Here is a 57,523-nt window from a genome sequence, read left to right as displayed (position 1 = left end):
AGGGTATGCGGCTGGCGGCGCGTCTGGGCCTGCCCGTCGTCGTCGCCGGACCGCTTCTGCGGCAGGGATCGGAACCGTTCGACCGTTATCGCGCCGACTTCCGCCCGGCCACACCCGGCGCTGAGCCCTATGTTGTCGTCGGCCTGGACATCCTCATCGCCGACACCGAAGCCGAGGCTCGGGAGCTGCAGCTTCCGGAGGCCTGGGCGATGGCCGTCTCACGCGAAGAGGGGGCGTCCCCGCCGCTGTCCCCGATCGAGGAGATCCGCCGGCAGCCGATGACCGAGCGGCGCCGCCGCATCGTCGACGAGACCGCGAAGGGTTCGCTGGCCGGCACCGAGGATCAGGTGGCCGAAGGGCTCGAGAAACTGCTCGTCTCCACCGGGGCGAACGAGGTGCTCAGCTCCGCATCCACTTTCGACACCGACGCCCTGTACGACTCCGATGCGCGACTGGCGAGGATCTTCGGTCTCTGAACGGAGGGTGGAACAGATTGTCCCGCTCAACGATTCAGATCGATCAGGCGAGCACTGCCCTGCGCCGCCGCACACATCTTCTCCGTCCCGTCCTCGGTGACGGCGTAGATCTCGCAACGACACAGTGCCTGCCTGCGACTGGTGCTGACGATCATGGCGACCGCGCGTAGGAGTACGCCCCCGGCGGGCCGCAGGTAGTCGAGGCTCATGCCGGTCGTCACGATCGACGGCCCGAGGGCCGTGCCTGCGGCGAACGTGAGCGCATTGTCGGCCGCGTAGGCAAGAACACCTCCGTGCGCGAAGCCGAACTGCTGGAGCAGTTCCTCCCTGAGCGGTATTTCCAGGACTGCCCGGCCGCGCTCGTACTCGGTCAGACGGGCTCCGATCAGGACACTGAACGGTTGCGATGCCAACACCTTCCGGGCATCGGCGAGGGTACGGATCTCGGCGATCTCCTCCGACATACACAGCAAGGTACTCCGCTCCTCGGTTCCCGACCGCCACATCGGAGCGGCCGGCAGTCACTGTGCGGAGGCGACGATCGAGCGGAACTGTTCGCGCAGGGCCTCCGTGAGGTCACGGTGTTCGGGGACGAGATCGGGGTCGACGACGACCGCCACGGTCAGCGTGCCGGCATAGGACAGGGCCGCGAAAGCGACCGCGACGTTGCCCGTGGTGACGATCATCGGCACCATCGACGCGACAGGCACTCCTGCAACGGTGAGCGTCGACGACGGTCCCGGCAGGTCGGACAGGAACGAGTTGACCCGGCGCTGCCGGTCCACGAACCGGCGGAACGCCCCGACGGCCGCAAGGGCGCGGAAGACCGGACCCAGTAGTTCGGCAGACAGGCCCCGCACGTTCGCCTTCTGCAGTCGGGTCGTGCGGGAGACGGATACCGACCGGTGCTCCGGGGTCCCGTCCAGCGGTACCCGGACGGGCATGACGCCGACGCGATTGCCCAGTTGCCCACCCGTGGCAGCGGTGCGGGCGGAGACCGGCACCGAGATCATCAGCTCGGACGGGAACTCGCCGCGCTTGTGCAGGATGGTGGCGAGGGCGCCCCCGACGGCGACCAGCAGCACATCGTTGATCGTTGCGTCCCACTGCCGTCCCGCCCGACGGAGCGTGTCCAGATCCACCTCGACGGTCTCGAGCGCCAGACGAGACCCGATGGGCGCGTTCAACGAACACCGCGGGGCACGTCCGCCGCCGCCCCTCCCGAGTTCTGTCCATGCTGCAGGAAGACGTGCGACGGCTCGCGGTGCGCGGCGGAGCGCCCGCAAGTGACCGATTGCATTGTCGTAGAACAACTCTCGTCTGGTTGGTTGCGTTGAAGCGCGCTGTTCGGGCATGGGCGGTGTGCTGTCCGTGCCGTCGACGAGATGCGCCAGGATCGACAGACCACCGATCCCGTCGGCCAGGACGTGGTGCAGCACCATCACCAACGCCGTGTGCCCGTTCGGGTCCGCGATGTCGGTGACGAGCAGCGCGCGCCACAACGGCTGCGATCGGGGCAGCGGCCGGGTAAGGGCGTCCGCGGCGAGCGTCAGTGCGGCGTCCCTGTCGCGGGGACCGGGGCACCGCACCTGGGAGAAGTGGGCATCGATGTCGAAGTGGGCGTCGTCGAGCCAGTAGGGACGCCCGAGTCCGAAGGCCGGCTCGATCAGGCATTGCCGCAGGCGTCGAATCCGGACGAGGCGTTCGGCGAGCACGGTCATCAGTGTCGTGGGGTTCGTCAGGTTCTCACCGGCGAAGAAGATCGCAGCACCGACATTCATGGGTACCCGTCCCACGTCCGAGACGAGTTCGATCAGGTCTCCGGGACCGATGCGGTCGATGCCGTTCGAGGCCGCCACCCTTCGAGGATGACAGACGCACGCTGTCCGTCTATTGCCTACGGCCGAGTAGGGGAGCAGTGTGAACACGGGTGGTTTCGGGTGGGGGGTCGCGCCGAAACGACCGGCGACGCCGCGTCGGCGCCGCCTTGAGGAGAGGGGTGCCGATCGTGTTTGCACGCTCCACCACAATTCATGCGTATCCGTCGTACATCGACGCCGGGATCAAGCACGTACGCGACATCGTGATGCCTGCCCTGGCGGACATGAACGGTTGCCTGGGGCTGTCCCTGCTGATCGACCGCGGCTCGGGCCGATGCATCGCCACCAGCTCCTGGCGGGACGAGGACGTGTTGCGCTCCAGCGAAGGCATGGCCCGCATGCTCCGGGACGAGGCGGCCCGGATGTTCCATGCCACCACGGACGTGGCCAACTGGGAGATCGCCGTCATGCACCGCGATCACCACTCGACCCGTGGGTCCTGCTGCAGTGTCACCTGGGTCGACATCGATCCCGCGCAGGTGGATCGCGGTGTGGACATGTGGAAGATGGCCGCGCTGCCGCGGATGGAGGAACTCGAGGGTTTCTGCAGCGCCAGCCTGATGCTCGACCGTGCCGGTGGTCGCGGGGTGACCTCGTTGACGTTCGACAGTGCCGAGGCGATGGACCGCACCAGAGCACATGTCGACGACATCCGCTCCGAGGTGACTCGGGCAGCAGGCGCCAGGGTGCTCGATACCGGTGAGTTCGAGCTCGTCATCGCCCACCTCGACGTCCCGGAAATGGTGTGACCGCGGGTCTGCGGCGCGGGTGATATCCGTTCACCCGCGCCGTGGCCGTCCGCATTCGTAATAGACCACTCGGTCCGCTGACCTGGGAAAACGCCGAGACCGTCCGCATTCGAATTGCCCGTCCGTAACCGTCCTGTGTCTAATGAACGGGTACGAGCACGCCGCGCAGGGGAAGTAAGGCGCGGCGCACCGCTGAACGATGGGTTGTGGAATGTTCGAAAAGCGAGCTTTGTCGAACGGTCGCCGCACGGGCCGCCGATCTGCGCGGATCGGTGCTGCACTCGTGGGCGCAGCCGCCGTGGCACTGGCCACCGCCGGTCCTGCAAGCGCGGCACCGCTGTGGCCCGGTGGGCCCGAGGTGCCGAGTGTCCAAGAGCTGATCGAAGGGCTCACGCCGCCCGGGGTGACGCCGCCGCAGCTTCCGCCCCAGCTCGCTCCCGAGCCGGCCGCCCCGTTCTCCGCTCCGTCCGTCAACCCGTCGAACGGGGAGACGGTGGGTGTCGCGCAGCCGATCATCATCCGCTTCAACGAGGCCGTCGGAGATCGTGCAGCCGCCGAACGCGCCATCCGCATCACCACGCAGCCGCCCGTCGACGGGCACTTCTACTGGGCGTCGAACACGCAGGTCCGCTGGAAGCCGTTCGAGTTCTGGCCCGCGAACACCGCGGTGACCGTGAAGGCCGGCGACACTCAGTCGTCGTTCACCATCGGTGACGCTCTGGTGACGGTCGCCGACAACAACACCAAGACCATCACCGTCACCCGCAACGGCGAGGTCGTCCGCACCATGCCGACGTCCTTCGGCAAGCCCGGCCACGACACCCCGAACGGCACGTACATCGTCGGTGAGAAGTACCGCGACATGTACATGGACTCGTCGACCTACGGGGTGCCCGTCGACAGCCCCGAGGGATATCGCACCTACGTCGAGTACGCGACGCGGATGTCCAACAGCGGCATCTTCCTCCACGCCGCACCGTGGTCGGTCGGCGCGCAGGGCAACACCAACGTCAGCCACGGCTGCCTCAACGTGAGCACCGAGGACGGCAAGTGGTTCTACGAGAACGCCAAGAAGGGCGATCCGGTGATCGTGCAGAACACGGCCGGTGGAACCCTCAACGGCTGGGACGGTCTCGGCGACTGGAATCTCTGACACCGACGCACATCTCCGACGCCCCCTGCTTCCGGTTCGTAACGTTCGTCCGGAATAGCAGGGGGCGTCGCCCTTTCGTAACCCATGGTTCGTTCTGTCGGCACACACTGCTCCGGTGTCACCGAGTCCGGAACGAACCCTGCCGCAACACGAACGCGGCCTCCGCCACCGCCCGTGGCGCGATTACGCGCTCTTCGCGGCATTGGTCGGGCCCAATCTCGCGCTGTTGATCCTGTTCACCTACCGGCCTCTCGCCGACAACATCCGGCTCTCCTTCTTCGAGTGGAACATCGCGAGCCCGAACTCGACCTTCGTCGGACTCGCCAACTACCGAGAATGGTTCACGCGTCCCGACAGTTGGGAGATCGTCGGCAACACCATCGTGTTCACCGTGGCGACCGTTGCCGGTTCGATGGCACTGGGACTCGGGCTCGCACTGCTTCTGGACCGTAGGCTCCATGGACGCAATCTCGTCCGGTCGGCGCTGTTCGCACCGTTCGTCATCTCCGGTGCGGCCGTCGGAATCGCCTTCCAGTTCGTCTTCGATCCGAACTTCGGTCTGGTGCAGGACGTCCTGACCCGGGTGGGAATTCCGACGCCGGACTTCTACCAGGACTCCAACTGGGCGTTGGTGATGGTGACCCTGACGTACATGTGGAAGAATCTCGGCTACACATTCGTCATCTATCTCGCTGCACTGCAGGGACTCCGGCCCGAGTTGAGCGAAGCCGCCGCCATCGACGGTGCCTCCCGGGGAACGAGCTTCCGGCGCGTCGTCCTTCCGCAATTGCGGCCCACCACCTACTTCCTGTCGATCACCGTGCTGCTCAATTCGTTCCAGGTCTTCGACATCATCAACGTCATGACTCGTGGGGGTCCGTTGGGGACCGGCACGACCACGATGGTCTACCAGATCTACGACGAGTCGTTTCGCAACTTCCGTGCCGGCTACGGCGCCACCGTTGCCACCATCATGTTCCTGGTACTGCTCGCGGTGACCGTTTATCAGGTGCGCATCATGGACCGAGGAGGTCACTCGTGACCGCTGTCGCGGAGAAGTCTGTCGTGCACCTGGTCGCACCCGCGGACGAAACGCGTTCGCACCGAAGACGAGAGCGCGCCGTCACGGCTCTGGCCTATGTCGCCATGGTGCTCGTGCTGCTGGTGGTGGCTCTGCCCTTGTATTGGATTGTCGTGACATCGTTCAAGGAGCGGCCCGACATCTACACGCTGCCGGTGACCTGGTGGCCGAGCGTCTTCCATCCGCAGAACTACACGGAGGCAACCGAATCTGTGCCGTTCGGGTTGTTCCTGCGCAACTCGATCGTCATCACGACGATACTGGCGACGGTGAAGTTCGTCCTCGGAGTGTTCAGTGCGTTCGGTCTCGTGTTCCTGCGGTTCCCCGGCAAGAACATCGTCTTCCTCGGCATCATCGCCGCGCTGATGGTGCCGAACCAGATCACCGTCATCTCCAATTATGCGCTCGTCGCGGACTGGGGTTGGCGCAACACCTTCCAGGGCATCATCGTGCCGTTGGCAGGCGTGGCCTTCGGAACGTTCCTCATGCGCAACCATTTCCTGTCCATTCCGGCCGAGATCATCGAAGCCGCACGGATGGACGGAGCGGGCCCGTTCCGGCTGCTGTGGCGCGTGGTCCTCCCCGTATCCGGCCCGACCATGGTCGCGTTCGCGCTCATCACCGTCGTGAACGAGTGGAACGAGTATCTATGGCCGTTCCTGATGGCCGACGACGCATCCGTTGCGCCGTTACCGATCGGGCTGACACAACTCCAGAACAACGACGGTGTCACGAACTGGGGTCCGGTCATGGCCGGCACCGTGCTCGCGATGCTGCCGATTCTCGTGATTTTCCTTGTGCTGCAAAAGCACATGATCAAGGGCCTCACCTCCGGTGCGGTCAAGGGCTGAATCCTCAGGGAGCTGGGAATGGACATCAGGAACATCGACAGGCGTCGTTTCCTCGGGCTGACCGGTCTCGTGGCTGCGAGCGCTGCGCTGACCGCATGTGCAGGGACGGGCGGTGGCTCGTCCCAGACTTCGGGAACGGGATCGTTATCCGGCGATGCATCGCGGATCAGCTTCTGGTCCAACCACCCCGGCAAATCCCAGGACGTGGAGAAGGAGCTGATCCGGCGGTTCCAGGACGCGAACCCGGGCATCACGGTCGATCTCATCGACGGTGGCAAGAACTACGAGGAGGTCTCACAGAAGTTCAACGCCGCGCTCTCCGGCGGCGACCTGCCCGACGTGGTCGTGCTGTCGGACGTGTGGTGGTTCAACTATGCGATCACCGGTGCGATCACCCCGCTCGACGATCTGTTCCGCGAGGTGGGAGTGGACACCGGCGACTACGTCGATTCCCTGCTCGCGGACTATCTCTACGAGGGGAGTCACTTCGCTCTTCCGTACGCGCGGTCGACTCCGCTGTTCTACTACAACAAGCAGGTGTGGCAGCAGGCCGGACTTCCCGATCGCGGACCCGACACCTGGGAGGAGTTCGACGAGTGGGGTCCCCGCATCCAGGGGGTGGTCGGCGACGGCAGGCTCGCGCACGGCTGGGGCAACGCCAAGGATTACCTCGGATGGACCTTCGAGGGCCCGATCTGGACCTTCGGTGGTGCCTATTCCGACGGATGGGACCTGAAGTTCACCGACGAGAAGACGATTGCGGCAGGGGAATTCCTGAAGCGCATGATCCACGACAAGAAGTACGCCGCGGTGACGACCGATATCGCGAACGACTTCTCCGCCGGTCTCATCGCCTCCACGATCGCGTCCACGGGAGACCTGTCGGGTATCACGCAGAACGCGTCCTTCGAATTCGGGACGGCCTTCCTGCCGGCTCCCGAAGGCGTCGCGGGATGCCCCACCGGTGGTGCGGGTCTGGCGATTCCGTCCGGTATCTCCGACGAACGCAAGCGCAATGCCCTGAAGTTCGTCGAGTTCGTCACCAACGGCGACAACACCGCGTACTTCTCACAGAACATCGGTTACATGCCGGTCCGGAAGTCCGCGGTGGACACCCCCGCCATGAAGGAGTACCTCGAGGACAACCCCAACGCACGGACCGCGGTCGACCAGCTGGCCGTCACGCGCTCCCAGGACTACGCCCGGGTGTTCGTCCCCGGTGGCGATCAGATCATCGGGACCGGCCTGGAACGGATCGCACTGCAGAACGCCGACGTCGCAACGACCTTCGCCGACGTGCAGCAGCAGCTGCAGGCGGTCGTCGACAGGCAGATCACCCCCAACCTGAAGTAGAAGGAACACCATTGGCTGCCATCGCCTTCCGCAACGTCACCCATCGGTATCCCGGTGCCGATCGTCCTGCCGTGGACCGACTGGACCTCGACATCGAGGACGGGGAATTCCTCGTCCTCGTCGGGCCCTCGGGATGCGGCAAGTCGACGAGCCTGCGCATGCTCGCCGGTCTCGAGGCGGTCGACTCCGGGCGCGTGGAGATCGGTGGTCGTGACGTCACAGGACTGCCACCGAAGGCCCGTGACGTCGCGATGGTTTTCCAGAACTATGCGCTCTACCCGAACATGACCGTGGCGGAGAACATGGCTTTCGCTCTGCAGAACGCGGGGATGAAGAAGGACGAGCGCACGGCCCGAGTGCTCGAAGCCGCCCGGATGCTCGAACTGGAATCACTGCTGGACCGCAAGCCCGGAAAGCTGTCGGGTGGTCAGCGTCAGCGTGTCGCGATGGGGCGCGCGATCGTCCGTCCCCCGGCAGTGTTCTGCATGGACGAGCCGCTTTCGAATCTCGATGCGAAACTGCGGGTCAGCACCCGCGCGCAGATCGCCGAGTTGCAGCGGTCGCTCGGCACCACCACCGTGTACGTGACCCACGACCAGGTCGAGGCGATGACGATGGGAGATCGTGTCGCCGTCCTGGAGAACGGCCGCCTTCAGCAGGTCGCGTCGCCTCGGAAGTTGTACGACGAGCCGGTGAACACCTTCGTCGCCGGGTTCGTGGGGTCGCCGGGGATGAACCTCGTCGAGGCAGCTGTACACGACGGGTACGCCGAACTCGGAGCGCTGCGGATCCGCGTTCCGCGTTCGGTGGATTCCGATCGCGTGGTGATCGGGGTCCGTCCGGAATCGTGGACGACCGTGGGGGCGTGGCGATCCGACTCCTGGTCGCTACGGACGGTCCTGGTCGAGGAACTCGGTGCCGAGTCGTTCGTGTACGCGGTGCCGAAGGACACCGTGGACGGAGATGCCGACAGGATCGTCGTCCGGTGGGATCGGCATGTGCCCGTCTCGTCGGGTTCCGAGATCCACGTGATCCCGAAACCCGACGAGGTGTACTTCTTCTCCGCACGGACCGGGGTTCGGCTCGGTGCTACTGCTCCGCTACCAATGCGTCGATCTGGTTGATGGCGGACGAGGCGCCCTCGACCACGCCCATGTCCAGAACCTGCTGGAGCGCTTCGGCGCTCTCGTAGGTGCTGACATAGGTTGCGCGCGTGCCGCCCTCGAACTCCTCGAAACTGTAGACGCACCGTGCGACGGGTAGTTCCGGTTTCGGGGTGAAGTCCGGCTCCGCGAAGCCGTCCAGGAACGAGAAGCCCGTCGGTTCGTCGACGGTCGTGATATCCCAGTAGCCGGCGTACTTCTCACCATCGGGGCCGGTCATGAAGTAGGTGGTACGGGTGCCGGGCTTCAGATTGTGGTCGACCACCGTCGCGGGGAAGGTCGGGGGTCCCCAGATCTTCTCCAGCTGACGGGGATCGGCGTAGACCTGCCAGATGCGGGACACCGGGGCGGCGAACTCCGCGGTGATGGTCAGGGTCGGCTGGTCGGAGTCGTGCCGGACGTCGGTTACAGGCATTTCTCAGCCTTCCTCGGAGGATTCGGATGCGATGAGTTCGTCGATGCGCGCGATGCGACCGCGCCAGAGCTGCTCCATCTCGGTGAGCATGGACGCCACCGACCGCACTGCCGCCACGTCACCACTGGCCAACTGCTCGCGACCGCTGCGTCGCTTCACGAGCAGACCGGCCTTCTCCAGCACGGCGACGTGTTTCTGTACTGCGGCGAAGGACATGTCGTAGTTCGCTGCGAGAGCGGACACCGAGTGCTCCCCGGCCAGGACGCGTCGCATGATGTCTCGTCGGGTCCGGTCGGAGAGCGCGTGGAACAGGGCATCGACCCGGTCCTCGTCGTCTCCGCTCACATCCCAAATGTACAACCGAATGATTGTATGTCAAGAGTTCGAAGCGATCACGAGTCGGTCGCCGTAGGCTGCCCGCTTCTCCTCGTCGAAGCCGCCGTCGGTGACGATGCACGAGACCTCGTCGAGGCTCGCGACCCGGGCGAGCGCGCGCTCTCCGAACTTCGAACGATCCGCCACGACGATCGTCTTCTCGGCCGACCGGATCATCGCCCGCTTGATCGGGATCTCCAGCGTGTTGGTGTTGGTGATGCCGGCAGTGGGGTGCACGGCGTCGGCACCGAGGAACGCCCAGTCGGCCGAGTAGTCCGAGAGGAACTGCACGGCATGGTCGCCGACCAGGGTGTAGACCGAGCCGAGGAGCTCGCCTCCGGACACGAGAAGCCGGACATCGGGAAATGCCGCAACGTATTTCGCGATACGCAGGTCATTGGTGAGGACCGTCAGTGACGCCTTGTGTCGCAGTGCGACCGCTACCTCGTAGGTTGTGGATCCACTGTCGAGCACCACGCTGTCGCCGTCGGACACCATGGCGGCCGCTACCGCCGCGATCGCCACCTTCTCCTCACGGCGTACGTCCTTCTTGAGGGCGTACGGCACCTCGAGGCCCGCGCCCTCGACCGCTCGGGCGCCCCCGTGCGTGCGCTCGACCTTCCCTTCACGGGCGAGCGAATCGAGGTCGCGACGGATCGTGGACGCGTCGACGCCGAGATCGGCCGAGAGGGTCTTCGCATCGACATATCCGTCGGCGAGGATTCGGTGGAAGATTTCACGTCGCCGTGCGGTCGCTGACACGATTGCTCCTAGGGCTCTGGGCACTCGAATTTCTGGGTACTCGGACGCCGTGGTCGGGGGTCGGTGCACGACCATAACGCACGGGCGACACACCTTTGCGTGGATATTGACACTGTCTGCGCTCAGTGTGCATGATTTCGTGCAGGATTTGCGCGATAGTGCGTGATCGTTTCGCTGGCACCACGTTGTTCGGAGGTTGCACGGTAATGCTGAAGTTGGGATACAAGGCGTCGGCGGAGCAGTTCGGGCCGCGCGAGCTGGTCGAGTTGGGTGTGTTGGCCGAGGCGCACGGGATGGATTCGGCGACGGTGTCGGATCATTTCCAGCCGTGGCGGCACAACGGTGGGCATGCGCCGTTCTCGTTGGCGTGGATGACCGCCGTGGGGGAGCGCACCGAAAGGTTGCAGCTGGGCACGAGTGTGCTCACGCCGACGTTCCGGTACAACCCGGCGGTGATCGCGCAGGCCTTCGCGACGATGGGGTGTCTGTATCCGGGACGGATCTTCCTCGGGGTCGGCACCGGCGAAGCACTCAATGAGATCGCCACCGGCTACGCCGGCCAGTGGCCGGAGTTCAAGGAACGCTTCGCCCGGCTGCGCGAATCGGTGCGGTTGATGCGTGAGCTGTGGCGCGGAGACCGGGTCGATTTCGAGGGCGAGTACTACACCACCAAGGGGGCGTCGATCTACGACGTGCCCGAAGGCGGCATCCCGGTCTACGTCGCCGCCGGTGGCCCGGTCGTGGCCCGCTATGCCGGACGCGCGGGGGACGGGTTCATCTGCACCTCCGGCAAGGGCATGGAGCTCTACACCGACAAGCTGTTGCCGGCCGTCGCCGAGGGGGCGGAGAAGGCGGAGCGGGATGTGGCGCAGATCGACAGAATGATCGAGATCAAGATCTCGTACGACACCGATCCGGACAAGGCGTTGGAGAACACCCGCTTCTGGGCACCGTTGTCGCTCACGCCGGAGCAGAAGCATTCGATCGATGATCCGATGGAGATGGAGGCGGCGGCGGATGCGTTGCCGATCGAGCAGGTCGCCAAGCGGTGGATCGTGGCGTCGGATCCGGACGAGGCGGTCGAGCAGGTCAGGGCGTATGTCGATGCGGGGTTGAATCATCTGGTGTTCCATGCGCCGGGTCATGATCAGAAGCGGTTCCTGGAGTTGTTCGAGCGCGACCTCGCCCCGCGCCTGCGCGCACTGGCGTGACGAAAGGCGTTGGCAGAAAGATGGATACGGAAACACAGGATGTGACGACCACGGAGGCCTGGCGAGCCCTCGATGCCCATCGCGACGAGATCGCCGCGGTGTCCCTGCGGGAGCTGTTCGCGATCGAACCGCAGCGCGCGCAGGCGTTGACCTCGCACGCCGGGGATCTGGTGGTCGACTTCAGCAAACAACGTCTCACCGGTCGCACTCTCGAACTGCTCCTCCAGCTGGCGGAGCAGACGGGTGTGGCCGCGGCTCGGGAGGCGATGCTCTCGGGTGCGCACATCAACGTCACCGAGGATCGGGCGGTGCTGCACACCGCCCTGCGTCTGCCCCGCGATGCGCAGTTGATCGTCGACGGGGTCGATGTCGTCGCCGATGTCCACGCCGTGCTCGACCGGATGGGCGAGTTCACCGACCGCCTCCGCAGCGGCGACTGGCGCGGCGCCACCGGGCAGCAGATCACCACGGTGGTCAACATCGGCATCGGCGGCTCCGATCTCGGCCCGGCGATGGTCACCCGCGCACTGCGGCGTTTTCACGACGGGCCGGCGACGCGGTTCGTCTCCAACGTCGACCCCGCCGATCTGACCGCGGCGCTGGCCGACCTGGACCCGGCGACGACGGTGTTCATCGTCGCGTCGAAGACGTTTTCCACCCTCGAAACCCTCTCCAACGCCACCGCCGCCCGCCGCTGGCTCGTCGACGCCCTCGGTGAAGATGCGGTGGCGAAGCATTTCGTCGCGGTGTCGACGCACACCGAGCGGGTGGTCGAGTTCGGCATCGACCCGGCGAACATGTTCGAGTTCTGGGACTGGGTCGGCGGCCGCTATTCGGTCGGCTCGGCGATCGGGCTGGCGGTGATGTGCGCCATCGGACGCGAGCGGTTCGCCGAGTTCCTCGCCGGCATGCACACCCTCGACACCCACTTCGCCACCACCGCCCCGGCCCGGAACGCACCGTTGCTGGCGGGGGTGATCGGGGTGTGGAATGCGAGCATCCTCGGTTATCGGTCGCGCGCGGTGGTGCCCTATGCGCAGGATCTGGCGCGGCTGCCGGCCTATCTGCAGCAGCTGACCATGGAATCGAACGGCAAATCCGTGCGCGCCGACGGCACACCGGTGGTGTGTCCGACCGGGGAGGTGTTCTGGGGTGAGCCCGGTACCAACGGTCAGCACGCCTTCTTCCAGTTGCTGCACCAGGGCACCGAGATCGTCCCCGTCGACTTTCTCGGCCTGGCCCGTAGCGGCGACGACCTGCCGGCCCGCGACGGGCGGACCAGCATGCAGGTGTTGTTGCTGGCGAACATGTTCGCCCAGGCCAAAGTGTTGGCCTTCGGGCGTGATGCCGACGAGGTCCGCGCCGACGGCGTCGACGAGGCGTTGGTGGCGCACAAGGTGATGCCCGGGGATCGGCCGTCGACGACGATCCTCGCCCCGGAACTGACCCCGTCGGTGGTCGGGCAGATCATCGCCTTCTACGAACATCAGACCTTCGTCCAAGGCGTCGTGTGGGGGATCGACTCGTTCGACCAGTGGGGCGTCGAACTCGGCAAGACCCAGGCCACCGCCCTGCAGACGGTGCTCGCCGGCGACGAGATCCCCGACACCGGCGACGCGTCCACCGACCACCTGATCGAGGTCTACCGCACCCTGCGCAACGGAGGGAGGTAGGACATGCCCGCGCTGAAGTTGCTCTATCTGCCGCCTCCCGTTACCGAGGAATGGGATTGGCAGATGGACGCGGCTTGTCGCGACGCAGACGGATCGTTGTTCTTCCACCCGGACAACGAGCGGGGCGACGCGAGGGAGAACCGGATGGCTTCGGCCAAGAAGGTCTGCGCTCGTTGTCCGGTGCGGGAGAAGTGCCTGCAGTACGCCCTCGATTCCGGTGAACGCTACGGGATCTGGGGTGGGCTCACAGAGGACGAACGCACCCGGGTGAGGAAGGCCCGCCGGCGCCGCACGAGCCGGTGACGTCCGCTCGCCCTCACCCGCCGGAGACGACTTTCCCGATGACCCGCGCGGCCTCCCGGAAGGCCGCCGGATTCGGTCCTGCGTAGTTGAGCCGGAGGTACTGACCGGTGGGCTCCGCCGGGAACCACTCGTCACCTGCCGCGACGAGCACCCCGGCGGCCTCGCACTCGTGCGCGACGGCCTCGGCGTCGACGTCGTCCGGGAGCCTGCCCCACAGGTTGAGCCCACCGGACGGTAGCCCGTCGACAGCCACATCCGGTGCGAGCTCACGAAGTTCGCTCACGAGAAGGTTGCGGCGCGATTCGAGCTCGCGCCGCACCGCCCGCAGATGGGTCTGCCATGCCGGCTGGGTGACGACGTCGAGCGCGACCGTCTGGAGAACGCCGCTCACATAGACGGATTCGGCCTGCACGTCGGCGAGGATGCGTTCGGGAGCCGGTCCACGCGCGACGATCGCCGCGACCCGCACCGACGGCGCGACACTCTTGGTCAGGGAGCGGACATAGACGACGTGGCCCGAATCGTCGCGGGCGAACAGCGGAACGGACGGGGCCGAGATCCCGAAGTCGTGGGCCCAGTCGTCCTCGATGACGAACGCTCCCGCATCGCGCACGACGTCGAGGACCCGCTCGCCGGTCGACGACGGCCATTGCGCCCCGGTGGGATTCGCGAAGTTCGGTTGTGCGTAGAAGGCGCGGGCCCGGGTCCGATCGAAGGCGCGGGCCAATTCGTCGGGATCGGGCCCGTTGGGTCCGCTGGAAACCGGTACGAGCTGCACGCCGGCCTTCGTGGCCGCGAGAATTGCACCCCAATAGGTCGGTGACTCCACGATGAGGGGATTACCGGCGCCGACGAGTGCGCGGAAGATCGACCCGAGCCCGCTCTGACTGCCGGGGGTGATGATCACGTCGCCCGCGGACGGCGGGGCCGTGCGCGCGTTCGTCGCTTCCGACAGCTCCGCGGCGAACCACTCCTGCAGTTCGGGAAGTCCTGCAGCAGGTGTCCGTCCTACGGCGGCGTCGCTGCGGGCTGCGCGTGAATATGCTCCGCGGACAAGGCGTTCGGGAAGCAGCGTGCGGTCGGGATAGCCGGAGTGGAGTGAGACCACATCGTTGGACACGGTGCGCAGGGCGGCGGAGGCGCGAGGCAACGAGGGAGCCGTTCCGAGCGCTTCCGTCTGCCAGCTGTGATCGATCGTGTTCGACGTGCGGATCCGGCGGACGAAGGTTCCCACACCGGTGCGACTCTCCACGAGACCCCGGGTCTGGAGTGTCTTCAATGCTTTCTGCACCGTGACGGGGCTGACGCCGTACTGCGCGACGAGCGATCTCGTCGACGGCAACCGGGCGCCGGGTGCTGCGGTGGCGATCCACCGGGTCAGTTCCGCGACGAGCTGGGAACTGCTACTGTTCGACATGAGATTGAAGAGTAGCGCTATCGTGTCCGGCAGGCCAGTGCTATCGTCCGATCCTCGCGGGCTCGCCTGGGGTCTGCTCGGCGTCGCAGGCTTCTCCCTGACCGTGCCGCTCACCCGCATCGCCGTCGAGAACGGGGCGATGTCACCGCTGTTCGTCGCCGCCGGCCGCGCGGTCGTCGCGGCGGTTCTCGCCGCTCTGGCGCTCGCGCTCACGGGGCAACGACTCCCGAACAGGCATCAGTGGCGCAGGATCGCCGTCGTCACAGGTGGGGTGGTGATCGGATTCCCCATGCTCACCTCGTACGCCCTGACCATGGCACCGGCGAACCACAGCGCGATCGTCATCGCGATCCTTCCGGCTGCGACCGCGGTGGTCGCGGTGTTGCGGGCCCACGAACGGCCGCCCACCCCGTTCTGGGTCGCGGCGGGTGCGGGGACGGTCGCCGTCATGGCCTTCGCGGGCCTGCGTGGCGGAGGTGCCGCGGGATTCGGTCGAGCCGATCTGCTGTTGCTCGGCGCGGTGGTCGCTGCCGCCGTCGGTTACGCAGAAGGCGGGCTGCTGGCGCGGGAGATCGGTGCGTGGCAGACGATCTCGTGGGCACTGGTGCTGGGGTCACCGTTGATGGTGACACTCACCCTGGTCTCGCTCGCCGACGGACCGCCGCAGGGTGGGGTGACGCACTGGGCGTCGTTCGCGTACCTCGGCATCGTCAGCATGTTCCTCGGGTTCTTCGCGTGGTACCGAGGTCTGGCCATCGGGCCGATGGCTCGGGTCGGGCAGGTGCAACTGACCCAGCCGATCATGACGGTCGGCTGGGCCGCCTGGCTGCTGGGAGAACCATTGACATGGGCAGTGTTTGCGGGCGGTGCCGTCGTCGTGCTGTGCGCCGGCACCGCCGTCCGCGTCCGTCGGAATTGAACGTCGGTCCTTGTCGAGGAAGAAGTCCCCAGCGCGGGTTGTCGCCGACGACGGGTTCCGTGTTTTCGCTCGGAGCCACGATCTCCTCCGTAGCCTGGACGTACCACGGGCGCGGTGGGGTGACGATGAAACAGGCAGTCCTTGTGATGGTGTTGCTGCTGGTCGCGGCCTGTTCGAACGCGGGAGAGCAGGAACAGCGGACGAACGTCCCGGCGGTCGAAGCGGACTGCGATGCCGCCGACCACCGCTTCGTCTCGTCCGTCGGCGCCGATGGCCGCCATTTCGAGGATCAATACGGTGATCCCGTCCTCGTCCGCGGCGACTCGCCGTGGTCGGGGATGGCCGACTGGTCGCCCGAGCAGGCCGAGTTGTATTTCACCGACCGCGAGATCAACGGGTTCAATGCCTCGATCATGTCGGCGATCGTCGTGCCGGTGAACGGCGGCCCGAGCTACGAAGGCGCCACCTTCGACGGCATCGAACCGTTCGTCGACGGCGACATCACGCAGTGGAACGAGGTGTACTGGTCGCGTGTCGACGACTACCTCCGGATCGCGTGCCGCCACGGGAACACGGTATTCCTGTATCCGATGGACGGGTGGAACCTCACCCACGTCTTCGCGTCGACCACGCCGGAACAGGCCTTCGAGTACGGACGGCGGTTCGCGCAGCGGTACGCGGAATTCCCGAACATCGTCTGGATGACCGGCGGGGACTACTCACCGGAGGCGGAGGATCTCGCGGCCGGTGCCGAGTCGGATCTCGTGCTGCACGCGATGCTCGACGGGATCCGTGATGCCGGCTCCGACGCACCGTTCACGATCCAACTGGGGTGGGACAAGCTGCTGTCCACGGATCACCCGTTCTGGGAACCGGTCGTGGACTGGAACTTCGTCTACACCTACGCGCCCACCTATCAGGCCGTCCTGCAGGCCTACGAGCGTGCCGACGGAACCCGCGACCCGCGACCCGCACTGTTCTCGGAGGGCAACTACGAAGGTGAGAACAACCAGGAGGACACGGCACCGACCACCGACGAGACACTCCGACGTCAGGCGTTGTGGGCACTGACCTCCGGTTCGCCCGGCGAGTTCCGGGGTTCCGACGACTGGGAGTTCCCGGACGGGTGGGAAACCCGTCTGGATACTCCCGCTGTCGCACAGCTGCGAGCGATACGTGAACTGTGGCAGTCGTGGCCGTGGTGGGAGCTCGTGCCGGATATCGACGAACCGCTCGTCGTCGCAGGTCGCGGCACCCCGTGGACGAGTGACGAGATGATCGACGTTCTCGACGACGAGTACGTCACCGCTGCCCGGACACCCGACGGTTCACTCGCCGTCGTCTACCTTCCGACGCAGCGCACGATCCGGCTCGATCCTGCGTTGGTACCGGAGGAGGCGACCCTCGAGTGGGTCGCCCCCGCCGACGCGACCGGGCCTCGGCAGCCGGCGACTTCCGACGAGAACGGCGACATCCCTATACCGGGGCCGAACACGGATGGAGACGGGGATTGGCTTCTCGTGATCACCGAGCGAGAGGGATGAACTTTGCTGTTCGAGAATGCTGCTCTCGTCAGCGGGCGGCGAATCCCTGCGAGCAGAAACTCCATACCTCGTCGGCCGAGATGAGAAGGGTCGTGGTGTCGTCGCCACCGCTCGACTGGGCAATGGACATCACGGTCTGCATTGTCATGGCGGCCATTCGCTTCGCATTCGTTCCCTCGCGAAGGCTGCCCTCGGCATCGACCTTCTCCATCAGCTCCGTGAACAGCGTGAGCATCGGTGCGTGTGCGACCTTCACCTCGGCAGGATGGGTGAGCACCAGCTGCGGCGCGAGGTCGGTGAACAGGGGCCGCGGGGCCGCCGGATCGGGTCGGGACGACTCGAACAGCAGTTCCACTGCGACGCGCAGCTGATCGAGAGGATCCTTCTCGTCGGCGGCAGCGGCACGGATCTGATCGGCAGAGCGGCTCAGAGCATCCTCGAAGAGTGCCAGCAACAGCTCGTGCTTACCGTCGAATTGTAGGTAGAAGCTGCGAAGCGACTGCTTCGACCGGTCGACAACTTCCTGAACCGTGAAGTCGGTGCTGCCCTTTTCCGCGATGATCGCCTGTGCGGCATCGAGAAAGCGCTGAACGCGCTGCTCGGCGCGCAGCTTCGCGGTCCGGATGGAACGCTCCACCGCGCGCTGCTTCCAGGCCGGCTCTTCGCTGGCGCCCGTCACTGCCCGGATCGCCCTGTGTCGCGTGGAGTGGACATGGGGACACTGTACCGGAGGGTAGGGAGGCAACGCGGGGCCGTCCTTCCGCTTTCCGTCCCGACTCGAGACTGTTGCTATCAGAAAAAGAAACCTTGTTCTCATCCCGATACGGCTGATTGGGGGCCGGAAAGAGGCAAGTCGGAATGCGCACCCGGGACGTAATCCGCTGCCGTTCTCGCCATCCGCTGCGGCAATTCGCTGGTTGTCAGGATGGCCGTGAGACATCCTGACAACCAACGCGGGGATCGGAGCGCACCCGGCCCCCGTAGACGGGTCATTCCCCGCAAGAGGCTCGGGAGGTGGATTCTCTGCTGGAGAATGGAAGGCCGGACGCCGGACCCGTCGAAGAACGGCGCGCTCTGATCTCAGTCGAGCCGGATCGCCCTTTCGGGGCAACCCCCTGCGGCCTCCCGCACGGAGTCCTGGTGTTCGGCCGGGACCTCGGACATCAGGGTGACGGCGTATCCGCCGTCGCTCAGGTCGAAGACCTCCGGGCAGGCCGCGAGGCAGACGCCGTGTCCGCGGCAGGCGTCGTCGTCGACGACGACCTTCACTTCGACTCACCTTCCGCCGGCGTGTACTCGAGGTGCAGGGCGAGCAGGCCGCGCAGGATGAAGGTCGGCAGGTAACCGAACTTTCGGTCGTCCTCGGGGCCGTGCACTTTCTCGGAGATCCGGATCTCGCTGGTGCGCTCGAGCAGGCGCGCGATGCCCACGCGTCCTTCGGTTCGGGCGAGCGGGGCGCCAGGACACGAGTGCACGCCGCGACCGAACGCGATGTGGGTGCGTGCGTTGCGGCGATCGATGTCGAACTCGCTCGGGTCGGAGAACTGGCGCGGGTCGCGGTTGGCGGCGCCGTTGACCAGCATCATGATCGTGCCGGCCGAGACGTCGCCCCCGCCGACGGTGGTGGGGGTCTTCGCGAGCCGGAAGTCGCCCTTGATCGGGCTCTCGAAACGCAGCGTCTCTTCGATGAAGTTCGGGATGCGATCGGGCTCGCTGCGCAGGGTCTTCTGGAGTTCGGGCTGCTCGGCGATGATCCGCAACGCGGAACTCAGCAGACGCACGGTGGTCTCCTGGCCGGCGGAGAACACGTTCGCGGCGATACGCAGGACGTCGTCGACGGGCGGCAGGGTGCCGTCGGGGAAGGTTGCGGTGGCGAGGCCCGTCAGCACGTCGTCGGTGGGGTTCGCGCGGCGGTCCTCGATGTACTGGCCGAACTTCTTGTACAGGAACTCGAGCGGGTTGAGCTTCAGCGTCTCACCCTCGGTGCTGCCGAGCGAGAAGCCTTTCTCCACTTGGATCTTCAGGCCCTCGATGAATTCTTGATGGTCACTCTCCGGCACGCCCAGCAGGTCGGCGATGACGAGCATCGCGAACGGAGCGGCGAAGCCGGTGATGTAGTCGCCCTCGCCTCGGGCGAGCAGATCGTCGAGGAGGCGGTCGGCGATGCGCTCGATGAAGGCCTCGTTCTCCTTGAGGCGCTTGGGCGTGATGAGCCGCATCAGCAGGCCGCGATGGTCGGTGTGCTGCGGGGGATCCATGGTGGGGAGCTGGTCGTTCATCGGCAGCGAGGGGCGGTGCTCCTCGATGAAGTCGGTGATGTCGTCGCTCTCGGGGCAGGCCGGAAGGCCGGAGAACGGACCGGTCACCGAGATACACGACGAGAAGGTCTGCTCGTCGCTCAGGACCTGGATCGCCTCTTCGTAGCCGGTGACCATCATGACGTTGTGGTGGGGTTCGCGCGTGACCGGGCATCCCTCGCGCAGGGCGTCGTAGTAGGGGTACGGGTCCTCGACGAGTTCCGGATCGGTGAAGAAGTTCTTCGTCTCGATGTCGGTCATGGTTCCTCCCGGGGCAGGCGGTGGCTGTGATGGAGTTCGGCTTCGCCACGCGGCGTCGCGCGCTCGAGTCCGTATCTCGACCGCACATCCAACCACGGGTTCGAAAGTTGGGCGCGAGAGGATCTTTCGTGCATTTCGGACTTGTGATGGATAACGTGACGACGATCGATGTGCTGTGTTCGATCTTGAAATGTGTGTAGCCGCAGAAGCGACAACATGCCCGTACTCGAGCCTCGGAAAGTTCGGGTACGGGCACGGGATGTGTTCATCGTCGGAATGTCCGATGGGTGACTTCACGCCGACGGTGGGTCGGTGGAGTCGACGGGAGGAAGAGCGACGCGACGACCTTTGCATCACGTTGTATCCGCGGATTAGCACCTCGCTGTCGTCGGCGATGCTCACTTCCACACCGTCGCAGGGTTTTCCGACGGTCGTGGCGATCTGTTCGATGCGCACTGGGAAGCGGCCGACAAGGTGCTCTCGCGGCAAGCAGGCGCGCGGAAAATAGGGCGCAGGGGAAATCGGGACGGGTAGTTGTCACTGCAGCGCCGACCGTTTGCGCGCCTTGAAGACAGTTGCATGCCGTCCGAAGGCGTGCTTCTGTCCGCGGACCGTGCAAGCCTGCTCGTTCCGGGGTTGCGGTGATCTCCCTCTGCGGGTCCGGACGGACGTTTGGATGTGCTCCCGACGGGAAGCCTTCACAAGTCCTGCCCCTCCGACGCCGGGAGCACCTGTGCCTGCAACGACCGCGACCGTTTCGCCTACCGACGCCGCTCGGCTCCTCGGGCAGGTGGCCGTGCCGTTCGTGGCGGTGGGACCGATCGCTCGTCGGCGTTGGGCGATGAAGCTGCTCGAGAAGAACCAATCCGATGCCGGCGTGGTCCGCCTGGTCGCCGATCTACGGAAGCGGCACGGTGACGGACCGGTGGTCGTGCCGATCCCCGGCCGCACCCTCGCGATCGTCCTGACGCCCGAGGATGTGGACCGGATCCTGCGCACCGACACGGCATCGTTCACTGCGGCCAACAAGGAGAAGGTGGCCGCACTCAGCCCGTTCCAGCCCAACGGTGTGCTCATCTCCCGAGGGAACATCCGCGCCCAGCGACGCGCGTTCAACGAGTCGGTCCTCGAACCGGAACACGCCCTGCACCGTCTCGCGGCCGAATGGGTTCCCGTGATCGAGCAGGAGGCGCAGGATCTGCTCGAGCATGCGAGGTCGCGCGGTGAACTCGACGCTCCTGATTTCGTGAAGACCTGGTGGCGCCTCGTTCGGCGACTCGCGTTCGGCGACGCCGCCCGCGACGACGAGAGCATCACCGACCAGTTGTGGACGCTGCGCTCGAACGGGAACTGGTCGTTCGCGCATCCGCTCCGGCACCGCCTGCGCGATCGGTTCACCCAGAACCTGCACCGTCATGTCACGGCGGCTCCGTCCCAGAGTCTGGCCGGGGTGGTCCGGGACCTCGCAGCGCCGGCGTCCGTCGACCCGATCGGGCAGATGCCGCACTGGTTGTTCGCGTTCGACGCCGCAGGCATGGTCAGCGCCCGAACCCTGGCGGTGTTGTCGACCCATTCCGAGCAGCGTCTGCGCGTCGAGTCGGAATTGTCAGGAACCGAAGCCGGGACACCGCAGGTCTACGAGTACCTGCGGGCCTGCGTGCTGGACACGACCCGGCTGTGGCCGACCACTCCGGTGATCCTCCGGGACTCCGTGGAAGAGACCACGTGGAGCGACGGTGCGGGTGGTACCTCCACGATTCCCGCCGGTACGGGCTTCGTGATCCTGTCCTCGGCCTTCCACCGCTCCGACGACCTGCCGTTCGCCGACACCTTCGAACCCGAGATCTGGCTCGACGGCCGCGCCGAGCGCTATCCCGCGCTCGTGCCGTTCAGCGCCGGACCGACGGTGTGCCCCGGGCGCAGCATCGTGCTGTTCGCGGCGAGCACCTTCCTTGCGACTCTGCTCCGGTCCGCCGAGTTCACCGTGGTGTCGGATATGAAGCCGGATCCGGCGCGTCCGCTGCCCGCGACGTTCGACAATTTCGGTCTGCGTTTCGCGGTGCGGTAGGGCTCTCTCGGCTGGGGCCGCAATACCGCGTCGATACCCCCTCGGAGATCGTTTCCCCGTTATCCGATGGCGTGACGTCACTCACGGTTCACCCCGGTTTTGCGACCAACGCGTGAGGTCGATGGTGTCGATGTGAATCGAGTAGGGAAAATCGGGCGCTTTTTGTCCGATACCGGTCGGTTTGGAGTCAAGGCGACACGCTGAGTTCGTCAAAGGTCGAAGTACTCTGTGATGGAATCGTGACCCTTTCGTTACCGAGGGCCTGTCCCAGAGGAAACTGCTGTGATCCGAAATCCTGAATCCACCCACACCCGAGAAGCCACCGATCTGCGACGGCGCGCAACCCGCGCCGGCAGGTGGATGGCAGTCGCGGTCCTCGCGAGCGCCGTCACCGTCGGCGGAACGACGGTCGCGAACGCCGCAGGCGACCGGGTCCGCGTCGAGTCCGCCACCGCATGGACGGGCGCCGGGGAGAACCTCTCGACCGCACCGCAGGTGCTGAAGGTCGCCGATGTGGACGCATCCCACTACACCGAGAAGCTGAACCGCGCCGCCGAGAGGGAAGCACAGCGTGTCGCCGAGGCGATCGCTGCCCAGGAGGCAGCACAGCGTGCCGAGGCCGAGCGGATCGCCCGCGAGGCCGCCGAGCAGGCCGCTCGTGAGGAGGCCGCGCGTCGCCCCGCGCTCGCCTTCCCCGCTGCAGGAACGCTGACCTCGGGCTACGGTCCGCGCTGGGGGACCAACCACAACGGTATCGACGTCGCCAACTCGATCGGCACGCCCATCGTCTCCGTCACCGACGGCGTCGTGATCGAATCCGGTCCGGCCTCGGGCTTCGGCCTGTGGGTGCGCATCGCGCAGGACGACGGCACGACCGGTGTCTACGGCCACATCGATCAGTCCCTCGTCTCGGTCGGCCAGCACGTCCGCGCCGGTGAGCAGATCGCCACGATGGGCAACCGCGGCCAGTCCACCGGCCCGCACCTGCACTACGAGGTGTGGCAGCCGGGCGGCGCCAAGGTCGACCCCATCCCGTGGTTCCACGCGCGCGGCGTTCCGGTGCCGAGCTCGCACCTCGGCTGATCCGGTAGGCGACAGCCCGAGAACGGCCCCCGAAACGACCACTGCCCCGACGCTGTCCGCGTCGGGGCAGTGTCGTGCGTGGAGTTACCAGATGCGCACGCGCTCCGAAGGATCGAGATACAGCCTGTCGCCCTCGTCGACGCCGAACGCGTCGTAGAAAGCGTCGATGTTGCGGATCACGCCGTTGCAGCGGAACTCCGGCGGCGAGTGCGGGTCGACGGCGAGGCGTCGTGACGCCTCCTCGTCGCGAACCTTCGTACGCCACACCTGCGCCCATCCGAAGAACACGCGCTGCAGGCCGGTCAGGCCGTCGATGACCGGCGCGGGCTTGCCGTCGAGCGCGATCTCGTAGGCCTTCAACGCGATCGACAGGCCGCCGAGATCACCGATGTTCTCGCCGATCGTGAAGCTGCCGTTGACACGCTGTCCGGGAAGGGCCTTCGGCTCGAACTCGTCGTACTGCGCGATGAGGGCAGCGGTGCGTTTACCGAACTCCTCGCGGTCCGAATCGGTCCACCAGTTCTCCAGATTGCCGTCGCCGTCGTACTTCGCGCCCTGATCGTCGAATCCGTGGCCGATCTCGTGCCCGATGACCGCGCCGATACCGCCGTAGTTCGCGGCGTCGTCGGCATGCAGGTCGAAGAACGGGGGCTGGAGAATCGCGGCGGGGAAGACGATCTCGTTCATCCCCGGGTTGTAGTAGGCGTTGACCGTCTGCGGGGTCATGAACCACTCGCCGCGATCGACCGGACCACCGAGCTTGCCGAGATCGCGGTCGTATTCCGCGGCGTACCCGCTGCGGTAGTTGCCCACCACGTCGTCCGGGGTGATCGTCACAGCGGAGTAGTCGCGCCAGGTGTCGGGATAGCCGACCTTGGGGGTGAACTTCTCGAGCTTGCGCAGCGCGGCCTCGCGCGTGGCCGGGCTCATCCATTCGAGGTCGGTGATGGACTGCCGGTACGCCTCGGTGAGATTGTCGACGAGCACCTGCATGCGCGTCTTCGCCTCGGCGGGGAAGTGCCGTTCGACGTAGAGCTTGCCGACGGCCTCGCCGAGCAGGTCCTGCACGAGCGACACGCCGCGCTTCCAGCGGTCGCGGATCTCCTGCGTACCGGTGAGCGTGCGGCCGTAGAACGCGAAGTTCTCGTCGACGAACGCCTCGGACAGGTACGGAGCCCGCGCGCGCAGCACCCGCCACACCGCCCAGGCCTTCCAGTCGTCGAGGTCCTCGTCGGCCCACAACGTCGCGAACGTCTCGAGGAAGCTCGGCTGACGAACGACGATCTCGGCCCACTGTTCGGTGGTCGCGCCGGTCGCGGTGATCCATCCCGTCCAGTCGAACTGCGGAAGATCGGTGCGCAGCGAGTCGAGGGTGAGCAGGTTGTAACTCAGGTCGGCGTCGCGACGCTTGACGACGTCCCAGTGCCCAGCGGCCAGCCTCGTCTCGAGCGCGACCACCTTCGCCGCGTCGTAGGGCAGGTCGGCGAGGGCGAACATCCGGCCGATGTGGGCGGTGTACTGGTCACGGATCTCGGCGTAGCGGTCCTCGCGGTAGTACGACTCGTCGGGCAGCCCGAGCCCGCCCTGCGAAACGTGCATCAGGTACCGCTCGGAGTTCTTCGAATCGGTGTCGACGTAGTGCGCGAGCGCACCCGTCACGCCGGCGCGCTGCAACCCGCCCAGTACTGCCGCGAGCGCGGCGCGGTCGGCAGCGCCGGAGACCGCCCGGAGTTCCCCGCGGATCGGATCGAGACCGGCTGCCTCGATCGTCGCGGTGTCCATGAACGAGGTGTACAGGTCGCCGATCTTCTGGGCGTCGGTGCCCGGCTCGGCGCCGGACGCCGCGGCCTCTTCGATGATGGTCCGCACGTCGACCTCGGCCTTGTCGGCGAGCGTGCGGAAGGCTCCGTCGAGCGCGCGGTCGGCGGGGATCTCGTGTTCGGCGAGCCATCGGCCGTTCACGTGTTCGAAGAGGTCGTCCTGGGGGCGGACCCGTTCGTCGACGTGTCCGAGATCGATGCCGGAGCGAATCTCCGAGTTCTGCGCGAGGGTCATGCTCCCATCCTTACACCGGAAGGACAGGTCGTGCAGTCACCCTGCGGACCGGACCGCCGCGGAAGTGGGAGAACACCCTCGGGAGCGTTTACATACTCCTACCATCGCCCTCATGACCGAAGGTTCCACGACGGAGCCGCCCGTGGCGACCCCGTCCACACAGATGCTGGTCGATCCGCGCTTCATGCCTGTCGCGGATCTGTTCTTCCGGATGTTCTACAAGCCGAGCCAGGGCGGCGGCGCTCTCGCCTGCTATCTCCACGGCGAACCCGTCCTCGACATCTGGGCGGGCTGGGCCGCGCGCGACAAGCGGTGGACCCGCGACACCGTGGTGCTGTCGTTCTCCACCGGCAAGGGGGTGGCCAGCACGGTGGTGCACCGCCTCGCCGAGCGTGGCCTGCTCGACTACGACGCAGCCGTGGCCGAGTACTGGCCGGAGTTCGCCGCGGCCGGCAAGGAGACGATCACCCTGCGACAGCTCATGTCGCATCGCGCCGGACTGCACAGGTCCCGCGGTCTCGTGCCCGGCAGGGAAGGACTGCTCGATTCAGAGGCGGTGGCCGCCGCGCTCGCCGCCTCCCCACCCGATCCACGACGTTTCCACGGGCCGGGTTATCACGCCGTCACCTACGGCAACCTCGTCGCCGAGATCGCATCGCGCGTGACCGGGGTGTCCTTCCAGGAACTCGTGCGCACCGAGATCGCCGAGCCGCTCGGCACGGACGAGTTCTGGTACCACGTGCCCGAGGACCAACGGCACCGCATCGCCCGGGTGTTCCCCAAGGTCAACTTCCTGCCGGCACCGTGGACGACGGCGTCGGCGGTGCTGTCGCACGCGCCGGGCGTGCGGGGTCTCGCCGAGGCAGGCATGGCGGAGGGCTTCGACGAGTTGATGCGCAGTCCGTCCGCGCACGACGCCGTCATGCCGGGATGGAACGGTGTGTTCACCGCTCGGGCCCTGGCCCGCATGTACGCGGCGATCGCGAACGGCGGAGCGATCGACGGTGCCCGCCTGTTGAAGGAGGACACCGTCGGCCAGTTGCTCGAAGTGCAGACCCGGCGACGCGACTACGTCCTCGGCATCCGGCCCAACTGGCGGCTGGGTTACCACCCCGGATGGGTCGCCCTGAGGCAGCAGCCGCTGCGGTCGGTCGGCCACTACGGCTTCGGCGGCTCGGGAGCGTTCGCCGACCCGGAGACCGGACTGTCGGTCGCGTTCGTCACCAACCGCATGGGCAACACCTTCACCACGATCTCCGACGGCCGGTTCCCGAGGCTCGGCGCCGCGGCGGGGACGGCCGCGCGCAGAGCAGCGTGATCAGACGTCGACACCCACGTTGACCGCGGCGAGGACCCGGTCACCCTCACGTGCGGTGACCGTCGTCCCCGTCGGGTCGTGGATCGAGTCGGTGTCGTTGCGAGTGTCGCGGCCGCTGTGCTCGGTGTACGGCTCGACCGTCCTCGTTCATGATCTCTCCTCCGTGCGTCCTCGTTCCGACCATCGTGCGTCCGGACGCTCGAGGCACGGTGCGAGAGAGCTGGGAGATTCCTGCGAATCCGTTACGCGCGGGGGAACAGCTGGACGTTGGCATGTGCGCGCACGTAGACGGTGCCGTCGGCGGCGCACAGCGTCGTCTCGAAGGACGCGAGTCGCCGTCCGGCCCGCACCGCTTCGGATCGCAGTTCGATGACCGGCCCGGGGACGGCGGGCGAGCGGAGGTAGTCGAGGCCGATCTCCAGCACGCGATAGTCCTGATCGATGCCGGTCAGCGTCTGTGCGGCCAGGCCGGTGACGGCCTCCGCCATCGACACGAGCACACCGCCCTGCACCGAACCGATCACGTTGGCCATCCACTCGCGCGGCGACAGCCGGGCCTGCACGACGCCGCGCTCGGCGGCTGTCACCTCGAGTCCGAGCAGCCCGGCGAGCGGTCCGCGCGGAAGAGTCCCGGTGGAGATGCCCGTGACGATGTCGAGGCCGGGCAGTTCGGCCAGGATCGCCACATCGGACCACGGTTCCGGCTCGTCCCGCTCCGGCACGGCCTCCGACGCCTCGGCGCCGAGTTCCATCGGCGTGCGCCCGACGACGATGGAGCGGCCGACCAGGTGCGCGACGAGAGCACCCTGCTCGTCGCGCACGTCGGTGCCCGACACGGCGGTGGACTCGTCGAAGAACAGGCTGCTGCCGTGACCGACGAGGGCCCCCGAGGCGGGGAAGGAGTGGGCGAGCGTCGCCGTCACGTGCGACAGCACGCTCTGCGGTCGCTCACCGGTCTCCGCGAATCGCGCGATACCGGCGGGTGCGCCCGCGGCGACGTCGGTGAAGACGCCGATGGAGGCGAGCGTGGTCTGCCCGCGGTGGTCGAACAGGTGCGATCCGACGGACTGGGTGACCGAGACCGACGCGTCGTCGGCGACCTCGATGCCGACGCCCATGAAACGACCCGGACGATCGACGGTGAACTGTGCGGTCTCGATTGCCATTCCTTGCTTCTACCAGGAACAGCGCAATAAAGAGCAATCGGGGAGTGGTTCGTCCCGGTCCGCGATCACCGGTCGACCCCGCTCTGCGGTCACCCCTCGGCTCAGCTCCGTGACTGTCGGTCGCTTCACCCCCGTGACTGTCGGTCGCTTCAGCTCCGTGGCGTCTCCGGACCGCGACGACCCTCGAGTTCCCGGATCCGCTTCGACGCCTCCTCGAGCCGCTTCTTCCGTTCGGCGGCCTCCGACTTCTTGAGCTCTTCGTAGACCTTCTCGTCGTCGTCGCTGTACTTCAGGATCAACCGCGGAACGCTGAGCGTGACGATCAGCGACGGCCACACGATCCACGCGTAGCTCCAGTCGAGAGCGATCTGCAGGACGAGGAAGGTCACGAGCGTGACGCCGATGATGATCCAGTCCAGCGTCTCGACCATGCTGCCCCGTTCGCGGAGCGAGGCCAGTTCGTCCTCCGGGGACTGGGGTGCCGTCGCAGAGGAGCTGTCGTGGCTGACCGCCGGCGCGGAGGAGTCGTGGATCATCCGGATGTGACCGTCGACCTGTTCGAGGGGAACACCGCCGGGTAGCCCCCGGAAGGAGGGGAGCAACGCCGAAAACGTTCGCGCCGAAGATATCTCTCCGGATCGTTCGTAGAACTCGGCGCTGTCGAGCCGGCCCGCGGCGTAGTGTTCGCCGAGTGCGTTCAACGCGTGCATGCGTTCGGCGTCGCTGAGCAGCAGGTCGTCGTGATCGGAAGTGCCGGTCATTGTTTTTCCCGCGCTTTCGGAGTCGGTTGTCGAATCCTGGTGCATCCCCGATCCTAGAGCTGATGGTCGGGCATGTCCCGGGCGAGGATGGCCGCCTGGATCCGCGATTGCAGCCCGAGTTTGTGGAGCACCCGGGCGACGTGTGTCTTCGCCGTGTTCTCACCGATGCCGAGGCGGGGGGCGATCTGGCGGTTGGACAATCCCTCGCCCAGGCACGCGAAGACCTCCTGTTCGCGTGCGGTGAGGGCGTCGATATCCGGACCGTCCGGAACATCCTCCCGCCGAGTCGATTTCGAGACGAACGCGTCGATGACGGTTCGCGTGATCTGCGGTGAGAGCACGGACTCCCCGGAGTGCACCGCCCGGATCGCGTCGAGCATGGCATCCGCGGAGGCGGTCTTGAGGAGGTATCCGGCCGCTCCGGCCCGAAGACTCTCGAAGACGTACTCGTCGATCTCGAAACTCGTCAGCACCAGCACCCGGGCACTCGTCTCCTCGGTGATGGTGCGGGTCGCGGCGATCCCGTCGACGTGCGGCATGCGGATGTCCATGAGGACGACATCCGGGGCGAGGGCGCGCGTCTGCGACACCGCGACGGCACCGTCGGCGGCTTCGCCCACCACCTCGATGTCCTCGCTCGTGTGGAGCAGGAGCCGCAGGCCCGCGCGGATGGCGCTGTGGTCGTCGGCGAGCAACACCCTGATCGTCACGTCGTACTCCTGTTCGCGATCGGCAGTTGCACGTATGTCCTCCATTCGTTCCCGTCGCGACCGGAGCGGGCGTGCCCGCCCACCGCGGCGGCGCGTTCGGCGATGTTGCGCAGGCCGTGCCCGGCGCCGCGGGCCGGTGACGGGTCCGGGGTGTCCGGGTCGCCGATCGGGTTCACCACCTCGATCCCGAGGCGGCCGTCGGCGTCGTCGAAACGAAGGGTCACCGGCCGTCCGGGTGCATGCTTGACCGCGTTCGTCAGGGTCTCCTGGACGATGCGGTAGGCCGTGAGATCGACCTCCGCGTCGAGGTCTGCGGGTGGACGACCGTCGATCCGGACGGAGGTGCCGGCGGCGCGTGCGGAGGCGGTGAGCGGTTCGAGGTCGGCGAGGCGACCCGCGGTGGTGATCTCGTCGGTGTCGTCGCTGCGCAGCAGACGCACCATCGACTGCATCTCCTGCAGGGCGGCCACGCTGCCGGAGCGCACGGACTCGAGCACGGTCAGCGCTCGGTCGGGATCGGAATCGCGGAGGCGGAGCGCGGCCTCGCTCTGGATCGCGATCGACGACAGGTGCCCAGCCACGACATCGTGCAGGTCGCGGGCCAGACGCTGCCGCTCGGTGGTGATGGCGGCGCGACGGTCCAGTTCCGCGACCCGCGAGAGAGCCTCGGCGCGTGCCCGTTCGATCTCGGCGGCGTCCCGATGTGTGCGGACGGATCGGGCCCACCAGATCGGGACGACGATCACGAGCGCGGCGATCGACACGGCCCATACGGCGATGCGCAGTTCTCCGAAGTACACACCGAGCGCGACGGCGCCGACGACGATCGGGACCAACGGGGCGCGTTCGAGGAAGCGGCTGGTGCGCGCCGAGCCGAAGAGCGTTGCGGTGTACAGCAGGTCGCCGTATGCGATCCAGACCGGCAGCGAAGGGCCGACGACGAGGTCGACCAGTACCGGAACCGTGCCCAGCAGGAGTGCGAGAAGCGGTCGCGTGCGGCGCATCGTCATCGGTGCACACACGCACGCGAGCAGACCCAGCCACACCCACAGCGGCTGCGGCGGCCGGTCCTCGACGAGCACACCGAGATCCAGGGCGTACAACAGCGCGCCACCCGCGAAGTACGCGAGGGCGACGAGCAGGGAGTTGTAGCGCGGGTTCACGAATCCCACTCGAATCTCGGATTCACGGTTGTCCACGGCAACGATTCGACCACAACCGGGGGAGGATCAGGGTCGGCGTCACCCGAAGTGATGAGGCATCTGCCGCCCATCGGGCGACGCGCGCGAGGGTGTGTGCGCGCGATTCTGGGGTCATGTCCAGCCACATCGCGTCCTTCATCGTCGGGTGCGAGATCGCGTTCTGGGTCGTCCTCGCGGTCGGCCTCGTGTGCCGGTATCTGCTCCGGCTCCGGAGGACGGGCACGGTGCTGCTCGCCCTGATCCCGCTGATCGACGTCGTTCTGCTCGCGGCCGTCGCGGTGGATCTGCACAACGGGGCGGAGGTCGGCTGGGTCCACCGCGCCGCGGGTATCTATCTCGGTGCGAGTGTCGCCTTCGGGCCGAGCGTCGTCCGGTGGGCCGACCGGCGGTTCGCCTATCACCTCGCGGGTGGTCCGAAACCGGAACGCGCTCCGAAGGAGGGCCCGGAGGCCTTCCGCAAGGAATGTGTGGACTTCGGGCGATGGCTGCTCGCGGCCGGGATCAGTGCGGCAGCCGTGCTCGGGCTCGGGTCGACCGTCGCGAACGGCGAACAGGCCTCGGCGCTGTACGGAATCTTCCCCACCCTCGCCACGATCACGGTGATCTGGCTGATCACGGGCCCGGTCTGGGTGCTCGGCAAGCAGTGACGACCACACCGCGCCGAGAAATCTCGGGGTGCGCGATGAGTTCTCACGGGGCGGCCGGTCTGTATCGGTGACACCCGCACCGCGTCCCGCACAGGACGGGCCGACCACAGGAGAAACCATGTCGCGCATGCTGTTCGTCAATCTCGCCGTCGAGAACATCACCGCCACCCGCGCATTCTTCGACACGCTCGGATTCACGTTCGACGAGTCGTTCTGCGACGAGAACGCCGCCTGCCTGAAGATCAACGACCAGACCTACGTGATGCTGCTCGAGAAGCAGATGTTCCGGATGTTCACCAACGACGACATCTGCGACACCACGAAGGCCCGTGAGGTGCTGATGTGCGTGTCGGCCGACAGTCGCGAAGGTGTCGACGCGCTCGTCGACGGCGCGATCGCGGCCGGTGGCAGCGAATGGGTGACGACCGGCGCGCAGAAGGCGCAGGAGGAGATGGGGGACTACGCGTACCAGCGGGCGTTCCGCGACCTCGACAACCACGTCTGGGAGGTCATGTGGATGGACATGGCCGCCGCTCAGCAGGCCGATGCTACGGAAGCTGCGCCTGCCGAGGCGTGACCTTCGACGTCAGCGGGCTGCCGGGGGCCTCCGGCAGCCCGAACCTGGCGAACAACCCGGCGGTGTCGTCGGAGAAGAAGACGGTGGCGTGCGCGACCCTACCGTCGACGATGTCGAGCACCTGCAGTTGGAAAGGGTGGTGGCGGTCGTCCTCCCCTCGCATGTACAGCCCGAATGCCGGCTGGCCGTTGGCCACGGTGGGAAGCAGCACCTGGTCGCCGGGGCCCTTCGCGGGGCACTGGTGCTTGATGAGGGTGACGATCGCGTCGGGGCCCTGGTACCAGCCCTCGAAGGGCGGCATCTCCCAGACGGCGTCCTGGGTGAGCATCTCGACGAGCGAATCGATGTCGTACTTCTCGAAGCCGTCGACCCAGCGCTGCAGCAACGCCTTGGTCTCGGCGCTGTCGGGTTCGGCGAGGTCGTCGTCGCGGACCTGGGCGTCTTTCAGCTGCGCACGTGCCCGTTGCAGAAGGCTGTTGACCGCCGCCGTCGACGTGTCGAGCGCGGCTGCGACCTCGGTGGCGCGCCACTGCAGGACCTCGCGGAGCAGCAGGACCGCGCGCTGACGAGCGGAGAGATGCTGCAGGGCCGCGACGAAGGCGAGGCGGACGGAATCGTGGGAGGCAGCGATGGTGGCGGGATCCGACGGATCGTCGGTGGCGTCCCCCACGGGAAACGGCTCGAGCCACGGCACCTCGGGGCGGGTGACCAGATCGTCGGTGGGATCGGAGCTGGGCGCGCCGAGCCCGGTGGGCAACGGCCGGCGACTGCGGCCTTCGAGCGCCGTCAGGCACACGTTGGTGGCGATCCGGTGCAGCCACGTGCGCAGTGAGGAGCGGCCGCCGAAGTTCTCGTAACCGCGCCAGGCGCGCAGGTAGGTCTCCTGGACCAGGTCTTCCGCATCGTGCAGCGACCCGCTCATGCGATAACAGTGGGCGAGCAATTCGCGACGGAACGGCTCGGCGAGGTCCATGAAATCGGTCGACGTCGATGTCGAACCGGCAGATTCTTCGAGCAATTGTTCGGTCATGAGCGCGATACCCCCGGCTGGTCGGACCCGAATCCGCTACCCGTCAGAGAGTAGTCGGGGGCACCGACAGAAGACAGATGATCGCCGGGTCTCGATCGGGGGGCCGGATACAGGTACCGTGCACGAAGTCGCGCCGAGGTGAGCGCGTGGTGGACGGAGTGGGGACAGGTCGTGCACGAGTACACGCTGCGCGAAGGCGTATCCGGAGCGCGGGGTCACAGCAGGCCCGAGCGCAACGGGCCCGTCGGCCCCTTCGCCGACGTCCTTCCACCCGGGGCACTGGACGTCGAGCGGCCTCCGCTCGACCGGTTCGGGCCGGCCGAGCTCGGACGGGCCGTGGTCGTCGCCGCCGTCCTGATCGCCTTCGTGGTGTGGGCGGTGTTGCGGTGGACCGTCCGGCCCCGGCAGCACAGCGTCGTCGAAGCGGCCGCGCACGGCACCGTCGACGCCTTCGAACATCTCGGGCCGACCTTCGTGAAGCTGGGCCAGCTCATCGCGTCGTCACCCGGACTGTTCCCCGCGGCCCTCGCCGACGCGTGCCTGCGCATGCTCGACGACGTGCCGACCTTCCCTTCCGAGCAGGCCCGCGCGGTGATCGAGGAGGATCTCGGACACCGCATCGACGAGATGTTCGAGTCGTTCGACGATGTGCCGCTCGCCGCGGCGTCCGTGGCCCAGGTGCACGGGTGCGTGCTGCGCGACGGCCGACGGGCCGTGGTGAAGGTGCAGCGACCGGGGATCGCGCACCGCATGCTCGTCGATCTGCGCGCCGCCTACATGGGCGCGAAGCTGCTGCAGCTCTTCGAGTTCTTCCGTATCGCGAACACTCCGGGGATCATCCGCGATCTCTACAACGCGACGATGACCGAGCTCAACGCGGCGGTCGAAGCGGATCGTCAGGATCGTTTCCGCCGCAACATCTCCGCGTTCGGCGACAACGCCTACGTCACGGTGCCCGAGGTGTACTGGCAGTGGTGCGGTCCGCGGGTGATCTGCATGGAGCGTCTGCAGGGCAAGCCCGTCGACCGGGTGGTGCCGGGCCAGGACGATCTCGACACCTCCCTGCTCGTGCGCCGCGGAGTGAAGGTGTGGATGGAGGCGGTGCTCTGTCACGGCCCGTTCCACGGCGACGTGCACGCGGGCAATCTCTGGCTGCTCGACGACGGACGTGTCGCGCTGCTCGACTTCGGCATCGTCGGCGAACTGCCCGAGAAGTGGCGCGCGCTGCTGCGGGCGTTGTTCCGCGCGGCCCTGCTCGACGGGGACTTCACGGCGGTCGCGCAGAGTGTGCGGGCGCTCGGTGTCGCCGCCGACCTCGACGTCGACGACGCGGCGGTCGGCCGGCAGGTTGCCGAGATCTTCGGTCCGCTGCTCGGTCAGGACGTGGGGGAGTTGCGGCTCAGCGAACTGATCGGTGCGCTCGTCTCGCTCGGCCGCAAGTGGAACACGTCGACGCCCGAGGAGCTCGTGTTGTTCGGGAAGCAGCTCGGATATTTCGAGCGCTACGCGACCGCGCTGGCGCCGGGCTGGGTGCTCGGCCGCGATCCCTTCGTCTTCCGGAACATCTTCCCGGACGAGGTAGCCATAAGAATCGCCGAATCGAACGTGAGCCTGCCCGACTGAGCCACGAGCCCGTTCGGTCTTTACAGGATCCGACCGGCCCCGTAATTTGAACGATCGTTCGACCAAATTATGGTGCGAGCCACACATTGGCCACCGGAAGGACCGCGACCGCAATGGCAACTTCGCAGGACGTCGTACTGAGCACGCGCGACGGAAACGTCGTGACCTGGACGATCAACCTTCCGGAGGCGCGCAACCCGATCTCGGGTGACGACGTCATCGATCGCCTCGTCGAGCTCGCCGAGGAGGCAAACCGCGACATCGACACCCGCGTCGTCATTCTCACCGGCGCCGGATCGGCCTTCTCCGCCGGCGGCAACGTCAAGGACATGGACGAACGTCGCGGCATGTTCGGCGGCAGCCCCCACGCCCTGCGCGAGGGCTACCGTTACGGCATCCAGCGCCTGCCCCGCGCCATCTACCACTGCGAGGTCCCGATCATCGCCGCGGTCAACGGACCGGCCGTAGGCGCCGGCTGCGACCTCGCGATGATGTGCGACATGCGGATCGCCTCGTCGAAGGCGTTCTTCGCGGAGAGCTTCGTCAAGCTCGGCATCATCCCCGGCGACGGCGGCGCCTGGCTGCTTCCGCGCGCGGTCGGTGCGGCGCGCGCCGCCGAGATGGCCTTCACCGGCGACCGCGTCGACGCCGCGACGGCATTCGACTGGGGCATGGTCTCGCAGGTCGTCGAACCCGAGCAGCTCCTCGACGCCGCGAATGCGCTCGCCGCCCGCGTCGCCGTCAACCCCCCGAGCGCACTGCGCATGACGAAGAAGTTGCTGCGCGAAGGTCAGCGCGTCGATCTCGACACGCTGCTCGAACTGTCGGCCTCCTTCCAGGCGCTCTCGCACCACACCGAGGACCACCGCGAAGCCCTCTCGGCGTTCCTCGAACGACGCACCGGCGACTTCACCGGCAACTGACCTTCCCCTCTCCTTGCCCCCACACCCCGGAGGACAAGCCATGCAGCGGACGATCTTCACCGAAGAACACGAGCAGTTCCGGAAGATGGTGCGCGACTTCATCGAACGTGATGTCGCGCCGCATCGCGAGGAATGGGACGAGATGGGTCGCCCGCCCCGCGAATTCTTCCGCCGGCTGGGCGAACTCGGCATCCTGGGGATCCAGGTCCCCGAGGAGTTCGGCGGAGGGGGCGAGTCCGGCTTCAAGTTCAACACGATCGTCTTCGAAGAGGTTGCGCGCGCCGGAGTCTCGTTCGGCTCCTACACCGTGCACGCCTGCCTGATCCTGCCCTACCTGCTCGAGTACGCGACCGAGGAGCAGAAGCAACGCTGGCTGCCCGGCTTCGCCGACGGCTCGATCATGACCGCGATCGCGATGACCGAGCCCGGCACCGGCTCCGACCTCGCCAACATCGCGACCTCGGCGAAGCTGTCCGAGGACGGCAAGCACTACATCATCAACGGCGCGAAGACCTTCATCACCGGCGGCGTCACCGCCGACCTCATCCTCACGGTCTGCCGTACGAGTCCGTTCGATCCTGAGAACCGCCGCGGCGGCCTGTCGATCATCGCGGTGCCCACCGACACCGAGGGCTTCGCGGTAGGCCGCAAGCTCGACAAGATCGGCCTGCACCAGCAGGACACCGCCGAGCTCTCGTACACCGACGTGAAGGTGCCGGTCGAGAACCTCCTCGGTGAGGAAGGCGCGGGCTTCGGCTACCTCACCCACAACCTGCCGCAGGGGCGTCTGAGCATCGCTCTGAACCAGGTCGGCTTCGCCGAGGCCGCCATCGCCCACGCGATCGCATACACCAAGGAACGCAAGGTCTTCGGCAAGCCCGTCGCCTCGTTCCAGAACACCAAGTTCGTGCTCGCCGAGTGCTCGGCCGAGACCCAGGCCGCGCGTGTCTACGTCGACCACTGCCTCGAACTGCTCGACCGCAAGGAACTGACGGTCGCCGATGCGGCCCGCGCGAAGCTGTTCTGCACCGAGGTCTCCGGTCGCGTCATCGACAAGTGCCTGCAACTGCACGGCGGCTACGGCTACATCACCGAGTATCCGATCGCCCGGCTGTACGCCGACACCCGCGTGACCCGGATCTACGGTGGCACCAGCGAGGTCATGAAGACGATCATCTCCAAGGATCTGGGGCTGTAGGCATGTACCCGGGCCGTTACGCCGCCGTCGCCCCGGATCGGCCCGCCGTGCACGAGGCCGCGACCGGCCGGACGCTCACCTATCGGGAGCTCGAGGGCGCGTCCGTCCGGTTCGCACACTGGCTGCGCGCACACGACGTCGGGAAGGGCGACCACATCGCGGTCGTCACCGTCAACGACGCCACTGCGTTCGAACTATACTGGGGGGCAGTTCGTTCGGGCGTCTACGTCACCTTCGTCAACACGCATCTCGCTCCCGTCGAGGCGGCCTACCTCGTCGACGACTGCGACGCGAAGGTGCTCGTCGTCTCGGCGCCGCTCGCCGACCTCGCCGAGGCGATCGTGCCGCTCACCCCGAAGGTGACGCACCGTGTCGCCTTCGGAGGGCAGGTGCCCGGACATCTCGTGTACGAGGAGGAGGTGGCGGGTCGTCCCGTCACCCCGATGCCGGACCAACCCCGCGGCAGCGACATGCTGTACTCCTCCGGCACCACCGGGCGCCCCAAAGGCATCAAGCCCGCTCTCTCCGGTGCTCAGGTCGGTGACGAGCCCGGTCCTCTGCTGCTGAAGCAGGTGCGCCGCTTCGGTTTCGACGAGAACACCGTCTACCTGTCGCCGGCACCGATCTACCACGCCGCGCCCTTGCGGTACGGCGTGTCGACGCAGGCGCTCGGTGGCACGGTCGTGCTCATGGAGCGGTTCGTCGACGAACTGCCGCGCACGCCGACGGGCAAGATGGTCAAGGGCAGGCTCGGCGAGCTGATCGCGCAGTACGCCGATACCGGAGCGTTGTCGTGAGAGTGCTGTCGCCGAAGCAGCGCGTCTTCATCGAGGCGGGCCGGAAGGAGTTCGTGCGCAACGGATACGGCTCGTCGTCGATCCGGACCATCGCGCAGGAGGCAGGCGTGAGCCTGTCCGCCCTGTACTACCACTACAAGAACAAACAGGATCTGCTGCTGGCGATCCTGCTCGACGGCGTCGACACCTACGACGCGGTCTGTGACGCCGAACTCGCCCGCGTCGGCGACGATCCGGTCGAGCAGATCCGCGCGTTCGTCAAGGGGAACGTCATCTTCCGCACGCAGTTCCCCGAGCAGGGACGCATGATCGCGACGGAGGTGCGCAATCTCGAACCCGAGGGTGCGCTGCTGTACGAGGAAGGCCGGCGCGCCGGCCGAAGGCGGATCCGCGACATCATCGATCGCGGTGTCGCACAAGGTGTCTTCACCACGAAGTATCCCGACGACTGCCGCCGATCGATTCTGGCGATGGTCTCGGCTATCGCCAACTGGTACGACCCCGCGGGTCCGGACGGCCCGGACGAGATCGCAGAACGCTACGCGGACCTGTCGCTGGCGCTGTTGTGTCCCACCATCACCGGTGGAGAAGGAGATCAACGATGAGTGCACGACTCGTACCGAGGGCGGGTACCCCCGATCCGGCACTGACGGAACTCCGTGCCGAGGTACGGGCGTTCCTGAAGGAACAGATCGACGCGGGCGTGTTCACCCCAGGCATCGACACCTGGCTGACGCGATGGAACCCCGAGTTCACGCGCGCACTCGCCGCTCGCGGTTGGGTCGGCATGACGATCCCCGTCGAGTACGGCGGACACGGACGAACCTTCATGGAGCGCTTCGTCGTCACCGAGGAGCTGCTCGCGGTGGGCGCGCCGGTCGCCGCCCAGTGGGTCGCCGACCGCCAGGCCGCACCGTCGCTACTGAAGTACGGCACCGAAGAGCAGAAGCAGCGGTTCCTGCCGGGCATCGCGGCCGGTGAGATCTGCTGGGCCATCGGAATGTCCGAGCCCGACTCCGGATCCGACCTCGCGAGCGTCAAGACGAAGGCCACGCAGGTGGACGGTGGGTGGCGGATCTCCGGCACCAAGTTGTGGACGTCCGGGGCCCACCACGCCGACGCCTTCTTCGGCCTCGCGCGGTCCGCCCCGCTCGATCCCGCGCACCGCCACGACGGGCTGAGCCAGTTCATCGTGCTGCTCGACTCCCCGGGCGTGACCATCCGCCCGATCCTGTCGATGTCCGGCGACCACCACTTCAACGAGGTGCTGCTCGACGACGTCTTCGTCCCGGACGACCTGGTGCTCGGACAGATCGGCGCCGGCTGGGAACAGGTGACGAGCGAGCTCGGATACGAGCGCAGCGGTCCCGAACGTTTCCTGTCGACCTTCGGGGTGCTCGAATCCCTCGTACACGGTGTGGCCGACGGCAGCGTCGAAGCGGACACCCGCATCGGAGCGACCATCGGGCGCATCGCGGGTCTGCACCGCATGTCCACCGCGGTCTCCGAGTCCCTCGAACGTGGCGAGAACGCCGAACTCGCGGCGTCGGTAGTGAAGGTGCTCGGCACGAAGACCGAAGGGGACCTGGCGGATCTCGCCGACGAGGTCGCGGGATACACCGCGGCCGACGCACATCTGGCCGAGCTCGTCCGGGCAGGAGTCATGCAACGACCGGGCTTCACACTGCGCGGCGGCACGAGCGAGATCCTCCGCGGGGTCATCGCACGAGGATTGGGGATGAGATGAGCGGGCAGGACGCACTGCAGTCGACGGAACTGCGCGACTTCGCACAGATGCTGTCCGAGGTGTTCACCTCGGGCGACGACCACCGCATCGGTGACGTCGTCGAACTCGATCGTGCCCTGTGGAGCACCCTCACCGAGCTCGGCCTCGATCGGCTCACCGGTTCGGAGGACAGTGGTGGAAGCGGCGCGGGATGGCTCGAAGCCGCCCTGCTGCTCGAAGCTGCCGGCAGTGCTGCTGCTGCCGTGCCGGTGGCCGAGAACGATCTGCTCGCGGGTTGGCTCCTCGAGCAGGCAGGCCTCGAGGCGGTGCCGGCCGTGCGTACCGCCGCGGTGCTCGACGCCGACGGCCGCGCACGCCACGTGCCGTGGGCCCGGTTCGCGGACTCGATCGTCGTGTTGTGGGAGTCACCGCAGGGATGGCAGGTCGCCGAGGTCGCTCGCGGCGATGTCGAGATCGTCGAGGCCGTGAACCTGGCGGCGGAGCCCCGCGACCACGTGTGCGTCGACCTGTCGGCACTGTCGGGACGTGACGTTCCGGCGGGCACCGCCGACGAGTTCCGCTACCGGGGCGCGCTCGTCCGTGCGCTGGCCACCGCGGGTGCGATGGATCGGGTTCTCGAGCTCGTCGTCGATCACACCACTGCCCGCGTGCAGTTCGGTCGTCCGCTGGCCAAGTTCCAGGCGGTGCAGGCGCTCGTCGCCGACATCGCCACCGAGGCCTCGCTCGTGCACGCCGCCGCGGATGGTGCGGTCGATGCCGTTCTCGCCGGTGGTTTCGATGACGCGTCGACCCGCTTCGCGATCGCGGCGGCCGCGTCGTGTGCCGGGCATGCGGCGTCGGTCGTCGCCCGCAACGCGCATCAGGCGCTCGGCGCGATCGGCTTCACGATGGAACACGAGCTGCATCGGCACGCCAACCGGATCCTGTCGTGGCGCAGCGAATTCGGCACGGTCGCGTCGTGGGATTCCGAACTGCTCGCCGCGGCCGGTGAAGCCGGGGACGTGTGGGCGTTGATCACGGGTGGCCCGGCACGCTGACGAGCACGAGACATGTCGGTGCATGCTTCAACGCGGTCTTATCGATGTCGTTCACAGGGGCGAGGACTGCACACCACGCGTCCCGGGATCTTCGAACCAGTAGCAGTGACAGTTCACGCCACCGGGGATCTCCCCGGCATCTCCGCAGCGTGGGACGGGGGCGAACCATTGCTGGTACCGGCCGGATTCGGATCGGATTTCGCCCGCGCAGCACCGACCCGTCGACGCAGAGCAAGGGTGACCGTCACGGCTTGCCAGAAGAGAATGCCGACCAGAATCGACAGGGCGAACGCCAACCAGGGATGGTCCTCTCGCAGCGGCAGATACACCTGGAAGTGCGTCAGGTAGATGTAGAGCGACGCGCTCGCCAGCACCCCTGCGATCCGGCTCAGCACAGGTGGGCAGGGAACGGACTCGAGCCACACCAGCAGGCCCAGCCCACCGATGACGAGAAGTTCTCGCTGGAGATCACCCGAGAAGTATCCGGGCACCGTGGCTGCGATCACCGCCGTGACGATCATTCGGTGCCACACGGTCGTCGACGTAGCGGCAGCCCAGCCGAGGGCGAACAACCAGAAGACCATCGACGCGCTCAGAATCAGATTGTTGCCGTCCCCGAGCTCGATCACGCGGTAGCGGGGGAGCAGACCCACACCCACCAAGGCCATCGCGAACCAGAACGAGTGCCTGCGCTCAACACGGTCGATGAGCGGGATGGACAACACCGCGATGACTACGAGCAGGATGTACACGATCGCCTCGATGAACCAGTACCGCCATTCGGGCGTCCACCCGTCGGGGCCGAGAATGCCGTTGAGCAACAACGCACTGGTCACGAGATAGTCCCCGGTCAGTGCGATCACGACGCCTAGCCACACCATGCTGGGTACGGCAATTCGGGCGACGCTGCCCAGGACATGTCGCACCCGTTCGGTACGGGGAGTGGCGAGATGAAAGCGTGCGAAGTTGTATCCGGCGACCCCCAGCAGCACATGCGCGCCGCCGAGAACCCCGAACAACCGGATGTGCGAACCGACGATCAGCACGATCGCAACAGCGCGGAGCAGCACGTTGGTCTCGACCGCCCGCCACCATCGTCGCCGGGGCGTAGGCACGAAATCCTTGATCGCGGTGGTGTGCCAGTTCTGGGGTAGATAGCCGAGCATGCGCTCGAGCCGCAGAGACATCTGCACATAGGACAGCGAGTCGCCGCCCAGGCTCACGAACGAGCTGTCGTCGGTGACCTGCCCACTGTGCAGCACCTCGGCATACAGGGTCCGCAGGGCGGCCGTGTCCACGACGGTGCTCTCTGCCTCGGGTGAATCGGGCGTCGCGTGGTGCACGAGCTCGGCCACTGCCCGAAGGTCGGGTTTGCCCGTGCCGGTCCGCGGAAGCTCGTCGACGAGACACACACGCACGGCCGCGACGGGAAGACCACAGGCCCGTGCGCTCGCGGACCGGATCGCCTCGAGATCGCTCGCACCCTCGACCGCCACGATCATGTCGTCCGTCCCGCCGACACAGCATGCTGTCAGTCCCTGTTCGGCGAGGGTCGACTCGACCTGCTGCAGGTCGATCCGTAGCCCGAAGATCTTGACGAAACGGCTGCGTCGGCCCACCACCTCGTACACGCCGCCGTCGATCTGCCGCGCGAGGTCGCCGGTCCGCAGTTCACCCTCGAGGACGTCCCCGAGACCCAGATCCTCGGGCGTGTGCGCGTAGCCGAGCATCACGTTCGGCCCCGTGTAGATCAGTTCACCGGTGCCGTCCGGAGCGTCCGGTATCGGCTCGAGCCGGAAGGATCCACCGGGAACAGCTCGTCCGATCGACTGCGGATAGTCGGAGGCGAGTTCCGGAGGCAGGTACGCCATCCGTGCGGTCGCCTCCGTCTGCCCGTACATGACGAAGAAATCCCAGCCCCGCTCACGGCCCGACTGCGTATAGGCGCGGACCCGATCCGGTGAGAGTCGACCGCCGGCCTGGGTGATGTAGCGCAGGTCGGGTAGGTCCAGTTCGTCGAATCCGAACCGATCGAGCAGATCGAACGTATAGGGCACGCCGGCGAAGCTGGTGCCGCGGTGGTCTCGGAACAGCTCCCAGAACGCCGGGTCGGTCACCGAGCGGCTCGTGAGGATCACTGCGGCTCCGCGCAGTAGGTGGCTGTGGATGACAGAGAGCCCGTAGCAGTAATGCATCGGCAGCGTCGTCACTGCCCGGTCGGTACTACGGATGTCGAGGTACTCCGCGATCGACTCTGCATTGGACTGCACGTTGCGATGGGACAGGCGGACGAGTTTCGGGGAGCCCGTCGAGCCGGAGGTGCTCAGCAGCAGCGCCAGGTCGGGGTGCAGTACATGCGCAGAACCGTCACCCCGTTCCTCGATCGTCACGGTCCCGTCGATACTGCGCACCACCACGTCGGGTCGGTATGCGGCGATCAGGCCTTCGAAGGCTGCGGGGTGGTCGCCCGGCGCCAGCAGAACCGGATGTCCGGCGAGTAGGGCTGCAAGGTAGACGACAAGAACATCGATCTCGTTGGCACCTGCGATCAACACCAGTCGGCGGGTGTTGCCCAGCCGGGCAGTTGCCCGATGGACTCGGTCGGCCAGGTCGCTGTAGGTGACGGTTTCCTGCTGGGTGATCAAGGCTGGGGCGTCACCGAAGTCTTCCAGATGGAGGACGAAACGCACGCGAGGATGTTCCTTGCGGAAGAACGGGCTGAGCACCGATAGAGTGTAAGGGCTGCCAAACCTGACAACCGAGGGCTTGAATTGGCCTTTACCACCACCTTATGGGGTTCGCCCCCCCACACACACACATGTCGCCGCGGTCGTGGGTGGATCCGATGCTGCAGTCGTGTCCGAGGTGTTGCGACGCGCGCACGTGGCGGGCGCACTGCTACAGCAGTCGGTTGCACGCCGGCCGGACGCCGTCACGCGCCCCTTGCTGTGATCAGGCAGCGGGTGCTGTGCCCGCGTCGCAGGGTGCGGCATCGGCTGTGACGTCGAGGTCGGGAGCGAGGATGTCGAGCAGCATGCGCACCTGGCGTGTGGGTGCGACGACGTGGAAACGGCCGGGCCGGATGTGAACGGCATCGGCGAGCATCGAGGCGACCTCGGAGTACATGAAGGTCACCTCGGACAGGTCGACGACGACGTGGTCGCCCGAGTGTGCGAGGTCGCCGAGAGTGGAGGCGAACTCCGCTCGGGCGGTCATGTCGAGATCTCCCTTCGCCCGCAGGACGCTGCAGCGACGGGAGGGCGAGTGGACGTCGAGACGGTAGCGCGGTGCTCGGGCGACCGTCTCTGCACCGACACGTGAGAGTGCGCCGGTGTGGGTGACGATCCTGCGGGTGGTGCTCGTACGTGTGCTCATTGCGGTCTCCTGTCGGCGTGGATTTCGTGCCGTCCGGTGCGGGCTGGATCACGAGCAGACGGTCGGCCTGCTGGGGTCGTGGTGAGAACGTCGGGGTCCGGTGAGAACTCGCCTCGGGCTTGCACAGAGCCTGTCCGACGGATGTCGCTTCGCCACCACCCGTTCCATAACGGAACGATAACGAAACATCACGGTTCTGTAACGTAGGCGTTCGGAGCTGCGAAAATATCCTATCTTCCTCGCTCCGTCGGCCCGAGCGGACGATCGGTGGCCGGAGATGGGATGCTGGATCCATGAGCGCTGTTCCTGCCGACGCTGCCGCCGACGCGGAGGCCGCGTTCGGCGGCCTCGTCGTGGAGACGGAGCTCGCCCCCATCCACCGGCTCCGCAGCGGGGCGCTGTCCGCCGTCGAACTGCAACTGCGTGGTCCGGGAGGATCATCGTTGCACGATGCGACCGCTCTGAGCGAGGCCGCCCGGGCGATGCATCAGAAGTCGGAACTGGACCGGATCAAGTGGCGCAGGGCCGGACGGCAAGCCGAGTCGGCGGTTCCGCATCTGGTGACCGTCGATCTCGATTCGCTCGACGAACTCGGCGCGCTCGGGGATCGAGGGGGCCCGACCACGGTCGCTCTCATCACCGAGCAGGCGCTGATCGCCGCCCCCGCCAGGACGCTGCGCACCATTGCGGCGGCGCGCACCGCCGGCATGCTCGTCGCGGTGGACGGTGTGGGAGCGCGTGCTCAGGCCCTCGCGCTGCTGCCGCTCGTCGAACCGGATGTGATCATCACGTCGCCGGCCCTGATCGCGCGTGCGGCCGACGCCTCGACGGCGAGGATTGCCCACGCCGTCGCCGCGTACATCGAATCCAGCAGCGCGGTCGTCATCGCGCAGGGCGTCGATTCGGAACTGCATCGCCGCCGCGCTCTGGGATTGGCCGCCGAATACGGAATGGGCGCGCTGTATCCGACAGTCGGATCGACCGGTGATGCCGCGCAAGCGGATTCGGATGTCGAACCGATATCGCTGCGTCCGCGACGGGCCGTTCCCGGCGGCCCCGAACTCACTCCCTTCGCTCTGGCGTCCGAAGGACGCAGACGCACAAGTAGTTTCAAGCGACTTCTGGTGTCGATGAGCAAGCTGCTCGAGACCAACGCGGTGGGAGCCGGACCGGAGACGATCGTGCTCGGCACCTTCCAGCGCGCCGAGCACTTCACCCCGACCTCCCGGGTTCGATGGGCGCAGCTCGCCGAGCAGGTCGCCTACACCGGGGTCTACGGCGTCGGAATCGATCCCTACGTCGACTCCGCGGTACACCACGCGCCGTTGGACCCGAACGATCCGATCGTCGACGAATGGAACGTCGTCGTCCTCGGTTCGCACTTCGCGTGCGTACTCGCCGCGCTCGACATGCACACCGACGCAGAGGATCTCGACCGCGAGTTCCGCTACGTGCTGTCCTACGACCGCGGCACCGTGATCCGGTGCGCCCACAGCATCCTGGCGCGTTTCGAGGGGTGACCCGAGGGAGAGCGGCTCAGGACGAGGGTGGGACCTCCAAGGGGACCGGTCGGGGACGGGACAGGGTCGCGCGCGCCGCGCGGGCGACGGCCTCCCGGTCGTAGGAGACGACGTACTCGAACTCCCGCTCGCCGCCGGCCGTTCGACGGTGCAGGTCGAGGGCAGAGAGCGCGCACGCGAACGACTCTCCCAGGAGGATGACGTTCCACTCGTCGACGAGGGGATCGTGCGGCTCGATCGGGACGAGGTCCGGGCCCGAGGTGCTCGTGCCGAACCCGACCGCGAAGACCGCGACGTGCGCGAGGGTGTCGGCCATCGACAGCCATCGTCTGCGTGCGGCCCCCGTGAAGTGGTCGTGGTGCTGGAAGGTGCCGAGGGCGATCGTGTCGGGTCCCGCCTCCCCGGCTCGCGCCTCGAGGTCGGCGCTCATGGACACGAGCAGACCCTTGCCGCTCCGCACGCGTTCCCGACCGGCAGACAGGATGCGGAAGGGCGCGGCGGTCGCGTCGTCGAGCGGCGCACTCCAGGTGGGTTCACGGAACAACCCGCCGCGCGGCGACGAAGGGCCGGCTTCACCCTCCGCAACGTGTAGTGCTGTACCGCAACCGAAATCGATACCGTGGGCGAGGGCCGCCTCGCGATGAAGGTCGGAGTCGACGCCCTCGGCGAGAACGACGGAGTTCGTGCGCTCGCAGTGGGCCCGCAACGACAGCAGGGTAGTGGCGGCCCGCAGGTCGGATGCGACGAGCGCCTCGGCCGGTACGACGACCACCTCCGGCTCGACCAGAGCCAGGACGACCGTGGCGCGGGACGCCGATTCCGCGATGCGTACCGCCACGGCGAATCCGCGCTCGCGCACAGCGGCGATCCGGTGCAGGACCGTCGGGGGATCGGCGAACACCTCGTGCTCGTCGAGCAGTGCGACGGCATCGCGTCCGGCCACCGGCCTGTGCGCGAGGTCGGTCAACGGCATCACAGCCGCGACGACCGTGCCGTCCACGAGGTCGTGGATCGTGCTCGCGTGCATGACGTGCCGCCTTCCCGCATCACGCGGCGGTCCGTCCGCCGAGCATCACGCCGGACGCGCGCAGGCTCGCAGGATCCGGGGCGTCGTCCGTTGCGGACATCCTGCCAGCCGCCACGTCGGTCACGTGGACGGGATCACCGCAGATACAGGCGGACCTTGTCGATCTCGTTGCGCAGCAGGTCGATCTCCTCGGCGGTGGGATCCTCGGTCAGCGTCAGCTCGTCGGAGACCTTCAGATCCCAGCCGGTGGCGGCGCGGACCTGGTCGACGGTGACACCGCGGTGGATGCTGGTCAGTTCGAGTTCGTCGAAGGAATCTTGCCGCGACAGCACGCCCAGACTGGTGAACACCTTCGTCACCCCGCGGCCGCGGGGCATGATGCCGACGCCCGCCTCACGGGCGCGCACCGGGCTCGGGGTCGTGCAGAAGTCCAGTTCGGCGGGGAAGGCACTCGGATCGTGGCGTCGCATGATCACGAACACCTCGCCGGCGTTGGGCATGATCTCGACGGCTCCGCCGCCGCCGGGCAGGCGCACGGTGGGCTTGTCCCAGTCGCCGATGATGCTGGTGTTGAGGCTGCCGTCGCGGTCGATCTGCGCCGCCCCGAGGAACCCGACGTCGACGTTGCCGCCTTGGAGCACGTACCCGAACAGCGACGCCATGGACACCACGGATTCGGCGCCGGAGACCACGACGGAGTCGGCGATGCCCTCGGCCATCGCCTCGGGGTGCGCACCGCAGACCCCGGATTCGTAGATCAGCTCGACGTCGGGGTTCGACGTGCGGGCGGCGAGGTCGACGGCGAGGGTGGGCAGACCCACCCCGGCGAAGACCCGGGCCTTGCCGGCCAGGGCCCGCGCGGCGACGGAGACGATCAGTTCGGTGGTGGAGAAGGTTTCGGTGGTGGTCACTTTCGGCTCCCGTAGTCGACGGTCCCGGAGGGGCGCGGCGCGACCTCGAGGTCGGCCCAGTACTCTTCGCCCAGTTTCTCGAGGTATTCGGCGTGATCGGCGGTGGTGAGGACCCATTCCTTCAACCAGGTGCGCAGTTGCTGGGGGTCCTTGCTGATCGCGGTCCATCGGCGGTAGAACGCGCAGTCGCGGTCGTGTGGCGGGAGGACGACGACAGTGTCGCGCTGCGGGAGGTTCTCCGCCTCTCCGAGGAAGCGCTGCCGACTCCGGATTGACCGGGGCCGCCCGGCGACTGCGCCGGCCGGCCCCGAGTGCGAGCGATCCGTCCTAGGCATGGACGCGATCTCGTGGGGTGTCGTCGGTTCCCGGAGTACGGCGGTCGTGCTCGGCCGCCTCCGACTGCTCGAGGGCGAGTTCGTCGGCGTCGGACTTCTCGGCGACCGAGGGTGCCTTCGGGTCGTATCCGGTGCGCTCGAGCAGTGCCAGGGTGCACACGAGGGAAACCGCTGCGTAGCAGGCCGCCGCGATGGCCACGCCGGTGACGTCACCGGACGAGTTGAGCAGGTACTGGGCGAGAACCGGGGTGCCACCACCGACGATCAGCGAGCACAGCTGGTAGGCGAGCGACAGGCCCGAGTACCGGATGTTTGCCGGGAAGGCGCGGGCCAGGATGCCGGCGATCGCGCCGTAGAACATCGAGTGCGGAATCGTCGCGAGGCACATACCGATCACGGCGACCGCGAAGGTCTCGGTGCGGATCGCGAAGAACATCGCCGGCATGAGGAACAGCCCCGGGACGATCATCAGGAGCATGGCCCTGCGCATGTCGATTTTCGACACCAGCACGGCACCGAACGGCTGCACGATGAACTGCACGACGAGGGCGATGGCGATGATCGCGAGGAAGGTGCCGCGCTCGTAACCGAGTTCGCTCGTCGCCCACGACAGCGCGAAGGTGTTCTTGAAATAGGTCACCTGGGCGAGGGGCAGTGCACCGGCGCCGAGCAGGACCAGGACCCAGTGCTTGCGCAGCACTTCCTTGATCGGGAGCTTGACGGTCTTCTTGCGTGCCAGAACGGCTTTCATCGCGTCCGATTCCTCGAGCTCGAGGCGGATCACCATGCCTATGACGACCAGCACGCCCGACAGCAGGAACGGGATGCGCCAGCCCCACATCATGAACTGCGGGGTGGGCAGCGCTGCGAGGAAGAAGAAGGCCATCGTCGACAGCAGGTTGCCGGCGGGCGAACCCTGCTGCGCGAACGCCGAATACAGGATTCCCTTGCCCTTCGGGGCGTTCTCGCTGGCGATGAGGACGGCGCCGCCCCATTCGCCGCCGACCGCGACGCCCTGCACGATGCGCAGGAAGACCAGCAGGACCGGCGCCCACATTCCGATCTGCGCGTAGGTGGGGAGCAAACCGATGCCCACCGTCGCGATGCCCATCATGACGAGCGTGATGACGAGGGTGTTCTTGCGTCCGAGGCGGTCTCCGAGATGGCCGAAGATGACGCCACCGAGTGGTCGGGCGAGGAAGCCGGCCCAGAGGGTGACGAACGCGAGGAGGGTCGCGACACCGCTCGAGAGTTCGTCCGAGAAGAAGACCTGGCCGAACACCAGCGCGGCGGCCGTGCCGTAGATGTAGAAGTCGTACCACTCGATGGTGGTGCCGATGAAGGAGGCGATACCGGCCTTGCGGGCCTTCCTCGCGATCTCCTGATCGGTGGGTGTGGACGAACTCATGCGCCCTCCGTCTGCTACGCCCCCGGACGAGGCGGGTGGAATGTGGTCTGCGTCTCAACAGAGAGTGGCAGGGCTCGGCTTTCCAGTCCAATACCCAATAGGACCCGAATCGATACCGCAGAGGTATTACTGGGGAGTCCGTGTTCGTCCTGGTAGACATGCAGCGACGCCGGATGGGGGAACCGCGAACGCGAAAGGACATCAGGTGACGAGCGACCGAACCGATCGGACCGAGGTGGAGGTTTCTGCCGGCCTGCCGCTGGAGGGCATCACTGTGGTGAGCCTCGAACAGGCGGTCGCCGCGCCCCTCGCGACGCGCCATCTCGCAGACCTCGGAGCCCGTGTCGTCAAGGTCGAACGCGTCGGCGACGGCGACTTCGCGCGCGCCTACGACGGTGCCGTGCACGGCCTGGCCGCACACTTCGTCTGGCTCAATCGCGGCAAGGAATCGTTCGCGGTGGATCTCAAGGCTCCCGAGGGAATCGATGCGGTGAAGGCGCTGATCCGCGGTGCGGACGTCTTCTTGCAGAATCTCGCTCCCGGCGCGGTGGAGCGTCTCGGACTCGGTGCCGACGACCTGCGTGCCGACCACCCGGAACTGGTGGTGGTCAACATGTCCGGTTACGGCACCGACGGACCGATGCGCGACCGCAAGGCCTACGACATGCTCGTGCAGTCCGAGACCGGCCTGTGCTCGATCACCGGCACGCCCGAGACTGCGGTGAAGACGGGCATCCCCACCTCGGACATCGCCGCGGGCATGTATGCGCTCACCTCCATCCAGGCGGCGCTGTTGCGCCGGCACCGCACGGGCGTCGGCGCGACGATCGACGTGTCGATGTTCGACGCGACCGCCGAATGGCTCGGTTATCCGATGTACCTGCAGATGTATCAGGGGCGGCAGGTGCCGCGGATGGGTCTGTCGCACACGTCGATCGCGCCGTACGACAAATACCCCACCTCGGACGGCGAGATCCTCATCGGCGTGCAGAACGATCGGGGCTGGCGCACGCTCACCGATGTGCTCGGCATGCCCGAACTGGGCGATGATCCGCGCTACGCCACCAATCTCGAGCGGGTGCGTCGCCGCGAGGACGTCGATGCGCTGGTCGGGCAGGCCACCAAGCAATTCACCAGTGCGGAGCTCGACGGCAAGCTCGCCGACGCCGGTGTGCCCGCCGCGCAGCTGCGGGATCTGCGCGGGCTCATCGAGCACCCCCAGCTCTCGACGCGCGATCGCTGGCGTGAGGTGCAGACCGAGGCGGGGACGGTGCGTGGCATCCTGCCGCCGATGAACTTCCGCGACGTCGAACTGCCGATGGGCGCGGTGCCGGGGCTCGGTCAGCACACCGACACGGTGCTCGCCGCTCTCGGGCTCACCGACGAGCAGATCGCGGGCCTGAAGAAGGCCGGCATCGTCGGCTGATCCGCCCCGCTGGTCCGCTCGGCCTCGCCCGCTCGCCAAATGTGCGGCCATAGCTTCCGGTGCTTATAGGTATCCGAAGCGACTGCCATCGTCGATTCTGATGGATCCGCGCTGCTCAAGGATTGACGATCCCCGCCGGGTACCGAAAAATGGCCGTACAAACACTCGTTCGACGAGTGCGGGTCCGCGATGACCCGATGGGCAAGGAGGCGGCGATGTACGGATCCGGCGACCGTGACTGGGTGGTCGCGGCGCGGTGCCGCGGGGTGGACACGTCGATGTTCTTCCCTCAGCCCGAGGACGGCCGTGGTGCGGTGCTCCGGGCCGAGCGGCAGGCGAAGGAGGGCTGTCGCTCCTGTCCGGTGATCGACGCGTGCCGAGTGCACGCCGTGCGCACCGGAGAGACGCACGGCGTGTGGGGCGGCATGAACTACGCCGAACGGCGAGCGTTCGAACGTGCGATGAAACTCGGTCGCCTCCAGTCGGTCTGACGCTGTCAGCCGACATTGGTGACGGGGATCAGGCCACCGGTGACGGAGGCGCCCGCATCGGAGATCAGGAACTCGATGACCTTCGCGATGTCGGCCGGCTTCGACCAGCGGCTCGTGTCGGCGTCGGGCATCGCGGCGCGGGTGGCCGGGGTGTCGATGACGACGGGCAGCAGCGCGTTGACGCGGATGTGGTCGTCGCGGTACTCGAGCGCCATCGTCTCGACCAGCGCCGACACCGCAGCCTTGGAAGCGATGTAGGGGGCGCCGCCCGGGAAGGGGTTGAGCGTCGCGGCGGTGGAGATGCAGACGATCGATCCACCGCCGCGGCGGATCAGGTGGGGCAGCGCCGCCTGGCTGACGGAATAGGCGGTGCGCAGGTTGAGATCGAGCTGGGAGTCGAGGACCTCGATCGGAGTCTCGTGCACCCGAGGTCCGGAGGTGAAGCCGCCGACAAGATTGACGACGCCGAAGAGGGGAGCGTCGGGGTCGTCGCACGCCAGGTTCAGGGCGTCCTCGAGTTGTTGCTCGTCGGAGACGTCGGCCTGGACGAGTTGGAGGTTCGGATGCATGCCCACGCGCTCGAGCTCGTCACGGACCAGCCACGGCACCACGACCCGCCATCCGGTGTCGAGGAGATGTTTCGTCACGGCGCTGCCGAGGCCGCCGGTGCCACCACTGACCAATACGGTGCGAGCCATCTGCCGGTATCCCTTTCGAGCGAGCCGTCTGCCGTGCTCCAACCGTACGTCGGTGCGCGAGAGGAACGATACCGCAGATCGGAAATGATGTTCTTTTCTGGTGGGTGGGACGGACGGCCCCTGAGCTGCAGTGACGGGTGGATGTGCTGCCCGCTGAACGACTTCGTACGAAGATCATGACGAACAAACGACGCAAAGTGGAAGGACGGTCGATGACCGACATCGAGGCAGAATTCGTTCACATCGGAGGTCTGCGCGCCTATCTGGCCAGGCCGCTCGGCGGTGCCACCGGAGGAATGCTGCTGCTGCCCATGATCACCGGCATCGACGCCCAGGTCCGCGAGTACGCGCACGACATCGCCGGAACCGGTGTGACCGCGCTCGTCTGGGATCCCTGGCACGGACCGAGCGCCGACGACACCTCGCGCGAGGAACTCGTGGAGTTGATGCGGGGCCTCGACGACGAGAAGTGCCTCGCGGAGATGGCGACCCTGCTCGACCATGCCTTCGGTGAGCTGCGCCTGGAGAAGGTCGGCGTGATCGGATGGTGCCTCGGCGGACGCCTCGCCCTGATCCTCGGCGCCCGCGACACGCGGGTCGCGAACGTCGTGGCCTACCCCCCGTCGATCGCGGTGCCGCCCGCCCCGAACCACACGATCGACGCCGTCGAACAGGCAGGTCGCGTCGCTGCACCCGTCATGGTGCTGCACGCCGGCGCCGACACGATCATGAGCGCCGAGACCTTCGCGAACCTGCAGGCGACGCTGCAACAGCGCGAGACCGGCGCGACCATCACCCACGTCTACCCGGGCGCCGAACACGGTTTCTCCTCCCGCGACCGGCACGGCAATCCCGTCAACGCCGACGCCTACGCCGTGTCGTGGCCCCAGGCGTTGAGCTTCATCGGCGACACCGTCCGCTCCTGACGCGTTCGCTACAAAGTTGGCTTTCCGCTGCGGTGATTGCCGGCAATTGCTGTAGCAGAAAGCCGATCTTGTAGCGGATGAGCAGAATTTTTCGGGAGAAACGGTTGCACATGCGCGCGTGAGGGCCACGATGGAGCGCATGGCGTCGAGCGCGAAACTCGAACAGGTCGTCATCCGCATCGCCGGCGACTCCGGCGACGGCATGCAACTCGCCGGTGACAGGTTCACCGCCGAGGCGGCGGCCTTCGGCAACGACCTTGCCACACAACCCAACTTCCCCGCCGAGATCCGCGCACCTCAGGGCACTCTTCCCGGGGTCTCGAGCTTCCAGATCCAGATCGCCGACCACGACATCCTCACCGCCGGCGACCGGCCCGACGTGCTGGTCGCGATGAACCCGGCGGCCTTCAAGGCCAACGTCGGCGACCTGCCCCGAGGCGGCACCGTCATCGTGAACAGCGACGAGTTCACCAAACGGAACCTGAGCAAAGCGGGCTACGACGCCGATCCGCTCGGTACCGACGCCGTGCAGCATCTGACCGTCCACGCCCTGCCGATGAGCCCCCTCACCGCCGGAGCCGTCGACCCCGCCGGTGTGGGCAAGAAGGACGCGCAGCGCTCGAAGAACATGTTCGCGCTCGGTCTCCTGTCGTGGATGTACGGGAGGCCGATCGCGCCGGTCGAGACGTTCCTCGAGCGCAAGTTCACGTCGAAACCCGACATCGCGCACGCGAACGTCCTCGCCCTGCGCGCCGGCTGGAACTACGGCGAGACCACCGAGGCGTTCGCCGCAACCTACGAGGTGGCCCGCGCGGCACTGCCACCCGGGACGTACCGGCAGATCACCGGCAACACCGCCCTCGCCTACGGTCTCGTCGCGGCGGGTCGCGCGGCGGGGATGGACGTCTTCCTCGGCACCTACCCGATCACGCCGGCCTCCGACATCCTCCACGAACTGAGCAGACTCGGACGCTTCGGAGTGCACACCTTCCAAGCCGAGGACGAGATCGCGGGTATCGGCGCCGCGATCGGCGCGTCCTACGGTGGCGCGCTCGGGGTCACGAGCACGTCGGGTCCGGGAATCGCCCTGCAATCCGAGGCCATCGGTCTGGCGGTGATGACCGAACTGCCGCTGATCGTCGTCGACGTCCAGCGTGGTGGACCGTCCACGGGCCTTCCGACGAAGACCGAACAGGCCGACCTGATGCAGGCGATGTTCGGCCGCAACGGCGAATCGCCCGTCGCGATCGTCGCTCCGCAGTCACCCGCCGACTGCTTCGACGCCGCACTCGAAGCCGCGCGCATCGCCATCACCTACCGCACCCCGGTCATGCTGTTGTCCGACGGTGCGATCGCCAACGGATCCGAACCGTGGCGGATCCCCGACATCGACGACCTGCCCCGCATCGATCCGCGCTTCGCCGCGTCGCCGGGTGACGACGATCCCGGCTACCTGCCCTCCGCCCGCCACGCCGACACCCTCGCGCGCGACTGGGCGATACCCGGCACCGCAGGTCGCGAGCATCGGATCGGCGGACTCGAGAAGGCCGACGGCACCGGCGACATCTCGTACCACCACACCAACCACGAGCTGATGACCCGACTGCGGGTCGCGCGGGTGGCCGGCATCGACGTCCCGGATCTCGACGTCGACGACCCCACCGGCGACGCCGAGGTGCTCGTGCTCGGCTGGGGTTCGTCGTACGGGCCGATCGGGGAGGCCGTGCGTCGCGCCCGGCGAGCGGGGCATGTCGTCGCCCGCGCGCACCTCCGGCACCTGGCGCCGATGCCGAAGAATCTCGGCGACGTGCTCGGCCGCTACCGGCGCGTGCTGGTCCCGGAGATGAACCTCGGTCAGCTGTCCTTCCTGCTGCGGTCGCGGTTCGATGCCGACATCCAGCCGGTGACGAAGGTATCCGGCATGGCGTTCCGCGCCGACGAACTCCACGACGCCATCGAAGCCGAGTTCGCCGGAACACTCGCCGACACCGAACGATCCCGGACGCCGGCCGCGGTCGCCTCGTCGACGAAACTCGACCCGACAGCAGAGAGGGCACGAGCATGACCGGACTCCTCGGCCACGATCTCGGACTCCGCCCGCACACCGACGCACTCGACGGTGTGCCCCGGACGGACGACCCGCAGAAGGCGAAGGACTTCACGTCCGACCAGGAAGTGCGGTGGTGTCCGGGTTGCGGCGACTACGTCATCCTCGCGACGGTCCGCAGCCTGCTGCCCGAATTGGGTGTCCGGCGTGAGAATCTCGTGTTCGTCTCCGGTATCGGATGCTCGTCGCGCTTCCCCTACTATCTCGACACCTACGGTGTGCACTCGATCCACGGACGCGCCCCGACACTCGCGACCGGTCTGGCGGTGACGCGTCCGGATCTGTCGGTGTGGGTCGTGACCGGCGACGGCGACGCCCTGTCGATCGGCGGCAACCATCTCGTCCACGCCCTGCGTCGCAACGTGAACATGCGGATCCTGTTGTTCAACAACCGGATCTACGGCCTGACCAAGGGGCAGTACTCGCCGACCTCGGAGGTCGGCAAGGTCACCAAGTCCTCACCCGGTGGGTCGGTCGACGCGCCGTTCAACACCCTGTCGCTCGCGCTCGGCGCCGAGGCGTCCTTCGTCGCACGTGCTCTCGACTCCGATCGCGCCGGACTGACGGAGGTCCTGCGCGCGGCGGCACACCATCGCGGTGCGGCCTTCGTCGAGATCCTGCAGGACTGCCCGATCTTCAACGACGGCTCGTTCGACGTGTTGCGCAAGGACGAAGCGCCGTCGCACCTGATCCCGCTGCGGCACGGCGAACCGATCATCTTCGGCGTCGACGACGAGCGGTGCGTCGTCCGAAAGGGTTTCGGTCTGCGTGTGGCGCAACGCTCCGAGGTGGACGCCGCCGACATCGTCGTGCACGACGCGCACACCGACGACCCCGAATACGCGTACGCGCTGTCGCGGCTGTCGGACCAGGACCTCCGTTACGTCGTCACGGGGATCGTGCGGCAGGTCGGGCGGACGACCTACGACGACGCGGAGCGCGCTCGGGTGCGGACCGCGCGGGAGTCCGGCACCGCCGACCTGCAGCAGTTGCTGCGGGGCGACAACACGTGGACCGTGCCCTGATGCCCGTATCCGCTACCGTCCTGGCTATTCGCCGCCGCAATTGCTGTGGCGGATGGTCGAAGTCGTTGCGGATCGGGTATGTGTGAACAATTTGTTGACAACAACTTGCTCACGCGCCGTCCTGGGATCATGTCCGAGGAAGGTTTCACCCCACCCGATCCGCGTCGCGAACGCGCCCATCGTGAGTACGCGCGGCTGTTCCGGATCGCCGAACGGCACGGCAGCACTCCCGAACAACGGGCCAGGCAGTCGCACCCCGAGATGCTCGACCCGCTCGGCGCCATCCGTCTCGTCAAACGAGTCGACGCATAACGACGAAACCGACATTGTTCGCGATTTCCCAAACGATTTCGCGCACAACGTCGGTTTCGGCAGGGGCTGTCAGGCCATGAGTGCGGTGAACCGCCAATCCAGCACGGGCGCCGGCTCGGCACCGCCGCGGTTGCCATTCGCGGCACCGCCGCGGTGCGCGTGGACGACCGACCGCAGGTTCAGCACGCCACCGCCCTCGGCGAGGGGCTCGGCGGATTCGACGTGCAGGTCGCTGGTGAGGGTGTCGCCCTCCTGCACTGGACCGGTGTGGTCGCACGACTTCCAACCCAGCACCGTCACGAGATTCGGCAGCGCGCGCGTCGCCTGCGAGAAGGCCAGGCCGATGGTGTGGCCGCCGTACACGAGACGACCCGACGCGCCGACCCGCTCGTCGTGGTGCGTCGCCGCGATGTTGAGGCTCAGGCGCGCGAGTTCCGGTGCGCTCGAGACGACATCGCCGCTGGACTGCAGCACGGCACCGGCGAGGGACTTGTCGAAGTGCTCGCCCGGCACCTTCGACCGGTAGACATCCAGATCCCAGTCGGCGGGCGCGGACCACTGCGGTTCGTCCTGCGGTCCGATGGCCGAGAGGTCGTCGGAGTGCACGACGCGGTCGGGGTCGGGGTTCTCGCTCAGCGGCAGCATCGCGCAGCGGTAGAAATCGAGGACGGTGTTGCCGTCCTGATCGACCGTGTTCATGCGCAACGCCGCGAGACCGGTGGGCCTGCGTCCGGGCTTCGCCGAATTCTCCTTCAGTCCCACGACTTCGGTGGTGGTGTAGAGGGTGTCGCCGATGTGCGGGAAGCGGCGGAAACGCAGGCCGCGGTAGAAGAGGTTGGCCTTGACGTGGTGCGTGACGAGCGTGGACTGCCCGATCGCGATGTCGGTGACGAAACCGGCGTGCGCGACCGGCCCACCCGCGACGGCGGCCGAGAGGTGCTTGTCGAGCGGAAGACGCAGGCGGTCACCGAGAATGCTCTGGTGCGCGGCGGCGAGGCCGTCGGTGAGCGTCACGGCGGGGGCGGGGTCGAAGACCTGGCCGACGGTCAGTTCGTCGAAATAGGGTCCGCCGACGTACGAGGTGGTCATGGCTTTCAGGCTCCGATCTTCGACAGGGTGCGGCGGGCGGCGACGGCGACGGCCTCGTCGAGCATCTGCCCGTCGAGCTGGGCGGCTCCGGCGCCGCGGTTCTCGGCTTCCTCGAGCGCGGCGAGAACCTTGCGGGCGGCGTCGACCTGATCGTCGGTGGGAGTGAAGGCCGCTGCGGCAGAGGTGATCTGCGCGGGGTGGATGACCCACTTGCCGTCGAATCCGAGATCGGACACCCACTGCACCGAGTGACGGAAGGCGTCGTCGTCGGCGATGCCGAGGAACGGGCCGTCGATCGCCTGGACACCCGCAGCGCGGGCGGCGTGCAGCACGCGGTCCTGCACGTAGAGCCAGTGCTCGGGCGCGGCGGTGCGAGCGCGGCCCAGGGAGGCGCCGAGGTCGGCGTAGCCGATGATCACGCCGGCAACCCGGGGCCCGGCGACGATCTCGTCGATGCGCTGCACGCCGGCGGGGGTCTCGATGAGGGCCTGCACCGGGACGGTCGAATCGCCGAGGATGCGGTCGGCCTCGACGAGGTCGTCGGCGCTCTCGACCTTGGGGATCACGATCGAGGCGAGGGCGTCGCCGAGTGCGGCGCACGTGCGCAGGTCGTCCTCGAACCAGGGCGTGCCGCGTCCGTTGATGCGCACGGAGACGGTGCGTGCGGCGCCGTGTTCGCGGACCAGGGGAGCCACGAGTTCGCGGGCGGCGTCCTTCTGGGCGGCGGTGACGGCGTCCTCGAGGTCGAGGACGACCTCGTCGACGGCGGAGGCGAGGGCCTTACCGGCTTTGCGTTCGTCGGAGCCGGGGGCGACGAGAACGGCGCGCCGGCGGAGGTGTTGCTCGGAAGACACGGGGACCTCGGGGAGTTCGGTCGGCAATGACGGCGCTAAATGTACGGCCATTGTTGGCGGTATGCCACCCCACGGAGAGGTGTGCTCATAGGAAGGTGCAGTCGTTCGTATCGTCGAAAACTCTGCAATCACGCCTTCGAATGACGGTTTTTGCATTGACAACGTCCGAACTCGGTCCACAAAATGGCCGTACA

General features: G+C 67.1%; 53 protein-coding genes and 2 pseudogenes (1 of these 55 only partly in view). 31 read left to right on the top strand and 24 right to left on the bottom strand.

Annotation, left to right across the window (positions count from 1 at the left end):
• A protein-coding gene (locus tag IM25_RS03775; protein ID WP_065996462.1) for an MsnO8 family LLM class oxidoreductase crosses the window boundary here: on the top strand, positions 1-476 show its final stretch. The gene continues 493 nt to the left of window position 1, outside the view; only the last 476 of its 969 coding nucleotides appear in the window; its start codon lies off the left edge, out of view; it ends in the stop codon at positions 474-476.
• 26 nt (positions 477-502) lie between these two features.
• Here IM25_RS03775 and IM25_RS03770 read toward each other — a convergent pair whose 3' ends face one another.
• Both IM25_RS03770 and IM25_RS03765 read right to left on the bottom strand, forming a co-directional pair.
• On the bottom strand, positions 503-940 hold the full coding sequence (locus IM25_RS03770) for a PaaI family thioesterase (RefSeq protein ID WP_033098414.1): 438 nt from the start codon (positions 938-940) through the stop codon (positions 503-505).
• 57 nt (positions 941-997) lie between these two features.
• Entirely contained in the window at positions 998-2,335 is a 1,338-nt protein-coding gene (locus IM25_RS03765) for a wax ester/triacylglycerol synthase domain-containing protein (RefSeq protein WP_033098413.1), read from the bottom strand.
• Between the two features lie 140 nt (positions 2,336-2,475).
• Here IM25_RS03765 and IM25_RS03760 point away from each other — a divergent pair, with 140 nt between their 5' ends.
• The 6 genes from IM25_RS03760 to IM25_RS03735 all read left to right on the top strand — a co-directional run bounded on the left by IM25_RS03760 (position 2,476) and on the right by IM25_RS03735 (position 8,667).
• Complete coding sequence (locus IM25_RS03760) at positions 2,476-3,105, top strand: hypothetical protein (protein WP_033098412.1); 630 nt, start codon at positions 2,476-2,478, stop codon at positions 3,103-3,105.
• Positions 3,106-3,316: 211 nt separating this feature from the next.
• On the top strand, positions 3,317-4,258 hold the full coding sequence (locus tag IM25_RS03755) for a L,D-transpeptidase (protein ID WP_006553674.1): 942 nt from the start codon (positions 3,317-3,319) through the stop codon (positions 4,256-4,258).
• 115 nt (positions 4,259-4,373) lie between these two features.
• Complete coding sequence (locus IM25_RS03750) at positions 4,374-5,300, top strand: carbohydrate ABC transporter permease (RefSeq protein ID WP_052040160.1); 927 nt, start codon at positions 4,374-4,376, stop codon at positions 5,298-5,300.
• Positions 5,297-6,190, top strand: a complete 894-nt coding sequence (locus tag IM25_RS03745; protein ID WP_006553672.1) for a carbohydrate ABC transporter permease — start codon at positions 5,297-5,299, stop codon at positions 6,188-6,190. Before IM25_RS03750 ends, IM25_RS03745 begins: the two co-directional genes overlap by 4 nt.
• Before the next feature lie 18 nt (positions 6,191-6,208).
• Positions 6,209-7,543, top strand: a complete 1,335-nt coding sequence (locus IM25_RS03740) for an ABC transporter substrate-binding protein (protein WP_084294954.1) — start codon at positions 6,209-6,211, stop codon at positions 7,541-7,543.
• Positions 7,544-7,554: 11 nt separating this feature from the next.
• Positions 7,555-8,667, top strand: a complete 1,113-nt coding sequence (locus tag IM25_RS03735; RefSeq protein ID WP_065995764.1) for an ABC transporter ATP-binding protein — start codon at positions 7,555-7,557, stop codon at positions 8,665-8,667.
• Here the strand turns inward: IM25_RS03735 and IM25_RS03730 are convergent.
• Genes IM25_RS03730 through IM25_RS03720 form a run of 3 tightly spaced genes read right to left on the bottom strand, consistent with a single transcriptional unit; the run spans position 8,633 to position 10,258 of the window.
• Positions 8,633-9,121: an SRPBCC family protein gene (locus IM25_RS03730; RefSeq protein WP_033098410.1), complete on the bottom strand. Its 489-nt coding sequence runs from the start codon at positions 9,119-9,121 to the stop codon at positions 8,633-8,635. The genes IM25_RS03735 and IM25_RS03730 overlap by 35 nt on opposite strands.
• A gap of 3 nt (positions 9,122-9,124) precedes the next feature.
• Complete coding sequence (locus IM25_RS03725; protein WP_033098409.1) at positions 9,125-9,466, bottom strand: ArsR/SmtB family transcription factor; 342 nt, start codon at positions 9,464-9,466, stop codon at positions 9,125-9,127.
• A gap of 30 nt (positions 9,467-9,496) precedes the next feature.
• A complete protein-coding gene (locus tag IM25_RS03720; protein ID WP_024102122.1) occupies positions 9,497-10,258 on the bottom strand; it encodes a DeoR/GlpR family DNA-binding transcription regulator in 762 nt (253 codons plus the stop codon).
• 206 nt (positions 10,259-10,464) lie between these two features.
• Here IM25_RS03720 and fgd point away from each other — a divergent pair, with 206 nt between their 5' ends.
• Genes fgd through IM25_RS03705 form a run of 3 tightly spaced genes read left to right on the top strand, consistent with a single transcriptional unit; the run spans position 10,465 to position 13,445 of the window.
• On the top strand, positions 10,465-11,469 hold the full coding sequence (gene fgd / locus IM25_RS03715) for a glucose-6-phosphate dehydrogenase (coenzyme-F420) (protein WP_065995763.1): 1,005 nt from the start codon (positions 10,465-10,467) through the stop codon (positions 11,467-11,469).
• Between the two features lie 20 nt (positions 11,470-11,489).
• Positions 11,490-13,142 carry a glucose-6-phosphate isomerase gene (pgi, locus tag IM25_RS03710; RefSeq protein WP_065995762.1) on the top strand — a complete coding sequence of 551 codons (1,653 nt, stop codon included), beginning with the start codon at positions 11,490-11,492 and terminating at the stop codon, positions 13,140-13,142.
• Positions 13,143-13,145: 3 nt separating this feature from the next.
• Positions 13,146-13,445 (top strand): WhiB family transcriptional regulator, encoded by a 300-nt coding sequence (locus IM25_RS03705; protein ID WP_006553755.1) that lies wholly within the window; start codon positions 13,146-13,148, stop codon positions 13,443-13,445.
• 13 nt (positions 13,446-13,458) lie between these two features.
• Here IM25_RS03705 and IM25_RS03700 read toward each other — a convergent pair whose 3' ends face one another.
• Positions 13,459-14,862, bottom strand: coding sequence for an aminotransferase-like domain-containing protein (locus IM25_RS03700; RefSeq protein WP_065995761.1), 1,404 nt, complete (start codon positions 14,860-14,862; stop codon positions 13,459-13,461).
• Between the two features lie 37 nt (positions 14,863-14,899).
• Here IM25_RS03700 and IM25_RS03695 point away from each other — a divergent pair, with 37 nt between their 5' ends.
• Together IM25_RS03695 and IM25_RS03690 are read left to right on the top strand one after the other, a co-directional pair.
• Entirely contained in the window at positions 14,900-15,781 is an 882-nt protein-coding gene (locus tag IM25_RS03695; RefSeq protein ID WP_033096346.1) for a DMT family transporter, read from the top strand.
• Between the two features lie 125 nt (positions 15,782-15,906).
• The gene (locus IM25_RS03690) at positions 15,907-17,325 is read left to right on the top strand and encodes an apiosidase-like domain-containing protein (protein ID WP_065995760.1); all 1,419 of its coding nucleotides are present in this window, start codon (positions 15,907-15,909) and stop codon (positions 17,323-17,325) included.
• A 28-nt stretch (positions 17,326-17,353) separates the two neighbouring features.
• On the opposite strand, the gene IM25_RS03685 is transcribed toward IM25_RS03690, so the two are convergent.
• From IM25_RS03685 to IM25_RS03675, 3 genes are all read right to left on the bottom strand, one after another.
• A complete protein-coding gene (locus IM25_RS03685) occupies positions 17,354-18,004 on the bottom strand; it encodes a TetR/AcrR family transcriptional regulator (RefSeq protein WP_019290814.1) in 651 nt (216 codons plus the stop codon).
• 401 nt (positions 18,005-18,405) lie between these two features.
• Positions 18,406-18,594, bottom strand: coding sequence for a ferredoxin (locus IM25_RS03680; protein ID WP_006553751.1), 189 nt, complete (start codon positions 18,592-18,594; stop codon positions 18,406-18,408).
• Positions 18,591-19,883, bottom strand: a complete 1,293-nt coding sequence (locus IM25_RS03675) for a cytochrome P450 (RefSeq protein ID WP_065995759.1) — start codon at positions 19,881-19,883, stop codon at positions 18,591-18,593. Before IM25_RS03675 ends, IM25_RS03680 begins: the two co-directional genes overlap by 4 nt.
• Before the next feature lie 733 nt (positions 19,884-20,616).
• Here IM25_RS03675 and IM25_RS03670 point away from each other — a divergent pair.
• Entirely contained in the window at positions 20,617-21,951 is a 1,335-nt protein-coding gene (locus tag IM25_RS03670) for a cytochrome P450 (RefSeq protein ID WP_033096344.1), read from the top strand.
• Between the two features lie 360 nt (positions 21,952-22,311).
• Positions 22,312-23,034, top strand: a complete 723-nt coding sequence (locus tag IM25_RS03665) for a M23 family metallopeptidase (protein WP_033096343.1) — start codon at positions 22,312-22,314, stop codon at positions 23,032-23,034.
• An 84-nt stretch (positions 23,035-23,118) separates the two neighbouring features.
• On the opposite strand, the gene IM25_RS03660 is transcribed toward IM25_RS03665, so the two are convergent.
• On the bottom strand, positions 23,119-25,089 hold the full coding sequence (locus IM25_RS03660; protein ID WP_033096342.1) for a M13 family metallopeptidase: 1,971 nt from the start codon (positions 25,087-25,089) through the stop codon (positions 23,119-23,121).
• Between the two features lie 112 nt (positions 25,090-25,201).
• Between IM25_RS03660 and IM25_RS03655 the strand changes: the two genes are divergently transcribed.
• Positions 25,202-26,407 carry a serine hydrolase domain-containing protein gene (locus tag IM25_RS03655; protein WP_065995758.1) on the top strand — a complete coding sequence of 402 codons (1,206 nt, stop codon included), beginning with the start codon at positions 25,202-25,204 and terminating at the stop codon, positions 26,405-26,407.
• A gap of 242 nt (positions 26,408-26,649) precedes the next feature.
• On the opposite strand, the gene IM25_RS03650 is transcribed toward IM25_RS03655, so the two are convergent.
• The 4 genes from IM25_RS03650 to IM25_RS03635 all read right to left on the bottom strand — a co-directional run bounded on the left by IM25_RS03650 (position 26,650) and on the right by IM25_RS03635 (position 30,243).
• On the bottom strand, positions 26,650-27,573 hold the full coding sequence (locus tag IM25_RS03650) for a PaaI family thioesterase (RefSeq protein WP_033096341.1): 924 nt from the start codon (positions 27,571-27,573) through the stop codon (positions 26,650-26,652).
• Positions 27,574-27,722: 149 nt separating this feature from the next.
• Entirely contained in the window at positions 27,723-28,334 is a 612-nt protein-coding gene (locus IM25_RS03645) for a DUF1707 SHOCT-like domain-containing protein (RefSeq protein ID WP_033096340.1), read from the bottom strand.
• A 53-nt stretch (positions 28,335-28,387) separates the two neighbouring features.
• Complete coding sequence (locus tag IM25_RS03640; protein WP_065995757.1) at positions 28,388-29,044, bottom strand: response regulator; 657 nt, start codon at positions 29,042-29,044, stop codon at positions 28,388-28,390.
• Positions 29,041-30,243, bottom strand: coding sequence for a sensor histidine kinase (locus tag IM25_RS03635; protein WP_065995756.1), 1,203 nt, complete (start codon positions 30,241-30,243; stop codon positions 29,041-29,043). The genes IM25_RS03640 and IM25_RS03635 overlap by 4 nt, the downstream gene beginning before the upstream one ends.
• A 116-nt stretch (positions 30,244-30,359) precedes the next feature.
• Here IM25_RS03635 and IM25_RS03630 point away from each other — a divergent pair, with 116 nt between their 5' ends.
• Entirely contained in the window at positions 30,360-30,893 is a 534-nt protein-coding gene (locus IM25_RS03630) for a hypothetical protein (RefSeq protein ID WP_033096337.1), read from the top strand.
• 118 nt (positions 30,894-31,011) lie between these two features.
• On the top strand, positions 31,012-31,470 hold the full coding sequence (locus IM25_RS03625) for a VOC family protein (protein ID WP_033096336.1): 459 nt from the start codon (positions 31,012-31,014) through the stop codon (positions 31,468-31,470).
• Here IM25_RS03625 and IM25_RS03620 read toward each other — a convergent pair.
• Entirely contained in the window at positions 31,442-32,500 is a 1,059-nt protein-coding gene (locus IM25_RS03620; RefSeq protein WP_065995755.1) for a sigma-70 family RNA polymerase sigma factor, read from the bottom strand. The genes IM25_RS03625 and IM25_RS03620 overlap by 29 nt on opposite strands.
• Positions 32,501-32,686: 186 nt before the next feature.
• On the opposite strand from IM25_RS03620, the gene IM25_RS03615 reads away from it, so the two are divergent.
• The 7 genes and pseudogenes from IM25_RS03615 to IM25_RS03585 all read left to right on the top strand — a co-directional run bounded on the left by IM25_RS03615 (position 32,687) and on the right by IM25_RS03585 (position 39,825).
• Entirely contained in the window at positions 32,687-34,123 is a 1,437-nt protein-coding gene (locus IM25_RS03615; protein ID WP_052039957.1) for an ABC1 kinase family protein, read from the top strand.
• Between the two features lie 113 nt (positions 34,124-34,236).
• Positions 34,237-35,046: a crotonase/enoyl-CoA hydratase family protein gene (locus IM25_RS03610; RefSeq protein WP_033096334.1), complete on the top strand. Its 810-nt coding sequence runs from the start codon at positions 34,237-34,239 to the stop codon at positions 35,044-35,046.
• Between the two features lie 40 nt (positions 35,047-35,086).
• A complete protein-coding gene (locus IM25_RS03605) occupies positions 35,087-36,244 on the top strand; it encodes an acyl-CoA dehydrogenase family protein (RefSeq protein ID WP_033096333.1) in 1,158 nt (385 codons plus the stop codon).
• 2 nt (positions 36,245-36,246) lie between these two features.
• Positions 36,247-36,945 (top strand): annotated as a pseudogene (locus IM25_RS03600) (AMP-binding protein); the annotation flags it as partial.
• Between the two features lie 92 nt (positions 36,946-37,037).
• Complete coding sequence (locus IM25_RS03595) at positions 37,038-37,646, top strand: TetR/AcrR family transcriptional regulator (protein ID WP_232333390.1); 609 nt, start codon at positions 37,038-37,040, stop codon at positions 37,644-37,646.
• Entirely contained in the window at positions 37,643-38,788 is a 1,146-nt protein-coding gene (locus IM25_RS03590; protein WP_006553729.1) for an acyl-CoA dehydrogenase family protein, read from the top strand. The genes IM25_RS03595 and IM25_RS03590 overlap by 4 nt, the downstream gene beginning before the upstream one ends.
• On the top strand, positions 38,785-39,825 hold the full coding sequence (locus tag IM25_RS03585) for an acyl-CoA dehydrogenase family protein (protein ID WP_019290827.1): 1,041 nt from the start codon (positions 38,785-38,787) through the stop codon (positions 39,823-39,825). Before IM25_RS03590 ends, IM25_RS03585 begins: the two co-directional genes overlap by 4 nt.
• Before the next feature lie 113 nt (positions 39,826-39,938).
• Here IM25_RS03585 and IM25_RS03580 read toward each other — a convergent pair whose 3' ends face one another.
• Together IM25_RS03580 and IM25_RS03575 are read right to left on the bottom strand one after the other, a co-directional pair.
• The gene (locus tag IM25_RS03580; RefSeq protein WP_033096331.1) at positions 39,939-42,551 is read right to left on the bottom strand and encodes an AMP-binding protein; all 2,613 of its coding nucleotides are present in this window, start codon (positions 42,549-42,551) and stop codon (positions 39,939-39,941) included.
• Between the two features lie 226 nt (positions 42,552-42,777).
• A complete protein-coding gene (locus IM25_RS03575) occupies positions 42,778-43,200 on the bottom strand; it encodes an STAS domain-containing protein (RefSeq protein WP_052039944.1) in 423 nt (140 codons plus the stop codon).
• A gap of 293 nt (positions 43,201-43,493) precedes the next feature.
• Between IM25_RS03575 and IM25_RS03570 the strand changes: the two genes are divergently transcribed.
• Positions 43,494-44,720 (top strand): EAL domain-containing protein, encoded by a 1,227-nt coding sequence (locus tag IM25_RS03570; protein WP_065995754.1) that lies wholly within the window; start codon positions 43,494-43,496, stop codon positions 44,718-44,720.
• A 16-nt stretch (positions 44,721-44,736) separates the two neighbouring features.
• On the opposite strand, the gene IM25_RS03565 is transcribed toward IM25_RS03570, so the two are convergent.
• The 4 genes and pseudogenes from IM25_RS03565 to IM25_RS03550 form a co-directional block, all read right to left on the bottom strand.
• A complete protein-coding gene (locus IM25_RS03565) occupies positions 44,737-45,747 on the bottom strand; it encodes a DICT sensory domain-containing protein (protein ID WP_019290832.1) in 1,011 nt (336 codons plus the stop codon).
• A 134-nt stretch (positions 45,748-45,881) separates the two neighbouring features.
• On the bottom strand, positions 45,882-46,658 hold the full coding sequence (locus tag IM25_RS03560; protein WP_006553723.1) for a 3-oxoadipate--succinyl-CoA transferase subunit B: 777 nt from the start codon (positions 46,656-46,658) through the stop codon (positions 45,882-45,884).
• Positions 46,655-46,879 (bottom strand): annotated as a pseudogene (locus tag IM25_RS27430) (CoA transferase subunit A); the annotation flags it as partial. The pseudogene IM25_RS27430 and the gene IM25_RS03560, both read right to left, overlap by 4 nt.
• Before the next feature lie 106 nt (positions 46,880-46,985).
• Positions 46,986-48,401, bottom strand: a complete 1,416-nt coding sequence (locus tag IM25_RS03550; RefSeq protein ID WP_019290834.1) for an MFS transporter — start codon at positions 48,399-48,401, stop codon at positions 46,986-46,988.
• Positions 48,402-48,606: 205 nt separating this feature from the next.
• Here IM25_RS03550 and IM25_RS03545 point away from each other — a divergent pair, with 205 nt between their 5' ends.
• Complete coding sequence (locus tag IM25_RS03545; protein ID WP_019290835.1) at positions 48,607-49,827, top strand: CaiB/BaiF CoA transferase family protein; 1,221 nt, start codon at positions 48,607-48,609, stop codon at positions 49,825-49,827.
• A gap of 215 nt (positions 49,828-50,042) precedes the next feature.
• The gene (locus tag IM25_RS03540; protein ID WP_269466034.1) at positions 50,043-50,318 is read left to right on the top strand and encodes a WhiB family transcriptional regulator; all 276 of its coding nucleotides are present in this window, start codon (positions 50,043-50,045) and stop codon (positions 50,316-50,318) included.
• A 5-nt stretch (positions 50,319-50,323) separates the two neighbouring features.
• On the opposite strand, the gene IM25_RS03535 is transcribed toward IM25_RS03540, so the two are convergent.
• Positions 50,324-51,016 (bottom strand): SDR family NAD(P)-dependent oxidoreductase, encoded by a 693-nt coding sequence (locus tag IM25_RS03535; RefSeq protein WP_065995752.1) that lies wholly within the window; start codon positions 51,014-51,016, stop codon positions 50,324-50,326.
• Positions 51,017-51,228: 212 nt separating this feature from the next.
• Here IM25_RS03535 and IM25_RS03530 point away from each other — a divergent pair, with 212 nt between their 5' ends.
• From IM25_RS03530 to IM25_RS03515, 4 genes are all read left to right on the top strand, one after another.
• Positions 51,229-51,942 (top strand): dienelactone hydrolase family protein, encoded by a 714-nt coding sequence (locus IM25_RS03530; protein ID WP_065996460.1) that lies wholly within the window; start codon positions 51,229-51,231, stop codon positions 51,940-51,942.
• 130 nt (positions 51,943-52,072) lie between these two features.
• Positions 52,073-54,007: a 2-oxoacid:acceptor oxidoreductase subunit alpha gene (locus IM25_RS03525; RefSeq protein WP_065995751.1), complete on the top strand. Its 1,935-nt coding sequence runs from the start codon at positions 52,073-52,075 to the stop codon at positions 54,005-54,007.
• Positions 54,004-55,074: a 2-oxoacid:ferredoxin oxidoreductase subunit beta gene (locus tag IM25_RS03520; RefSeq protein ID WP_006553715.1), complete on the top strand. Its 1,071-nt coding sequence runs from the start codon at positions 54,004-54,006 to the stop codon at positions 55,072-55,074. Before IM25_RS03525 ends, IM25_RS03520 begins: the two co-directional genes overlap by 4 nt.
• Positions 55,075-55,203: 129 nt before the next feature.
• Entirely contained in the window at positions 55,204-55,386 is a 183-nt protein-coding gene (locus tag IM25_RS03515; RefSeq protein WP_232333389.1) for a hypothetical protein, read from the top strand.
• A gap of 69 nt (positions 55,387-55,455) precedes the next feature.
• On the opposite strand, the gene IM25_RS03510 is transcribed toward IM25_RS03515, so the two are convergent.
• Positions 55,456-56,475, bottom strand: coding sequence for a MaoC family dehydratase (locus IM25_RS03510; RefSeq protein WP_065995750.1), 1,020 nt, complete (start codon positions 56,473-56,475; stop codon positions 55,456-55,458).
• A gap of 5 nt (positions 56,476-56,480) precedes the next feature.
• Positions 56,481-57,356: an HpcH/HpaI aldolase/citrate lyase family protein gene (locus tag IM25_RS03505; protein WP_006553713.1), complete on the bottom strand. Its 876-nt coding sequence runs from the start codon at positions 57,354-57,356 to the stop codon at positions 56,481-56,483.
• Positions 57,357-57,523 lie beyond the last annotated feature (167 nt).

The organism is Rhodococcus sp. p52, from assembly GCF_000763325.2.
GTDB classification, from domain to species: Bacteria; Actinomycetota; Actinomycetes; order Mycobacteriales; family Mycobacteriaceae; genus Rhodococcus; species Rhodococcus pyridinivorans.
Note: the sequence above shows the minus strand (reverse complement) of the source record. Positions and strands in the feature narration are given on the sequence as shown.

What these genes read in the sequence shown, in the direction of transcription:
- IM25_RS03770 (WP_033098414.1), bottom strand. Translation starts at nt 940, where the DNA reads ATGTCGGAGGAGATCGCCGAGATCCGTACCCTCGCCGATGCCCGGAAG.
- IM25_RS03755 (WP_006553674.1), top strand. Translation starts at nt 3,317, where the DNA reads ATGTTCGAAAAGCGAGCTTTGTCGAACGGTCGCCGCACGGGCCGCCGA.
- IM25_RS03740 (WP_084294954.1), top strand. Translation starts at nt 6,209, where the DNA reads ATGGACATCAGGAACATCGACAGGCGTCGTTTCCTCGGGCTGACCGGT.
- IM25_RS03730 (WP_033098410.1), bottom strand. Translation starts at nt 9,121, where the DNA reads ATGCCTGTAACCGACGTCCGGCACGACTCCGACCAGCCGACCCTGACC.
- fgd (WP_065995763.1), top strand. Translation starts at nt 10,465, where the DNA reads ATGCTGAAGTTGGGATACAAGGCGTCGGCGGAGCAGTTCGGGCCGCGC.
- pgi (WP_065995762.1), top strand. Translation starts at nt 11,490, where the DNA reads ATGGATACGGAAACACAGGATGTGACGACCACGGAGGCCTGGCGAGCC.
- IM25_RS03705 (WP_006553755.1), top strand. Translation starts at nt 13,146, where the DNA reads ATGCCCGCGCTGAAGTTGCTCTATCTGCCGCCTCCCGTTACCGAGGAA.
- IM25_RS03700 (WP_065995761.1), bottom strand. Translation starts at nt 14,862, where the DNA reads ATGTCGAACAGTAGCAGTTCCCAGCTCGTCGCGGAACTGACCCGGTGG.
- IM25_RS03690 (WP_065995760.1), top strand. Translation starts at nt 15,907, where the DNA reads ATGAAACAGGCAGTCCTTGTGATGGTGTTGCTGCTGGTCGCGGCCTGT.
- IM25_RS03675 (WP_065995759.1), bottom strand. Translation starts at nt 19,883, where the DNA reads ATGACCGACATCGAGACGAAGAACTTCTTCACCGATCCGGAACTCGTC.
- IM25_RS03665 (WP_033096343.1), top strand. Translation starts at nt 22,312, where the DNA reads ATGGCAGTCGCGGTCCTCGCGAGCGCCGTCACCGTCGGCGGAACGACG.
- IM25_RS03660 (WP_033096342.1), bottom strand. Translation starts at nt 25,089, where the DNA reads ATGACCCTCGCGCAGAACTCGGAGATTCGCTCCGGCATCGATCTCGGA.
- IM25_RS03655 (WP_065995758.1), top strand. Translation starts at nt 25,202, where the DNA reads ATGACCGAAGGTTCCACGACGGAGCCGCCCGTGGCGACCCCGTCCACA.
- IM25_RS03650 (WP_033096341.1), bottom strand. Translation starts at nt 27,573, where the DNA reads ATGGCAATCGAGACCGCACAGTTCACCGTCGATCGTCCGGGTCGTTTC.
- IM25_RS03645 (WP_033096340.1), bottom strand. Translation starts at nt 28,334, where the DNA reads ATGACCGGCACTTCCGATCACGACGACCTGCTGCTCAGCGACGCCGAA.
- IM25_RS03630 (WP_033096337.1), top strand. Translation starts at nt 30,360, where the DNA reads ATGTCCAGCCACATCGCGTCCTTCATCGTCGGGTGCGAGATCGCGTTC.
- IM25_RS03625 (WP_033096336.1), top strand. Translation starts at nt 31,012, where the DNA reads ATGTCGCGCATGCTGTTCGTCAATCTCGCCGTCGAGAACATCACCGCC.
- IM25_RS03620 (WP_065995755.1), bottom strand. Translation starts at nt 32,500, where the DNA reads ATGACCGAACAATTGCTCGAAGAATCTGCCGGTTCGACATCGACGTCG.
- IM25_RS03610 (WP_033096334.1), top strand. Translation starts at nt 34,237, where the DNA reads ATGGCAACTTCGCAGGACGTCGTACTGAGCACGCGCGACGGAAACGTC.
- IM25_RS03605 (WP_033096333.1), top strand. Translation starts at nt 35,087, where the DNA reads ATGCAGCGGACGATCTTCACCGAAGAACACGAGCAGTTCCGGAAGATG.
- IM25_RS03590 (WP_006553729.1), top strand. Translation starts at nt 37,643, where the DNA reads ATGAGTGCACGACTCGTACCGAGGGCGGGTACCCCCGATCCGGCACTG.
- IM25_RS03585 (WP_019290827.1), top strand. Translation starts at nt 38,785, where the DNA reads ATGAGCGGGCAGGACGCACTGCAGTCGACGGAACTGCGCGACTTCGCA.
- IM25_RS03575 (WP_052039944.1), bottom strand. Translation starts at nt 43,200, where the DNA reads ATGAGCACACGTACGAGCACCACCCGCAGGATCGTCACCCACACCGGC.
- IM25_RS03570 (WP_065995754.1), top strand. Translation starts at nt 43,494, where the DNA reads ATGAGCGCTGTTCCTGCCGACGCTGCCGCCGACGCGGAGGCCGCGTTC.
- IM25_RS03565 (WP_019290832.1), bottom strand. Translation starts at nt 45,747, where the DNA reads ATGCACGCGAGCACGATCCACGACCTCGTGGACGGCACGGTCGTCGCG.
- IM25_RS03550 (WP_019290834.1), bottom strand. Translation starts at nt 48,401, where the DNA reads ATGAGTTCGTCCACACCCACCGATCAGGAGATCGCGAGGAAGGCCCGC.
- IM25_RS03540 (WP_269466034.1), top strand. Translation starts at nt 50,043, where the DNA reads ATGTACGGATCCGGCGACCGTGACTGGGTGGTCGCGGCGCGGTGCCGC.
- IM25_RS03535 (WP_065995752.1), bottom strand. Translation starts at nt 51,016, where the DNA reads ATGGCTCGCACCGTATTGGTCAGTGGTGGCACCGGCGGCCTCGGCAGC.
- IM25_RS03530 (WP_065996460.1), top strand. Translation starts at nt 51,229, where the DNA reads ATGACCGACATCGAGGCAGAATTCGTTCACATCGGAGGTCTGCGCGCC.
- IM25_RS03525 (WP_065995751.1), top strand. Translation starts at nt 52,073, where the DNA reads ATGGAGCGCATGGCGTCGAGCGCGAAACTCGAACAGGTCGTCATCCGC.
- IM25_RS03520 (WP_006553715.1), top strand. Translation starts at nt 54,004, where the DNA reads ATGACCGGACTCCTCGGCCACGATCTCGGACTCCGCCCGCACACCGAC.
- IM25_RS03515 (WP_232333389.1), top strand. Translation starts at nt 55,204, where the DNA reads ATGTCCGAGGAAGGTTTCACCCCACCCGATCCGCGTCGCGAACGCGCC.
- IM25_RS03510 (WP_065995750.1), bottom strand. Translation starts at nt 56,475, where the DNA reads ATGACCACCTCGTACGTCGGCGGACCCTATTTCGACGAACTGACCGTC.